The sequence below is a fragment of the Desulfosoma sp. genome (assembly GCF_052743555.1).
This window is the reverse complement of sequence record NZ_JBRAHS010000014.1, coordinates 46132-98305: the sequence shown is the minus strand read 5'-3', so window position 1 is coordinate 98305 and position 52174 is coordinate 46132. Positions and strand designations below refer to the sequence as shown.

The 52174-nt window shown below is 57.1% G+C and carries 41 protein-coding genes, 4 pseudogenes and 1 riboswitch; of the genes and pseudogenes, 29 read left to right on the top strand and 16 right to left on the bottom strand.

Annotated features, from left to right (window positions below; all coding sequences use genetic code 11):
• Positions 1 to 482, top strand: a pseudogene (locus ACUVSA_RS10600) (hypothetical protein); the annotation flags it as partial.
• 490 nt (positions 483 to 972) lie between these two features.
• Here ACUVSA_RS10600 and ACUVSA_RS10595 read toward each other — a convergent pair.
• The 10 genes and pseudogenes from ACUVSA_RS10595 to sfsA form a co-directional block, all read right to left on the bottom strand.
• Positions 973 to 1746 (bottom strand): hypothetical protein, encoded by a 774-nt coding sequence (locus tag ACUVSA_RS10595; protein ID WP_445894781.1) that lies wholly within the window; start codon positions 1744 to 1746, stop codon positions 973 to 975.
• A gap of 11 nt (positions 1747 to 1757) precedes the next feature.
• Positions 1758 to 2768 carry an APC family permease gene (locus ACUVSA_RS10590; RefSeq protein WP_445894780.1) on the bottom strand — a complete coding sequence of 337 codons (1011 nt, stop codon included), beginning with the start codon at positions 2766 to 2768 and terminating at the stop codon, positions 1758 to 1760.
• Positions 2769 to 3028: 260 nt separating this feature from the next.
• Positions 3029 to 3727: an acetyltransferase gene (locus ACUVSA_RS10585; protein ID WP_445894779.1), complete on the bottom strand. Its 699-nt coding sequence runs from the start codon at positions 3725 to 3727 to the stop codon at positions 3029 to 3031.
• A 3-nt stretch (positions 3728 to 3730) separates the two neighbouring features.
• Entirely contained in the window at positions 3731 to 3922 is a 192-nt protein-coding gene (locus ACUVSA_RS10580) for a hypothetical protein (protein ID WP_445894778.1), read from the bottom strand.
• A 137-nt stretch (positions 3923 to 4059) separates the two neighbouring features.
• The gene (locus tag ACUVSA_RS10575; RefSeq protein WP_445892653.1) at positions 4060 to 4338 is read right to left on the bottom strand and encodes a hypothetical protein; all 279 of its coding nucleotides are present in this window, start codon (positions 4336 to 4338) and stop codon (positions 4060 to 4062) included.
• Positions 4331 to 5062 carry a succinate dehydrogenase/fumarate reductase iron-sulfur subunit gene (locus tag ACUVSA_RS10570; RefSeq protein WP_445892652.1) on the bottom strand — a complete coding sequence of 244 codons (732 nt, stop codon included), beginning with the start codon at positions 5060 to 5062 and terminating at the stop codon, positions 4331 to 4333. The genes ACUVSA_RS10575 and ACUVSA_RS10570 overlap by 8 nt, the downstream gene beginning before the upstream one ends.
• Positions 5062 to 6791: pseudogene (gene sdhA, locus ACUVSA_RS10565) on the bottom strand (succinate dehydrogenase flavoprotein subunit). The gene ACUVSA_RS10570 and the pseudogene sdhA overlap by 1 nt, the downstream one beginning before the upstream one ends.
• Entirely contained in the window at positions 6734 to 7453 is a 720-nt protein-coding gene (coaE, locus tag ACUVSA_RS10560) for a dephospho-CoA kinase (protein WP_445894777.1), read from the bottom strand. The pseudogene sdhA and the gene coaE overlap by 58 nt, the downstream one beginning before the upstream one ends.
• Positions 7425 to 8705, bottom strand: a complete 1281-nt coding sequence (gene eno / locus ACUVSA_RS10555) for a phosphopyruvate hydratase (RefSeq protein ID WP_445894776.1) — start codon at positions 8703 to 8705, stop codon at positions 7425 to 7427. Before eno ends, coaE begins: the two co-directional genes overlap by 29 nt.
• 79 nt (positions 8706 to 8784) lie before the next feature.
• Positions 8785 to 9555 carry a DNA/RNA nuclease SfsA gene (gene sfsA, locus ACUVSA_RS10550; protein WP_445894775.1) on the bottom strand — a complete coding sequence of 257 codons (771 nt, stop codon included), beginning with the start codon at positions 9553 to 9555 and terminating at the stop codon, positions 8785 to 8787.
• 824 nt (positions 9556 to 10379) lie between these two features.
• Here sfsA and ACUVSA_RS10545 point away from each other — a divergent pair.
• Genes ACUVSA_RS10545 through purB form a run of 3 tightly spaced genes read left to right on the top strand, consistent with a single transcriptional unit; the run spans position 10380 to position 13769 of the window.
• A complete protein-coding gene (locus tag ACUVSA_RS10545) occupies positions 10380 to 11744 on the top strand; it encodes a TrkH family potassium uptake protein (protein WP_445894774.1) in 1365 nt (454 codons plus the stop codon).
• An 11-nt stretch (positions 11745 to 11755) separates the two neighbouring features.
• Positions 11756 to 12421, top strand: coding sequence for a potassium channel family protein (locus ACUVSA_RS10540; RefSeq protein WP_445894773.1), 666 nt, complete (start codon positions 11756 to 11758; stop codon positions 12419 to 12421).
• 43 nt (positions 12422 to 12464) lie between these two features.
• The gene (gene purB / locus ACUVSA_RS10535) at positions 12465 to 13769 is read left to right on the top strand and encodes an adenylosuccinate lyase (protein WP_445894772.1); all 1305 of its coding nucleotides are present in this window, start codon (positions 12465 to 12467) and stop codon (positions 13767 to 13769) included.
• A 330-nt stretch (positions 13770 to 14099) separates the two neighbouring features.
• Here the strand turns inward: purB and ACUVSA_RS10530 are convergent, their stop codons facing one another.
• The 4 genes from ACUVSA_RS10530 to ACUVSA_RS10515 all read right to left on the bottom strand — a co-directional run bounded on the left by ACUVSA_RS10530 (position 14100) and on the right by ACUVSA_RS10515 (position 18789).
• Positions 14100 to 15812 (bottom strand): glucose-6-phosphate isomerase, encoded by a 1713-nt coding sequence (locus tag ACUVSA_RS10530; RefSeq protein ID WP_445894771.1) that lies wholly within the window; start codon positions 15810 to 15812, stop codon positions 14100 to 14102.
• Between the two features lie 81 nt (positions 15813 to 15893).
• Complete coding sequence (locus ACUVSA_RS10525; RefSeq protein ID WP_445894770.1) at positions 15894 to 17042, bottom strand: hypothetical protein; 1149 nt, start codon at positions 17040 to 17042, stop codon at positions 15894 to 15896.
• Positions 17043 to 17063: 21 nt separating this feature from the next.
• Positions 17064 to 17906 carry a 1,4-dihydroxy-6-naphthoate synthase gene (locus ACUVSA_RS10520; RefSeq protein ID WP_445894769.1) on the bottom strand — a complete coding sequence of 281 codons (843 nt, stop codon included), beginning with the start codon at positions 17904 to 17906 and terminating at the stop codon, positions 17064 to 17066.
• Entirely contained in the window at positions 17863 to 18789 is a 927-nt protein-coding gene (locus ACUVSA_RS10515) for a phosphorylase family protein (protein ID WP_445894768.1), read from the bottom strand. The genes ACUVSA_RS10520 and ACUVSA_RS10515 overlap by 44 nt, the downstream gene beginning before the upstream one ends.
• Before the next feature lie 799 nt (positions 18790 to 19588).
• Between ACUVSA_RS10515 and dusB the strand changes: the two genes are divergently transcribed.
• From dusB to ACUVSA_RS10500, 3 genes are read left to right on the top strand one after another with little or no spacing between them, the layout of a single operon-like run.
• Positions 19589 to 20653, top strand: coding sequence for a tRNA dihydrouridine synthase DusB (gene dusB / locus ACUVSA_RS10510; protein ID WP_445894767.1), 1065 nt, complete (start codon positions 19589 to 19591; stop codon positions 20651 to 20653).
• On the top strand, positions 20650 to 22395 hold the full coding sequence (gene ispH, locus ACUVSA_RS10505; RefSeq protein WP_445894766.1) for a 4-hydroxy-3-methylbut-2-enyl diphosphate reductase: 1746 nt from the start codon (positions 20650 to 20652) through the stop codon (positions 22393 to 22395). The genes dusB and ispH overlap by 4 nt, the downstream gene beginning before the upstream one ends.
• A gap of 16 nt (positions 22396 to 22411) precedes the next feature.
• Entirely contained in the window at positions 22412 to 23281 is an 870-nt protein-coding gene (locus tag ACUVSA_RS10500; RefSeq protein WP_445890978.1) for a glycosyltransferase family 2 protein, read from the top strand.
• 112 nt (positions 23282 to 23393) lie between these two features.
• Here the strand turns inward: ACUVSA_RS10500 and ACUVSA_RS10495 are convergent, their stop codons facing one another.
• Entirely contained in the window at positions 23394 to 23804 is a 411-nt protein-coding gene (locus tag ACUVSA_RS10495; RefSeq protein ID WP_445890979.1) for an HIT family protein, read from the bottom strand.
• Positions 23805 to 24171: 367 nt separating this feature from the next.
• On the opposite strand from ACUVSA_RS10495, the gene ACUVSA_RS10490 reads away from it, so the two are divergent.
• From ACUVSA_RS10490 to ACUVSA_RS10450, 9 genes and pseudogenes are all read left to right on the top strand, one after another.
• On the top strand, positions 24172 to 24516 hold the full coding sequence (locus tag ACUVSA_RS10490; protein ID WP_445890980.1) for a YkgJ family cysteine cluster protein: 345 nt from the start codon (positions 24172 to 24174) through the stop codon (positions 24514 to 24516).
• Positions 24517 to 24576: 60 nt separating this feature from the next.
• Positions 24577 to 25206: a hypothetical protein gene (locus ACUVSA_RS10485; RefSeq protein WP_445894765.1), complete on the top strand. Its 630-nt coding sequence runs from the start codon at positions 24577 to 24579 to the stop codon at positions 25204 to 25206.
• Complete coding sequence (locus tag ACUVSA_RS10480) at positions 25148 to 25936, top strand: efflux RND transporter periplasmic adaptor subunit (protein ID WP_445894764.1); 789 nt, start codon at positions 25148 to 25150, stop codon at positions 25934 to 25936. The genes ACUVSA_RS10485 and ACUVSA_RS10480 overlap by 59 nt, the downstream gene beginning before the upstream one ends.
• Positions 25933 to 29162, top strand: a pseudogene (locus ACUVSA_RS10475) (efflux RND transporter permease subunit). The gene ACUVSA_RS10480 and the pseudogene ACUVSA_RS10475 overlap by 4 nt, the downstream one beginning before the upstream one ends.
• A 47-nt stretch (positions 29163 to 29209) precedes the next feature.
• Positions 29210 to 30631 carry a TolC family protein gene (locus ACUVSA_RS10470; RefSeq protein WP_445894763.1) on the top strand — a complete coding sequence of 474 codons (1422 nt, stop codon included), beginning with the start codon at positions 29210 to 29212 and terminating at the stop codon, positions 30629 to 30631.
• A gap of 694 nt (positions 30632 to 31325) precedes the next feature.
• Positions 31326 to 31436, top strand: coding sequence for a 4Fe-4S dicluster domain-containing protein (locus ACUVSA_RS10465; RefSeq protein ID WP_445894782.1), 111 nt, complete (start codon positions 31326 to 31328; stop codon positions 31434 to 31436).
• Positions 31433 to 31570: a 4Fe-4S binding protein gene (locus ACUVSA_RS10460; RefSeq protein WP_445894762.1), complete on the top strand. Its 138-nt coding sequence runs from the start codon at positions 31433 to 31435 to the stop codon at positions 31568 to 31570. The genes ACUVSA_RS10465 and ACUVSA_RS10460 overlap by 4 nt, the downstream gene beginning before the upstream one ends.
• A gap of 19 nt (positions 31571 to 31589) precedes the next feature.
• Positions 31590 to 31907: pseudogene (locus tag ACUVSA_RS10455) on the top strand (2-oxoacid:acceptor oxidoreductase subunit alpha); the annotation flags it as partial.
• A gap of 271 nt (positions 31908 to 32178) precedes the next feature.
• Positions 32179 to 32970, top strand: coding sequence for a VWA domain-containing protein (locus ACUVSA_RS10450; protein WP_445894761.1), 792 nt, complete (start codon positions 32179 to 32181; stop codon positions 32968 to 32970).
• 20 nt (positions 32971 to 32990) lie between these two features.
• Here the strand turns inward: ACUVSA_RS10450 and ACUVSA_RS10445 are convergent, their stop codons facing one another.
• Positions 32991 to 34139 (bottom strand): glycosyltransferase, encoded by a 1149-nt coding sequence (locus tag ACUVSA_RS10445; protein ID WP_445890987.1) that lies wholly within the window; start codon positions 34137 to 34139, stop codon positions 32991 to 32993.
• A gap of 477 nt (positions 34140 to 34616) precedes the next feature.
• On the opposite strand from ACUVSA_RS10445, the gene ACUVSA_RS10440 reads away from it, so the two are divergent.
• From ACUVSA_RS10440 to ACUVSA_RS10380, 13 genes are all read left to right on the top strand, one after another.
• The gene (locus ACUVSA_RS10440; protein WP_445890988.1) at positions 34617 to 35339 is read left to right on the top strand and encodes a glycosyltransferase family 2 protein; all 723 of its coding nucleotides are present in this window, start codon (positions 34617 to 34619) and stop codon (positions 35337 to 35339) included.
• Positions 35336 to 35749 carry a DUF2304 domain-containing protein gene (locus ACUVSA_RS10435; RefSeq protein WP_445894760.1) on the top strand — a complete coding sequence of 138 codons (414 nt, stop codon included), beginning with the start codon at positions 35336 to 35338 and terminating at the stop codon, positions 35747 to 35749. Before ACUVSA_RS10440 ends, ACUVSA_RS10435 begins: the two co-directional genes overlap by 4 nt.
• Positions 35750 to 36587: 838 nt before the next feature.
• Positions 36588 to 36769: riboswitch (cobalamin riboswitch) on the top strand.
• An 886-nt stretch (positions 36770 to 37655) separates the two neighbouring features.
• Entirely contained in the window at positions 37656 to 38423 is a 768-nt protein-coding gene (gene ccsA, locus ACUVSA_RS10430) for a cytochrome c biogenesis protein CcsA (RefSeq protein ID WP_445894759.1), read from the top strand.
• 2 nt (positions 38424 to 38425) lie between these two features.
• Positions 38426 to 39244: a hypothetical protein gene (locus tag ACUVSA_RS10425; RefSeq protein ID WP_445890991.1), complete on the top strand. Its 819-nt coding sequence runs from the start codon at positions 38426 to 38428 to the stop codon at positions 39242 to 39244.
• Between the two features lie 45 nt (positions 39245 to 39289).
• Positions 39290 to 40417, top strand: a complete 1128-nt coding sequence (locus tag ACUVSA_RS10420) for an ABC transporter substrate-binding protein (RefSeq protein ID WP_445894758.1) — start codon at positions 39290 to 39292, stop codon at positions 40415 to 40417.
• Positions 40414 to 41463 (top strand): FecCD family ABC transporter permease, encoded by a 1050-nt coding sequence (locus ACUVSA_RS10415; RefSeq protein WP_445894757.1) that lies wholly within the window; start codon positions 40414 to 40416, stop codon positions 41461 to 41463. The genes ACUVSA_RS10420 and ACUVSA_RS10415 overlap by 4 nt, the downstream gene beginning before the upstream one ends.
• A gap of 26 nt (positions 41464 to 41489) precedes the next feature.
• Complete coding sequence (locus tag ACUVSA_RS10410) at positions 41490 to 42785, top strand: ABC transporter ATP-binding protein (protein WP_445894756.1); 1296 nt, start codon at positions 41490 to 41492, stop codon at positions 42783 to 42785.
• A gap of 346 nt (positions 42786 to 43131) precedes the next feature.
• A complete protein-coding gene (locus ACUVSA_RS10405; RefSeq protein ID WP_445894755.1) occupies positions 43132 to 44865 on the top strand; it encodes a TonB-dependent receptor in 1734 nt (577 codons plus the stop codon).
• Positions 44866 to 45076: 211 nt separating this feature from the next.
• Complete coding sequence (locus ACUVSA_RS10400; RefSeq protein WP_445894754.1) at positions 45077 to 46243, top strand: adenosylcobinamide amidohydrolase; 1167 nt, start codon at positions 45077 to 45079, stop codon at positions 46241 to 46243.
• 179 nt (positions 46244 to 46422) lie between these two features.
• Positions 46423 to 48432 carry a TonB-dependent receptor plug domain-containing protein gene (locus ACUVSA_RS10395; RefSeq protein ID WP_445894753.1) on the top strand — a complete coding sequence of 670 codons (2010 nt, stop codon included), beginning with the start codon at positions 46423 to 46425 and terminating at the stop codon, positions 48430 to 48432.
• Between the two features lie 215 nt (positions 48433 to 48647).
• A complete protein-coding gene (locus tag ACUVSA_RS10390) occupies positions 48648 to 49661 on the top strand; it encodes a TIM barrel protein (RefSeq protein ID WP_445890998.1) in 1014 nt (337 codons plus the stop codon).
• A 331-nt stretch (positions 49662 to 49992) separates the two neighbouring features.
• Positions 49993 to 51516 (top strand): carbon-nitrogen hydrolase family protein, encoded by a 1524-nt coding sequence (locus tag ACUVSA_RS10385; RefSeq protein ID WP_445890999.1) that lies wholly within the window; start codon positions 49993 to 49995, stop codon positions 51514 to 51516.
• 150 nt (positions 51517 to 51666) lie between these two features.
• The coding region (locus ACUVSA_RS10380) for an MFS transporter (protein ID WP_445894752.1) at positions 51667 to 52174 on the top strand (508 nt) is incomplete at its 3' end.

Here is a 52174-nt window from a genome sequence, read left to right as displayed (position 1 = left end):
TCTGTGCAGAAGAATCCTTTGAGCGACGCCTATGCGACGACGGCCGTTCGTCTCATCGTCAAAAACCTGCCCCACGTTTTGGAAGACGGCGCCGATACCGCCCCGCCAGGCTGGCTCTGGCCAACGCAGCGTGCAGTGCCGACATCGCCTTTTCCAATGCCATGGTGGGCATGGTGCATGCCCTGGGGCATGCCACCGGAGCCCTCTGCCGCATCCATCACGGGACGGCCATGAACATCTTTCATCCCCATGGTGTGGCATACAATCTGGAAAGGCGGCGACAAGCCATCGGGAAATTGCTGTTGCCCTTGGGCGGTCGGAGTGTCTACGCTCAAACGCCGAGCGCCGTGCGCGCGGAGAAAACCATCGAGGTGCTCCGCCGGTTCCAGGCTCGCATTCACGTGCTTTCAGGGCTCTCCACGCGGCTTCGCGATGCCGATGTTCCCCTGGACATGCTGGAAACCATTGCAAAAGCGGCCTGAAATGACGGAGCCATACTCTTCAACCCCGAAGACATGTCGCTGGAAGAGGCCTTGTATGTCCTGCAAAGAGCCTACTAGCTGCACGTCCGCCAATATTTGCATACGTCACGGCAAGAGAACACTGCCAAACCTTTGTCGCACTGGATCCTACGTGCGCGTCTGAAAAAATGCTGACCACGACGAGGCGGCCCCTCAAAGGTGACGGAAAGCGCGTGCCCTCCCTTTCCCAGGGACGGCCTCCCGGCCGTCCGCAAACGTCTGGATCGCCAGGAGCCGGTCCCTCCAAGGGAAACCGCGGCGGCGAACCTCTGCTCTCGGACGGCCGCGCTCCCGCACATTCGGGACGATGCGGACCGGCAGGGGCCGGTCTCTTCACTGGCCCGTGTTTGCTAAAGCTTTTAAGGCCCCTTAGCCGGAACGGCATCCACTTCCCAGGGGCGCGGGGCCAGGGAACAGACTCGGCGACGATCCGCTAACAGAATGATGTCTTTCAGGGCCTGAGCACTTCGTGCGTGGCGCCATCGTGCATCGAACTTGGGGTCCTGGACCACTTGAGCCAAGGCGGCAACTGCTTTGAGATGAAACTGTTGCTCTTCGGCTCCCACCAGGAAAAAAACAAAGCGTGCACCGGGAATTCGGCCCATGGAAAACGAATCCCTTCGCGGCTGCGCACTAAAACCACATCAAACAAATGGGCGTCGCCGACAGGTGTATGAGCGATGCCGACTCCAGGAAACATTTCCACAAAACGAACGGCGCCACTTTCACCGTTGAGATCTTTGAGCGACAATATCCCTTCCAGCCCCCGTGCTGTAAGAACGGATTGAAGCTGCTCCATCAAGGCCTCCGGCTCGCACGGTTTCGAAAGGTCAATCACTTCCGCCGTCTCGATGATGTGATCAAAGCGGTCCAAACACAATTCGTCGCGCTCGCGGATGATTTCCTTGAGCTCAGATTCCAGGGCATGGCGCACCACTCGACGCGCCGAAAGACGCTCCAGCACATGAAGCAGGGCGTATTCCCTTTCCTGCTTTACACGCCCGTAAAACCAGAAAAAGATCAAAGCCGCCGCGACAAAAATCATCCCGATCAAAAGCGTCTGCATGCCGATTTCCGCCAGCAGTAACACGACCCCTCCGAGACTGGCCAACTGCAACCAGGGATACAATGGCGCTCGAAAGGTGGGCTGATAATTGTGAATCCGACTTTCCCTCAAAATAACGACGCACGCACTGGCCAGGGCCTGAGTGAGCAGGACCACCATGGAAGCCGTTTTCACCAGGGACTCCAATGAAAGGAAAAAAAGCCGATGAGAAAAGCTCCCGTGATCAGAACCGCTGGCATCGGCGTTTGTTTTTTGGCATGGACGCGGCCGAAAAAAGTCGGCAAAAGTTCGTCTCGACTCAGACTCACTAGATACCGGGACGCCGACAACAAACCCCCATTGGCTGTGGTCAAAAAGGCCACCATGGCGGCCACAGTCAAAGCGATCTCCCCAGGTCGCCCCATAAAGACCCGTGCAGCATCGCTGATGGGTGTCAGGGAATGGATCAAAGTTCCCGGGTCCAAGACGCCGCAGGTCACTAAAATCATCAGGCAATAGATAAGAATGGTTGCAGAAACGGCGGACAAAAGTCCCAAAGGGATGGTTCGCGATGGATTTTTGACCTCTTCGGCCAGAGCCGTAATCTGCAAGAGTCCTCCATAGGAAACAAAGACGAAGCCGGCCGTGCTCACAACCGCATTCCAACCCTGAGGGGCAAAGGGCACAAAGTAATGCACGTGCACGTCGGAAAATCCCTTAAGCACATAAGAGGACATGAGGCCCAGCAGAACAAGCACAAAAACTGTCTGCAGCAGGCTGGATCCCTTTGTTCCCCAGAGATTCACCACCGTAAAAAAAACCGCTACAGCCACCACCAGCAGCCTGGTGTCAAAAGGGAAAAATTTTTCTGTAAAAGCCCACACACCCACCAAGGCGAAAGCGCTCTTGAGCGTCAGGGCGAACCAACTCAGCAGGCCCACGACCGTGCCCACCGCCGGTCCCATGGCCCGCGCAATGAAGAAATAATCGGCGCCCGCCTTGGGCATGGCCGAAACCAGCTCAATGGTGCTCAAGGCCGCCGACGTCATCAAGCATCCCGCTAGAAAGTACGAAACAACGACGGCAGGACCGGCTTTGGCGTAGGCCAGTCCAGGAAGAATAAAAATCCCTGAGCTCATCATGGTCCCGACGGCGATACAAAAGATGTCCAGGACCCCCAAACGTTTTGCCAACCCCCCCACCGGGATGCTCCCTTTGCGTCTGTTTTGCGTCGAGGTCAAGGAGATTCCAAAATCCCGCTCACCACGTTCCTGACCGTCCAAGCGACAACCCTTTTGGGGGAACGCGGCTCAAAGGCCGATGCAACCTCGCCCTTTGCGGGGCTCCTAGGAGCCTGTCTGCGCACACGCTCAGTGGAAGCGGCGCAAGCCGCGACCTCTGATCGCCCCTTGCGGCGCTCCTCCAGCCGCAAGGACGCGGCCCGAGCATGTGGGTCGAGGTTTCAGGCGCTGGATTTCTGCCAGTGCTCGCCGGTAGGCTCATCGGCCAGGTGTTCTCGGCCACAGGAAAGTTCCCGCCATTCCCGTTTCATGGCCTCGATCCTTCGGTCCTTGGCTTTCCATAGTTCGTTCAACCAGTCCTGAAAGCGCTTTCGGAACTCTCCGTCATGGAAATAGTCCCCCACAAGATCGGAACGGATCGAAAGGGTTTCCACGTGGACCCAAATTTCCCGCACTTTGCCGCATAAAAAACGCCAAAAGAACACAGGCCCTTCGGGATACACCACGGTCACATCCACAATGGTGTCCAGACGGTCCCTCATGGCCGCCAACACCATCGCGGCCCCGGCGGCTTTGGGCCGCAGAAGATGCGTAAAAGGCGAACCCTTTTCAAAAATCTTGGCCACGGTGGCCCGGGTCCCTTCAGCGAAATTCATGACCGCGATGGGCACCTGCTTGAACTTTTCGCACGCCTTGAGGGTTTCGGCCATGTCTCGAGCCTGCACGTTGGGTCTTTTGGCCGCCGCGGCCGCCGAAGACCTCTTCATAAAGGGAAAATCCAGAGCCCACCAAGCCAGGCCCAAAAAGGGGACATAAATGAGCTCCCTTTTCAGAAAAAATTTGAGAAAGGGCAACCGACGATGGAACACCTTTTGAAACACGACGATGTCCATCCAGCTCTGGTGGTTGGCCAAAACCAAGTACTACCCTTTTTCTTTCAGGTGATCCACGCCGGTGACCTTCCATCGGATTTTCTTGGTCCACGCCAATCCCAGATTGTTGACGGCCACCCACGTCTGGCGATGCCGTTCAGCACTCGACCGCACCCCCTGCGCCATGCGGACAGGGGGACGATCCACTGGAAAGCCGCCGCGGTAAGCAGTGGAATGAACCAAAAAAGCGTGTTGGCCGACAGCCACGCTATGGAAAACAAGCCGTTTAAGGGCCCCGGAAGCCAAGACAACATAAACGCTTTCCCCTGACGAGAGAGTAGACAAGGTTATAGGCCAAAAGCAGACGGCGCAGCGTGCGGTTAGCCGGCTTCAGCGATGCTGTAACTTTCGTCGATGAACCTTTTGATGAACTGACCGAGTTCCGCCGTGATCAAAGCGCATCGGTTTCCAGCCATGCACTGCTTGACATCGTCGATGCCCAGCTTAAAGGTGGCGGTTCGCGTATCCTTTTCCAACTGCACGGCATAGTTGGTGGCACCCACCAGCTTGTCTTTTTTCACCGTGACGAAAATGCCGAATTTGTCGATGTCCGGATACAGTTCCCTGATTTTCGCTTCTATGTCCCTTTGTTCAAACATGATTCTTCTCCTTTCCCGTTGAACGCCGCTCTTTTTCAATTTCCCGCTTGATCATGTTGATGCTCTTGGTCACCGGAATTTCCTTGGGACACACTCGAGTGCATTCAAAATGGTTTCGACAACCCCAAGCTCCGTTTTCAGTATTCACCGCCCGCAAACGCCGCTCTTTTTCCTGGTCACGGCTGTCAAAGAGATAGCGAAAGGCCCAGACGAGCGGCGCCGGTCCAAGGAAACGTTCGTTTTCCGCCGTGACCGGGCACGCCCCCATGCAGCAGGCGCAGAGAATGCAGCGAATCACATGGTCCAGTTTCTTTCTTTCCTCCGGAGGCTGCAACCTTTCCTTTTCGGGAAAATGGTCGCCGCCGAGAAGGTATGGCTGCACCCAGCGGACCTTTTCAAAGAAGGGCTCCAGATCCACCACCAAGTCCTTGAGTACTTTGAAGGAAGGTAACGGCTCGATAAGCACTTCGTCGGCTTCGGCCACGTCCTTGACCAGTTTCTGGCATGCCAGAGCACATCGACCATTGATGCGCAGCGCGTCCGAGCCGCAGACGCCATGTCCGCAGGACATGCGAAAGCTCAAACTGCCGTCCTGTTCCCATTTGATGCGGTTAAGGCAATCCAGAATCCGTTCCGTGGGATCCGCCGTCACGCGATACCTCTGATAACGAGGCTCCCGGTCCACGTCGGGATCAAATCGGAAAATTCTGAAGTTCAGTTCTATCAGTAAACCCTCGGTTTGGGTTGGAACCGCGTGATGGAAACGGGTCTGAAGGCCAGACGCAGCGTCTCTTCATCACGAAAGACCAGTGTGTGATGGAGAAATTGCTCATCGTCGCGCTGGGGATAATCTTGCCGACTGTGTGCGCCGCGGCTCTCGCGCCGGGACGCCGCCGACACCAGAATGACTTCCGCCAGGCCCAGCAGCGACTCCAGCTCCAGGGCTTCCATCAGGTCCGTATTGTACCGGTCCCCCCGGTAATCCAAAAAGACCTTGGTGCGGTACTCTTCCTGAAGCCCTCGAACCGTCGCCAGGGCCTTTTCCAAGCCCTGCTCCGTTCGATAGACGCCGCAGCGCTCCATCATTTCCTGCTGCAACCGCTTTCGAAGCACCGCCGGCCGCACGCCATGGGTTCGTTCCTTGAGCCGTGCCAGCCGTTCCCGCGTGGCCTCCTCGGCATCCGCAGGCAAGGGCGGTCGGTCCATGGTCGGCACCTGCGCACATAGATCTTGCCCGGCTCGGCGCCCGAACACCACCAGATCCAGCAGGGAATTGCACCCCAAGCGATTGGCGCCGTGAACGGAAACGCACGCGCACTCACCGGCGGCATAAAGGCCTGGAATGGGGCGACCCTGCACGTCCAGGGCTCTGCCGTTCACATCCGTCGGAATGCCTCCCATCATGTAATGGCATGTGGGTTGAACTGGTATGGGTTCGCGGGCCGGGTCGATGCCCAGGTAAATGCGCACGAAGGAGCAAATATCTGAAAGTCTCTCCGCCAACCGGTCTTTGCCCAAATGGGTCAGGTCCAGGTGGACGAAGTCCCGACCATCGATGCCCCGACCCGCTTGAATCTCGCTCATGATGGCCCGAGACACCACATCCCGAGCGGCCAGGTCCTTGATGGTGGGCGCGTAACGCTCCATGAAGCGCTCACCCAAGTCGTTTTTTAAAACACCGCCTTCCCCTCGAGCCGCTTCACTGATGAGCACCCCCAGCCGTAGATACCTGTGGGATGAAATTGCACAAACTCCATATCCTCCAAAGGAAAGCCATGGCGCAGGGCCAGATAGACGCCGTCTCCCGTGTTGGCAAAGCAGTTGGACGTGGTCTTAAAGACCTTGCCAAAGCCTCCCGTAGCCAACAGCACGGCCTTGGCATGAAAGACATGCCGTCGACCTGTGGCCCAATCCAGCGCAATGACGCCGCACACGGCACCGTTGCGCACCACCAGATCCACCACGGACAGTTCCGCATAGACGTGGAGGCCTTTGCGAACGCACTGGCCGTACAGGGTGTCCAAAATGACGCGGCCCGTACGATCGGCAGCATAACAGGCCCGTTTGACAGGGGCTTCTCCGAAATGGCGCGTGTGGCCTCCAAAGGCGCGCTGCGCAATGGTGTCGTTGGGGTTTCGGTTAAAGGGCACGCCCATGTGTTCCAATTCGTAGACGGCGCGCGCCGCATCACGGGCCAGAACCTCTGCGGCGTTCTGGTCTGTGAGGTAATCGCCGCCCTTGACGGTGTCAAACATGTGCCATTCCCACGAATCTGGTTCCTCGTTGCCCAGCGCGGCCGCGATACCCCCTTGGGCGGCTCCGGAATGGGACCGCGTGGGAAAGACCTTGCTGATGAGGGCCACGTCCAGGCGACCGGCGGCCTCCACCGCCGCTCTCAGCCCGGCAAGCCCCGATCCCACGATGACGACGTCGTGGACGTGTTTTTCCGACATGATAGGATCCTTTGTAATTTGTCGTTCCACAGTGCGTCCACTTGGCGCCGCGTGCTTTCCAGATCGCCGTCGTTATCGATCACCACGTGGGCGCGCTCCTTTTTCCAGGCGATGGGCCACTGCATGCCCAGGGTCTTTTGCGCCTCTTCTGAAGCAATGCCATCGCGGCGACACAAACGCTGAACCTGCGTTTCCGGATCCGCATAGACCAGGATAACGCAGTCAAAGGAGCCCTCCATCTGCGCTTCATAAAGCAGAGGAATGTCAAAGATGACCACCCGATGGGGATCTCGAACGCACCATTCCCGCCACGCCGCCTCCATGGCTTCCATCACCGATGGGTGCACGGCGGCGTTGACTTGAGCGCGCAGCTCAGGGTCGCGCACAATGTCTTTCCGAAGTTTTCTTCTTTGGATTTCTCCCGTGGCCGGATCGAAATAGGCCGCATCAAGGATGGCTCTCAGCCTTTTCCAGGCCGGCTGTCCCGGTGCCACCGCACGACGCGCCGCGGCATCGGCATCGAGCACGACGGCTCCCTTGTGCTGAAGCATCTGAGCCACCGTGCTCTTGCCTGAAGCGATACCCCCCGTCAAAGCGATGCGGACGGGACGCCGGCACGCGCCCGAAGCCCGATCAGCGCCGAAAGATTTCGATGCCGGCATAACGTGCCGCATCTCCCAAATCTTCCTGAATGCGCAGCAACTGATTGTACTTGGCGATGCGATCCGTGCGAGACATGGATCCCGTCTTGATCTGACCGGTGGATGCCGCCACAGCCAGGTCGGCGATAAAGGTGTCTTCCGTCTCTCCGGATCTGTGGGAAATCACCGCGCGGTACCCGGCACGATACGCCATAACGATGGCATCCAAGGTTTCGGTGACGGTGCCGATCTGGTTGAGCTTGATCAGGATGGCGTTGGCCACCCCCTCATCGATTCCCCTCGCCAAGATTTTCGTGTTGGTGACAAAAATATCGTCGCCCACGATCTGAATTCGGTCGCCGAGCCGGCGCGTCATGGCCTTCCAGCCGTCCCAATCGCTTTCAGCTAGGCCGTCTTCAATGGACAAAATAGGATACCGCTCCACCCATGCCTCGTAAAGGTCGATGACTTCTTCCGCCGACTTTTCCGGCTTCGCTTCGGCTTTCAGGGTGTAGCGGCCGTTTTCATACAATTCGCTGGCCGCCGGATCCAGAGCCAAGAAGACGTCGTCTCCCGGAGCATAGCCGGCGGCCTGAATGGCTTCCATGATAAGCTCCAAAGCTTCTTCGTTGGACCGAAGATTCGGCGCAAAGCCCCCTTCGTCCCCCACCGCTGTATTGTACCCGCGGGATTTCAAGACTTTTTTCAGGTGATGAAAGACTTCGGCACCCATGCGCAAGGCCCCTCGAAAAGTGGGCGCTCCCGCCGGCACGATCATGAATTCTTGAATATCCAGGTTGTTGTCGGCATGGGCTCCTCCGTTGAGCACATTCATCATGGGCACCGGGAGCATCCTTGCCGATACGCCGCCCAGATAGCGATACAGAGGCAGCTCACATTCTTCCGCCATGGCTTTGGCCACGGCCATGCTCACGGACAGAATGGCGTTGGCGCCCAAACGGCTCTTGTTTTCCGTCCCGTCCAAAGCGATCATGAATCGGTCCAGTTCCACTTGGTCCTGAGCATCCATGCCCAGAATCTTAGGGCCGATCTCCTCGTTGACGTGCCGCACCGCCGTAAGAACACCCTTGCCCAAGTAGCGTTTCGGGTCACCGTCACGGAGCTCCAAAGCTTCCCGGGATCCGGTGGACGCCCCGGAGGGCACCGCCGCCCGTCCCTTCACACCCGACTCCAGGACGACCTCCGTTTCCACCGTGGGATTTCCTCGAGAATCCAGAATCTCTCTGGCCCGAACCGAAATGATCCCGCTCATGCATGCCCCCCCTTTCTCTGAGCGGACTACACCGCCGTCCGCCCTCGCCCGCATTTCGATGCACAATCTCCGCCCATCCTTATGCCAACGGTAAAAGCCTCTCCAAAACGACGGCTTCAGGACTCACACGCGCCTGCACGACGCAAACGGCGACCCTGTGGGCTTGAGCCCACCGGAGACGTTCGGCGTACACCGGGTCAATGTGGTGGGCTGGAGCAAACCGCTCGGCATCCATTCTTTGAACGACATACAGCATGGCCGCCTGTTCGCCTTGGCGCACCTTTTCCACGAGAACTTCCAGATGTTTGGTGCCTCGAACCGTCACGGCGTCTGGGAAAAACGCCGTGCCGTTTTCCACCAGGGTGACGTTTTTGACCTCCACCCACAGCGGCCCTTTGGGCGTGGTGACGCGAAGGTCCAGACGCGCATGGTTTTCGGCGGACACCTCCCTTTGAATGTTGTAGGCATCTCGAAAAATGGGCAGAGCCCGTTTTTCGGCAGCCTGAGCCGCCAAGCGATTGGGGATGGTGGTGTTGATGCCCACCCAGCCGCCGTCGATCTCGATCATCTCCCATGTATAGGCCGTCTTTCGCCCTCGGTGGGGCGTCGCCCGGGACAAACGCACCGATGCCCCGACCTTCAAACATCCCTTCATGGATCCCGAGTTGGGGCAGTGCACCGACTCGAGCCGCCCGTCCGCCAGGCGCACTTCAGCGACAAACCTGTTTGGCCGGGCAAGAAAAACGGCCGGTATCAAACCCTTGTCGGCCACACCGTTAAAGCGCACGGCCACCGATTGGAGAAGCGTATCCAACATGGCGTGTCCAGAATTCCATGAGTGCTCGTTCACAAAGATGCATTAAAGTTCTTTGATTATAGTCACGACGCCCTCGGAGTCAAACCGTCCTGGGAGCCAGTCTGAGAATGGCCTTCTCCTTGGGGTCCGTTCGCGCCCGCATGTCACGACGGATGGACCGTGTGCATCGCGGTCCGAAAGATCCTTCGGAAGGACCGGCTCCTGCCGGTCCGCTCATTTCCGGACACGGCACAGCGCGTTCCTGCGATACCCTAAATGCATCTCACCGGTTCGCCGCAAAAGGGGCCGGCTCGCCTCGCAGCCTGTCCGACACCAGTTTGGCAGCGTCCCTTCGAATTGAGACTGTAGGAGCGCCGCAAGGCGCGATCGCCACACGGACCCGAATGGCCATGAGAGCCCGCAACGCACTGACATCGCGGCTTGCGCCGCTTCTATAGAAGGTTTTTGTTGTGAAGGCGGATGGGGCTGCGGCGCTGTCTGATCGCATCGCGGCTTACGCCGCTCCTCCTGAAGGTGTTTGCAGACGGGCACCCTGATTTGCTTCCCTTGGAATCGGCTTTCGCCGGTGCGAGCATCGCCGGAGGGCCGGAGCCGCTCTTTTAAAACCAGACACCTTCACCCTTCACGTTCCCAGCCGCAGGGCCCATCAAGCTTGCCTTCTCACACGCTTCTGAGCACGCACCTGGGTCAAAGAAGCGCTGCGTCGCCCCAAATGCTTTTTAGACATGCAAAGGCATAGTGTGCTACTTCTTTGTGCCTGAGTACCGTGAGAATTTTAGAACATAAATGCTTTTTGGACATGCAAAGGCATTGTGTGCTACAGTTCACCCGGCATGGGCTCGTGAAAAAAGTGGTCTATGGTGTCGCATCGAAAGAAAAATTTTCTTCCGCCGCCGCTCTTCCCTGTCGCCGGCTTCGCTGCCGTCATTTTTGTCGGAAGCCTGGTGCTGCATGCTCTGCCCATGCCATCAGGCGCCCACATGCCTTTGATCGATGCCGTCTTCATGGCCACTTCGGCCACCTGCGTCACGGGTTTGAGCCTTTACGACATCGGAAGCCAGTTGAACCCGTGGGCCCAGGGAGCCCTGCTCCTGATGATCCAGGTCGGCGGCCTCGGCATCATGTTGTTGTCCACGGTGTTTCTCATGGCCTTGGGGCAGCGGGTTTCCTTTCAATCCCGATTCCTCATTCAGGACACCTACACCGACGGTCGCCATACGCACCTGAGAACCTTTGTCGCCCAGGTAATGCTCTTTACGATGGTCATTGAAGCCGTCGGCGCCGCGCTCCTTTTCGGCGCCTTTGCGCACCGCTTTCCTTTGGGCCAGGCCCTTTTCCAGGCCGTTTTTCACAGTGTGAGCGCCTTTTGCAACGCAGGGTTTTCTCTCTTGCCGGATTCTCTGATGAGTTACCAGAATTCCCCCTTGGTGATTTTGACCATGGGCGGTTTGATCGTCCTGGGCGGCATAGGGTTTCTTGTCCTCCACGAAAGTTATCAGGCCTTCCGTGGGCAGAGATCCTGGCGGCGTCTGTCCCTGCATTCCAAGCTCGCCGTCACCAGCACCGGTTTTTTGATCGTTTCCGGCACACTCTTTTTCTTAGCCTGCGAGTGGCAGACAACGCTGGCCGCCCTTCCTCTGGCCACGAAGATCTTGGCCTCCCTTTTTCAGTCCATCACCACCCGAACAGCCGGGTTCAATTCCTTGGATTTTTCTCAAATGACAAACTTGACCCTTTTGGGCACATTGCTTCTCATGTTCATCGGCGCCTGCCCGGGATCCACGGGCGGCGGCGTCAAAACCACCACCGTCGCGGTGCTGGTGGCTCTCAGCCGAGCTCGGCTTCGAGGATGCCCTTGCGTTCATGCGTTTCGCCGAACCATATCCGATGAAACGCAACGGCGCGCCTTCTCCGTCTTTGTTTTGTCGGCTATCGTGGTGGTTCTGGGCACGGCGTTCCTGGTCGGATTGGAATCAAACAACGCGCTTCCGATGACGACTCGAGGCATGTTTCTGAAACTGCTTTTTGAAGCCACGTCCGCCTTCGGCACGGTCGGCTTAAGCCTCGGGGCTACCACCCATTTGAATTTTGGGGGCAAGGTGACAGTCATCGCCCTCATGTTCATCGGTCGATTGGGCCCGTTGGTGTTGGCCATGGCCATCCAGCCCGCCAAGGGCGTCAGCCGGTACGAATATGCCGTAGAACCCGTGATGATCGGCTGAAAGGATAAGCTATGAAGCGTGTGGCCATCATCGGCTTGGGTAACTTTGGGTATTACCTGGGTCGTGAACTGACCCGACAGGGTGTTGATGTGCTGGGCATTGACTTACGAAAGGACGCGGTTCAGCATGCCAAAAATGAGATTGCCGTTGCCGTGGCGGCCGACGCCACGCACAAGGAAAACCTTCTGGAGCTGGGGGTGGCTGAAGCGGACGTCGCCGTGGTAACCATCGGCACCAACATGCTGGCAAGCATTCTCACAACGTTCCTGCTCAAGGAAATCGGCCTGGGGCAGATCTACGCCAAGGCGCTGAGCGAAGAACATGAGAGGATTCTCAAGAGGGTGGGAGCCGATCATGTCCTGTTTCTGGAAAAAGACATGGCCATCAGCTTGGCCGGGCGATTGGTTCACCCCAACATGCTGGAATATCTGCCTTTTATCGGGGATCACGGGATCTTTGAGCTGGAAGCTTTACCGGGTTTTGCGGGCAAGACCCTAAGGGAACTGGATCTCATCAATCGGTTCGGCATTCAGGTGCTGGCGGTGCGCCAGGCCGAGGGAGATAAGCTCACGTTTATTCCCAAGGCGGATTTCGCCGTCCGCCCGGGCGACGTGCTCATCCTTTTAGCGCCAAACCAAGCCATGGAACAGCTGCACAAGTCCGTCAAAGGTCTGTGATGCGTTGACCGCACAGATCGCCAAGGATAAGGATTCGTAAACGATGATCGAGAGGTACACGCGCCCGGAAATGGGCCGCATCTGGACTCTGGAAAACAAGTACCGTAAATGGCTGGACGTGGAGTTGGCCGTATGCGAGGCGCGCGCCGAACGCGGGGAAATTCCTTCCTGGGCCATTGAGGAGATTCGGGAAAAGGCCGCCTTTCGCGTGGAGCGCATCGAGGAAATCGAAAAAGAAACCCAGCACGATGTCATCGCTTTTCTCACCTGCGTCGCCGAACACGTGGGGCCGGCTTCACGATTCATTCACGAAGGGCTCACGTCTTCCGACGTGGTGGACACCGCCAACGCCCTGCTCTTCTTGGAAGCCTCCGACCTGCTTCTGGAAGACATGGACCGGCTCCTGGCCGTCCTCAAGCGACGGGCCTTTGAATTCAAACACACGGTCATGATGGGCCGCTCCCACGGCGTTCACGCGGAACCCATCACCTTTGGCCTCAAATGGGCCCTTTGGTTCGCGGAAATGCAGAGAAACCGTGAAAGACTGACCCGGGCTCGAGAAACCATGCGCGTGGGAAAAATCTCCGGCGCCGTCGGTACCTACGCCAATATTGATCCCGACATCGAAATTCGCGTCTGCCACAGGCTCGGCCTCATGCCCGTTCCCATTGGCACGCAGGTCGTGCAGCGGGATCGTTACGCCGAATATTTCACGACGCTGGCCCTCATCGGCTGCACGGTGGAAAAAATCGCCGTGGAAATCCGGCACCTGCAGCGGACCGAGGTCCGGGAAGCCGAAGAATATTTCGCTCCGGGTCAGAAAGGCTCTTCGGCCATGCCGCACAAGCGCAACCCCATTGCTTCGGAAAACCTTTCGGGCCTGGCTCGCGTTCTTCGCGGAAACGCTCTGGCGGCTATGGAAAATGTCACCCTCTGGCATGAAAGGGATATCAGCCATTCGTCCGTGGAACGGATCATCGGCCCCGATTCCACGATCCTTTTAGACTACATGCTGGATCGGCTGACACGAGTCCTGGAGAGACTTGTGGCCTATCCCGAAAAAATGCGTCAAAACATGCAGATCACCGGCGGGTTGCTCTTTTCGCAGCGCGTGCTGCTGGCTCTGGTGGCCAAGGGACTCACGCGCGAAGAAGCCTATGCTCTGGTGCAGCGAAACGCCATGAAGGTGTGGCAGGAAGGCGGCGGGCTCAAAGATCGACTCCAGGCCGACCCAGACGTGGCCGCGCTCCTCAGTGCCAGCGAACTGGAGGGCCTCTTCGACCTGGGCTATCACCTGAAACATGTAGACACCATTTTTCAGCGGGTCTTCGGCACCACGTCCCTCTAACGGCCACGCCGGCACCGCCGCCGATGCCGGTCAAGGGTGCCGATGGCCTTCGAAGGGCTTGTTCGGCAATGGCTTGATTATGTCCTGTTAACGTGAGGCTGCATGAGCGGCGCAAACCGCGACGCCGGGTCGCACCTGCGACGCTCCCGCAGAAGGGAAAGAAAACGCCATCGAAAAGCCATTCTCGGACACGCACCCGGGAGGCCGTCCCTCGGAAAAAAGGCCGCGCCCCTCCATTCACCTCGAAGGGACCGGCTCCCGCTGGTCCGCACGCTCGCGGACAGCCGAAAAGCCGTCCCTGCGCAAGCGTCGACAAGGTTCTTCGGGCGGTCACAGGTGCTGAGCGATAGCGCGCAGGGTCTCGGCCGCATCGCCGAGGATATGGAGCCGCAACACAGGTCTGCCGGCGGTCAGCAGCGCTTCCCGGTCACCCAGAGCCTGAGCCGCCACCAAGGTGCCGAAGGTGACCCCGGAGTGTTCCCGGCCCGGTTCGTCGGGAATGGGGAGATCCGTTTTCGGTTCGTCCGTCACTTGAAGGAAAACGCCTTTGCCAGCATCGCCCTTATGGAGCTGTCCCGTGGAATGGAGAAACCTCGGTCCGTAGCCCACCGTTACGGCCTTTTTCGTCCTGTTGCGAAGGGCTTCTTGCAGAACCTGCAACGCCTCGTCCATTGTCGAGGACGGGGCCACATAAGCGTGCACACCGATGTAACCTCCAGGCGGCACGGCATCGACAAAAGCTGTCAGGGCTTCTTCCACCGTGGATGCCGCCACATCGCCTATCAGCGCCACAGAGCCTTGCCGCACAGCCCAAGGCGGTTGGGGCAGCGACCCCGTGGTAAGGTAGGCGGCCAGCATCTTTTTCGCCTGCACCTTGGCCGATTCCACGTCAGGCTGGTCAAAGGGGTGAATGCCCAGCAGATGGCCGGCCACCACCGTGGCGAATTCCCAAAGAAAAAACATGGCCCCCACATCCCACGCGTCACGCGCCCGAATGTGCACTTCGGCCCGTGCCGACTCCTCCAGCCCGTCCTCGAAAACCGGCAACACAGCCGAAGCCCCATCCCCGTGGAGTAAAGTCCTCACAAAGAGGCGATCCGGACCATAAACCTCGGGACCTCCCGGCGGTTCATGAACCACGGGCACAATGCCCTTGCCCTCCTTGCCCGTGCTTTCCGCGATGAGTTGTTCCACCCAGTCGGCCAGATTGGCGAAAGTGGGGTCCATCACCAGAGTGAGCTTGTCTTGGCCTTGAGAGGCCGCCGTACCCAGAACAGCGCCGAGCCACAAGCCCGGATTGCGGCCGGTGAGGATGCCGTCTTGTCGGCGGCAGGCTTCGGCCATGGCTTCCCCTTTTTGCAGAAGAATTTTCACATCGATGCCCACGAGGGCTGCTGGGACGAGGCCGAAAAGTGTCAGGGCCGAATACCTTCCGCCCACATCGGCGTCGTTTAAAAAAATCTTTCGAAACCGCAGGGTCCGACCCAAGGCTTCCAATCCACTGCCCGGATCCGTAATGGCGCAAAAGAAAGCTCCGGGGTTCAGTGTGCCTTTGAGGGCCGAGACTTGGTTGTAGAAGTATTTGAAAAGGGAGAGGGTTTCCACCGTCCCACCGGATTTGGTGGCAACGAGAAAAAGGGTCTTGGAAAGATTACAAGAGGCCCGCACTCGAGAAACGGCCTCGGGATGCGTGGTGTCCAAAACGGTCAAGGTCGGAAAACCAGGCTGAGGCGAAAACATGCAGGACAGCACCTCGGGAGCCAGACTGGACCCGCCCATGCCCAGAAGCACCACCTTTGCAAAACCGCTGTCGCGCACTTCTTGAACAAAGGCCAAAATCTCCGGAACGCGCTCCTTCATGCGTCCGGGCGCTTCAAGCCACCCCAGACGATTGGTAATTTCCGTGGGTTCCGGCTTCCACACGGTGTGATCGCGGCTCCATATGCGCTCTACAATGTTGTCCTTTTGCAACCGTGCCAAGACAGCCTGAACCACTTCGGCCAGCGTCCCCAAACGGCCTGTCACGTGAATACCATCCGGCATGCTGCAACCCCCTGTTTAGGCTGAGCTCCTTTGCACCCTCACACGCAATGGTCTGCTGCGAAACAAAGCATAACAGGGCCGTCAGGATGCGCGGCCGGCACTGTTCGAATACCTTTCTTCCAGGTGTACCAGCACTGCCGCATCTTGGCTCACAGATCCCGTTCCCAAAGCTTCCAGCCCCGTCCGGTCCACGGAACGCCACATTTCCTGGTAGGTCACATCCTTGGCAACGGTCAGAACCACGGCGTAGCCGCCGCCTTGCACCGAGGAATCCGACCGAAACCGAGCCCACAGCGACTGCAGCAACTGCTCCAACACGTGGGCTCGATCAGCTAGATGCCGGGCCTGTTCCGCCGAGGTCGGTTCCCGAAGGAACGCTTCGAAACTTCTGTGAAAGGCATCCCGTTCTTCCAAACCTGCAACAGCCTCAAACCATTGGGCCAGTGCCTGGGAAGGCAACAGATCCATAGGCGGAAGCCTCAAAAGCACCGTCTCCGTGCGCTCCCAAACCTTTCCCTGGCGTTCCCTGGCCGTCTGCAACGCATCCAGCGCCTCGTCCACCACATCCCGTCCCAAGGCAGCCAAGGCCATAGGCTGTCTCATTTCGGATAACCGACTCAATAGTCGAAACCAAAATCCGATGCGCTGGCGCAACAAATAAGCGAAATGCCCCCAGTCGGGACTCAACGGCGGGTTGGTGGTCTCCAAGGCTTTCTGCAGCTCCGCGCTGTCCTCTTCATCGGACCCCAGCGCCTTCAGCAGTTTTTCCTCCAATTGACCCACCTGGCTCAAGTCGGCGGAAAGCTCCAGTTCCCGAAGATCCAAATCCTTGGCCATTTCCAAAAAGACGACCGACTCCATCAGAAGCCCTTCGGCCGCGTCGAAAGGCTTCGGGCCAAAACCTCGAAGCATCGACTGAATATGACTTCGAGTTTCCGGAGCCGCCTCCCCCGCCCAATCCCGGCTCAGGACGGCCATCAGGCCGTCTTTGCCCATGTGAGTTCCCAGGTCTTGATACCCTCTGTAGAGATTTCGCGCCCGTTCCCAAAAATCGTCGGACTGCGGGGGCACAAGCTGTCGGCACAAAGGCTCAACCCATTGTGGAAGGCCGGCCGGCCCGATGGCCCTCAGGCACTGCATCGTCGGCCAGACGGTCAAAAAACATCGAGCCGCCGATTCATGCAAGACACTGTGCGGAAAAAGAAAAAGTCGGTAAATGACATCCTGCATGCCATGCACCTCATGGATCGTTCACGGGTCCGTCCAAAAGAGTGGAACATCGGGCAAGGCAAACCCCGCCATGCGGGCGGCTTCCTCAAGAAGCCGGCGAACGGCATTGCGGCCTTCTGTCCCCACGTCACGGCTGAATTCATTGACAAAGGTTTCGATGTGACGCCGGATGATCGTCGGGGCCATTTCTTGAGCGTGGGCGGAAATGTAGGGCCAAACCTCTTGAGGATGACCATAGGCCCAGTCAAGGCTCTCCACAATGGCCCTATCCACGGCCGCGGCCGTCCGTCGGCCCAGGCTGCGGCGAATGACGATGCAGCCCAAAGGCAGGGGACAGCCTGTGTGGTTTTCCCACCACGCGCCAAGGTCGAGCACCTGGTGAAGACCCAGGTCCGCGTAGGTGAAGCGCCCTTCGTGAATGACCACCCCGGCGTCGACTTCCTGCGCCATCACCGCGGGCATGACCTTTTCAAAGGACATTTCCACCCGCCGACCACGGTGCAGTCCGCTCATTTCCAGAAGAAGGTTCGCCGTGGTGAAACGGCCGGGGATCGCCACGGCGGCCTCTAAGAGATCTTCCGGCCTCAAGGGCCTGCGGGCCACCACAATGGGGCCGCAGCCTCGGCCGAGAGCGCCTCCGGATCGCAGGAGCCAGTAATCTTTCAGGCAATGCATGGCTGCATGAAACGAAATCTTGGTGATGTCCAGGCGGGCTTCCCTGGCATGGCGATTCAACACTTCCACGTCGGCCAGAAAAGGCTTCACGTGCAGCCCTTCAGGCCGAACGGCACCCTTGGCCAAACCGCCGAAAATGAAGGTATCATTGGGGCACGTGGAAAAACCCATGGACAGGCTTTGGATCACAAGCCTCCTCCTTCCTGGAAACGGACATCTGCAGTAGCCATGACCCCACCACGGCATGACTGTGAGCCAAGGCGTCCGGGATGCGCCACCATCGTTTGTTTCGTACGCCCGCTCGATTGCTGATGCCTCGACACTGCACCACGGGCACCCCGTAACGGCGGCACACCTGCACCACCGCACTCCCCTCCATGTCTTCCGCCCACGCATGATAGCGGGCGAAACGCTGCCGGGCGACCCACTCGTCGCCGCTGCACATTCCTACCGTAACCGACGGTCCGAAAGCCACCTGAAAAACGTCGGCCGTCGAAGTTCTCAGACCCGCCGTTCCATCTTCGGCCGTCAACGTCCCCTTCGCTGTTGACTTGTCCCCTGCCACCGGGCGCGCCCAACGCCGTTCCGAGGCGAAAAGCTCCACGGCATACAACCCGGCCGGCGTCAGCGCCGCCACGCGCTGCACGGCCGCATCCTCTGTGAGCTTAAAACGTTCATAAACCGGGCGGCCCATTTCTTCGGCCACGGGAAAGCCTAGTGCTTTCATGGAACCCCAACCGTTCCGTTCCCAAACCCCTTCATCGCCTAAAAGAACAGTGTCGGAAACCAAAACATCGCCTACCATTAACGGCCCTTCGGCGTAGGCTCCGGCGCTGCCGACCAACCAGATCTGGGCTGGCCGAAAGCGTTCCACCAAAACCGCCGATCCAGCGGCGGCATTGACCTTTCCAACGCCCAAGCACGCCAGACCCAATCGAAGGCCCCCGAATGTCCCCATTCGGACGATTGTCCACGGCGTTTCCCGCCGGTACCGTTCCTCAAGCCAGCCTTCCAGGGGATCCAGCTCATGGGGAACGGCCCCGACAATCAAAACATCCACATGTTCAACCATTTTTTTTCGGCACATTCCCAAGGTTCATGGTGCTTTGACAAGTCGACGAACCCCTCCAAGAATAGCTCTTTGGCGCCCTCTTCGTTCCATTCTGTAGGAGCGCAGCACAGCGCCGTAAAAGCGCCGCACAGCGCGATCTGGCGTCGCGGCGTGCGCCGCTTCCACAACATCGCGCCCAAAGGAGGTAGCCAAACCGTTACCGGAGACGATCCTAAGCTATCAGGGAGCCAAAAGCCATGTCAACGCGCGCACCGTCACCGACGCTGGTTGACTTTGCGCGGCTGCCTCTTTATGAAGCTCTCGCGGGGAAACGGGGCCGGCGGGGGGTGACGAACCTAAATAATGGTTCGAAAAGGTCTCGTAGGCGTCGTTCGGGCACGCATGTCACCAGGAGCCTGTTCGAGAACACCTGCAGCGGGAGCGGCGCAAGCCGCGATGCCTGATCGCGCCTTGCGGCGCTCCTACAAGCTCAAACCGTCCTCCAAGGTCAAACCGAAAGGATGCGGCCAAACCATGGTGAGACAAGCCCTAGGGAAGGAGCGCATCCTCGCGGTGCATTATGCGATGAAACCGGCTTGTGCTGTTCCGAACATCGGCGGACGGGCCAAAGTTCGCCTGGAAAGAGCATGACTGACATATCTTTTGTGTTGTTTGATTCCCACACAGTTGCGCACATCGTTGCGCACATCGACAATACATGGTTGTCCCGTACTTGTGTCATACTTGCCATACTTGATGCTTGGTGATTGAGTGGCGGAGGGACAAAGTCCGCTCCTGACAAAAACATGGTTGTCCCATAATGAAGATTATGGAGCACCAGAAAACCTTCCGCAACGATGCGCTGAAAATCGGGCCTGTCACTGTGCATCCCCCAGTGATCATGGCCCCCATGGCCGGAGTGACGGACGGAGCGTTCCTCACCGTGGTTTCCCGCTTCGGGGTAGGGCTGGTGACCTCAGAGATGATGAGCGCCGAAGGATTTCGGCGCCAGGATCCGTCCGCTGAAAGAATTTTGGCCGTTCCCACGAGGGTTTCCGTCCCTGTGGCGATCCAGATTTTTGGAGCCGATCCGAAAGTCATGGCGGAAGCGGCTCGGGCGGCACAGGACCACGGGGCCGCCATCATCGACATCAATGCCGGATGCCCTGTGCGCAAGATCGTGCGCCAAGGTGCCGGCGCCGCCCTGCTTCGGGACCCGGATCGGCTTCTGCGCATTGTGGAAACCGTCAAGGGGGCCGTCTCCGTTCCTGTGACGGTCAAGACACGCCTGGGATGGAACCATAACGAGGTGCGGGTGCTGCCCTTGTGTCGGGGGCTTCAGAACGCGGGAGCCGACGCGGTGACCCTCCATGCCCGCACGGCGCAGCAGAGCCTTTCCGGTGCAGCGGACTGGACATGGATCGGCACAGTCAAAGCCCAATTGTCCATTCCCGTCATCGGCAACGGGGATGTGACCACTCCGTCCGACTTCCATGGCATGAGGCAAAAAACGGGCTGTGACGGCGTCATGATCGGCCGGGGGGCTCTGGGAAATCCCTGGCTCTTTTCGGCCATTGCGCAACAGTTCGATCCCGACGGAGTGAGGGCTGCTCAACCCACGTGGGACGAATTCCTGTGGACCGTGCAGGACCACGTTCGGCTTTTCACTCGAGAAAAACCCAAAGCCATCGGGGCCCTGCGAAAGCATCTGGTGTGGTACACTAAAGGATGTCCCAATGGTTCGGCATGGCGATACCGCTTTATGGGAGCGTCCGACGTGCCTGGGTTATTGCAGCTACTGGACGGCTTCGTTTCGGAACTTACGGCTTCAGGCGCCGACCTGATGCGTTGTAAGGTGCGGGAAAACGGGACGGAACACCCATGAAAGTCATTGTGGCGGAAACGGCGGGTTTTTGCCAAGGGGTTCGCACGGCGCTGGAAATGACCCTGGAGACGGCCCGATCTCCAGAAAAGAAACCTCTGTGCACCTTCGGGCCGCTCATTCATAACCGGCAAGTCCTGGCCATGCTCAAGGAACGTGGAGTGGATGAAGCGGCCACCGAACAAGAATGCCGAAACCGATGGGTGGTCATTCGCGCCCATGGCATCCCTCCGGAACAGCGACGGCGCCTGAAGGCCATGGCCCTGGGACTCATCGACGCGACCTGCAAGCGCGTGGCTCGCGTTCAGGCCATCATTCGCAAGTATGCGCGCAAGGGCTACCACACCATCATCGTGGGCGATGCGGATCATGCGGAAGTCATCGGCCTGATGGGATACACGGAAGGCCGAGGTGTGGTCGTGCACTCGCCCCAAGATCTGGATCGCTTGCCGGACGATTGGCCTCTCGTCCTCTTGGTGTCCCAAACCACCCAAAATGAAGACCTGTTCCAGGCCGTTGAGGCACGGTTTCGAAAAAAGTTTCCTCAAGGCGTGGTGGAAAACACCATCTGCGGCGCCACCCATGAACGTCAAAACGAAATCCGGCGTTTGTGTAGACACGTGCAGGCCATGGTCATCGTGGGCGGCACCCACAGCGGCAATACCATACGGCTGGCCCAGACGGCCCGAGAATGCGGTGTCCCCACATATCATGTGGAAACCGAAAAGGATTTGGACCCTCGGGAACTTTCCCGCTATCACACGGTGGGAGTGTCCGCGGGAGCGTCCACGCCCAATTGGATGATTCGTCATGTGGTGCGGTATCTGGAAAGCCTTGAACCGGCCCCGCGCACTGTGCACATCGCGATATGGCGACGTCGCATGGAAAAGCTCGCTTACACCAATGCCGCCTCGGCCGTCGCTGCAGGGCTTTTGACGGCGGCGGTCTCGGCCCTGACCCGTTTACCCATCGGTTATCTGCCTATCATTATGGCCGCCTTCTATGCTTTTGCCATGCACACGCTGAACCGCTACATCGATCGGGAAGCTCTACAACTAAACGATCCGCTGCGGGCCGCCTATTACATGAAAAACCGCACGGCCTTTACCGCTGCAGGCATCGCTGCCGCCTTCGCCGCGCTGGTCAGCGCCGGCCTGCATGGCCCGGCGACGGGTCTTTTCATGGTGTTGATCCTTGCCTTTGGATCCCTGTATGCGGTGCCCATTTTTCAGTCTCGGTGGATCGAACAGGCAACCATTCTGAAGATTAAGGATATTCCGGGATCCAAGACCTTTACCGTGCCCTTGGCCTGGGCGAGCGTCACCGTGTGGCTGCCGCATCTTGGGGATGTGCCACTGGGCTTTGGCCGATTGCTTTATGCCTTCGTGCTGGTTTTTCTGCTCGTTCTCGCCCGCACCGCCTTCCTGGACTGTCTGGACATTCAAGGGGACCGATTGGTGGGGCGAGAAACCATCGTGGTTTTGTGGGGCGAACAAAAGGCGGGCCTCTTTATCGCGCTTGTCTTGATACTACTGGCCGCGGCCTCACTCCTGGGGACGTATTGGAAGCTGGGCTCGCCTTTTGGCATTTTTTTCGCCGTCGCTGCTGCTGTCTATGGTGTTTTTTTTCGGTTTTCGAGAGGTCGCCGCATCAAGGATGCGGCTTACTTGGAGACCCTGATCGAATCCGTGCTCATGGGGCTGGGACTTCTCGGATGCCTTTGGATCTGGTTGGAAAGCCTCTAAGATGGGCTCAGCACAGATGGTGCCGAACCTGATCAGCGTCATTATTCCCACGCGTAACCGCGCCGCCATGGTCCGTCAAGCGGTCGAATCCGCGCTGGCTCAGAAAAGTGTTTCCCTGGAACTGATTGTCGTGGACGACGGCTCTCAGGATGACACGCCCTCCCTTCTCGCCTCATACGGTGAGGCAGTGCTCCGCCTGCGGCTGGATCCTTCCCAAGGCGTCAGCGCAGCGAGAAACGCAGGAATTTTGGTTTCCCGAGGGGAATGGATCGCTTTTTTGGATTCCGACGACTTGTGGCTTCCCGGAAAGCTTCGCGCCCAGTTGGACTATTTCCGGCAACATTCGCACATGCGCATCTGTCAAACGGAGGAAATCTGGATCCATAAGGGGCGGCGGCGCAACCCCAAAAAGTATCACGCCAAGCCGTCCGGATGGTGCTTTGAACGTCTTCTGGAACGCTGCCTGGTCAGCCCGTCGGCGGTGATGCTCCATCGATCGCTCTTGGACGAGGTAGGACTTTTTGACGAGTCGCTGCCCGCCTGTGAAGATTACGACCTCTGGCTGCGCATCGGGTGCCGTCACCCCATTGGGCTGGTGCCAAGGCCTTTGGTGATCAAACGAGGCGGCCACGAAGACCAATTGTCCGCGACCACTCCAGCTCTGGACCGTTTTCGACTGCTGGCTTTGTCCAGGCTTTTGAAAACGGCGCCGCTTTGCCCCACCCAGCGCGCTCAGGCCTTTCATGTGCTGCAAAAGAAAGCTTCCATCTACGCCGCCGGCTGCCTCAAACGGGGAAAAACCGACGAAGCCTCCTGGGCCTTGAACCTCGCCCAAGTCGGTAGCTCCATTTCTCAAAAAACCCCGGCCTCCCGGTTCTCTGCCTAAAAGCTCGTCCGACGATGGTTTGGCCGCGTCTTTTTGGCTCGAAACAGTTAAAGCGCCGAGGAGCGCGATCAGGGATCGCGGCTTGCGCCGCTCCTCTAGCTCCCGAGACGTCTCAAAAAGCCTGAAGAATCTTTTCCAGAACGGCTTCCATCTCTCCGGGACCGTATTTTTTGGCCGGCCACGGGACTTTGAACCCGTCCCCGCTTTTTCGAGGCATCAGGTGAAAGTGGACGTGAAAGATTTCCTGACCCGAAATTTCGTAATTGTTCTGAAGAATATTCATCCCTTCGGCGTCTGTTCCTTTAAAGACCGCGGCGGCCACCTTTTGCAGAGCCGCTCCGCACGCCGCAGCCTCCTGCGGTGTCATCTCAAAGAGGGTCTCCACATGTTTTTTGGGAATCAGCAGGGTATGGCCGGGCATGAGAGGATTGATGTCCAGAAATGCAAGCACATGGTCATCTTCGTAGACCTTGGCGCAGGGAATTTGCCCGGAAACAATCCGACAAAAAATGCAATCCGTCATGGCTTCACCTCCATGCATCCACGCCTGCTTTATGGCACCTCTGTTGCCTAAAGCCTCTTTCGGTTCTATAGTCCGTGACGGGATGCGGCCTTTCGCAGCATGTTCGAGAACACCGTTCGTAGGAGCGGCGCAAGCCTCGCCCTCAGGCTTGGGCGGGTCCTTGGCCATTCGGGTCAGTGTGGCGATGGCGCCCTGCGGCGCTTCTGCAGAATAAAACGCAAAGGCCGTCAAAACGTCATTCTCGGGCATACCCCTGGCCGTCCCGGCATCACCATACGATGGGAAGGTTCGGTTGTGCAAGTTCCGGCTGCATTCTTCAAAGACCTTATGGGCGGAGTGAAAAATGCGGCCATCATGGAGAGAGACGATGACGCTGGACGATCTGTACGCGATGATTCCTTCTATGGCCTGCATTCCCGGATGCACCGACTGTTGTCGTCTTTTCGGAATTCCTTCAAGAACCCAAGAAGAAGACAGACGGATTCGAGCGTATTTGAAGGCCCAAGGACGACATCTTTTGAAGGCGCAGGGAACCACATGCCCTTATCTTTCACCGGACGGCTGCACCATTTACCCGGTGCGGCCTTTCACCTGTCGGTTGTTCGGCGCATCGCTCAACGCACTCTGTCCCCACGGGGCACGCCCAGTGGAAATGCTGCATGAGGATGTGGAAGCAGAGCTGCACCATCGTTATCGTCTTTTGTGGCCTTGACTTTTCGGCTCGTGGAGCGCCTCACGGGCCCATGAACCAGGAAAACTGTGAGCTTTCGGCATGGACTTTCAAAAATTTCGAACAGGGAATCGCAAGATTCTTTTCCGCTTGACGGTCTGCAGCGCCCTTTTGGGTGTCGGCATCGCCGGCATGGCGGCCTTGGCCTCCTTGAAAAAGCCCCCTGCGCAAGCCGCATTCCAGGAGCAAACCTACAAAGTGGAAGTCCTTCAGGCACATCTGGAAGATGTGCCCGTGGTTTTGACCGGTTACGGAGAAGCACACTCCGTGCGCTTGGTGAGTCTGTCTTCGGAAGTGTCGGGAAGGGTCCTGGCCGTGCATCCTCGATGGTTTGTGGGGGAAATCATTCCGAAAGACGAGGTGTTATTTCAGATCGATCCCCGCGACTACGAGGCAGCCTTGGCCGAATCGCACGCTGTGGTGTCCCAGTTGGAAAATACGGTGATGCGCCTTGAAAAGGAATGGGCCCTGGAAAAACGGCGCCTGAGCGTGCTGCAGCGCACCCGGGATCTGGCCTTAGCGGAATATGAAAGGCTGAAAAGGCTTTACGAAGAGAGCCGTGTTGGGGACCAGGTCTGCCGTGGAAGCAGCGGAAAAAGCCTACAACCAGGCCGTGGATCAGGTGCATATTCTGGAACAGAGCCTGGCACTGTATCCCATACGATTGCGTGAAGCCCAAAGCAGTCTGGAAGCCGCTCGAGCGCAACGTCAACGGGCGGCAACGCAGCTGGAACGATGCACCGTGCGGACGCCCTTTACCGGGCGGATTGCCGCAAAATCTGTTGAGCTGGGGCAATTCCTCAGCCCCGGCACCCCCGCTGTCACCCTTGCCGATGATTCGCTGCTGGAAATCTTCGTGCCTCTCGACAGCGACGATGTGCGCCGATGGTTGATCTTTGACAAAAACCCTTCGGCGTCGGACGTCACGTGGTTTCAGGGTGTGCGGCAGGTTCCGTGTGTGGTCCGTTGGGTCGAAGACCCTCAAGGCCATACCTGGAAAGGTTTCCTGCATCGAGCGGTGTCCTTTGATCGCACCAGCCGAACGCTCACCGTGGCCGTGCGCGTCTCCGGAAGCGGGGCCACGCCGAAGGGCGCCTCGGGAATGCCCCTGGCCGATGGCATGTTTTGCGCCGTGGAGATTCCCGGTCGTATGCTCCACCAGGTGGTGCGATTGCCTCAATGGGCCGTCACCTACGACAATCAGGTTTATCTGGCTGTCAACGATCGGTTGAAGACGGTTTCCGTTCAGGTGGCCCGCCTGCAAGGCGAGGAAGCTTTCATTGCCCAAGGGATTCACCAAGGCGACTGGGTGATCGTCACCCGCCTGGTGAATCCTCTGGAAAACATGTTCCTTGACACCACACCCTTTTTCCCACAGCCGCCGAAGGAAACAACACCATGAAAACCATCCTGGCGGCTTTTGCTCAAAACAGGGTCTTCGCCAATATCGTGCTGGTCCTGATCTTTACGGCGGGCATCATGGCCAGCTTTTTAATGCTCAAGGAAAATTTCCCCGAATTTTCCCTGGACATGATCACCATCAGCGTGCCGTACCCCGGAGCCGCCCCGGAGGAAGTGGAAGAGGGGATTTGCCGAAAGATGGAAGAAGCCCTGAAAGGGGTGGAAGGCATCAAGCAGATCATCACGCAGGCTCGAGAAAACGCGGGCACAGCCACCATTGAGGTCATGGAAAACGTCGACCTTCGTGTGGTGTTGGATCGCGTTCGAGCTAAAATCGACGCCATTTCCACTTTTCCTGTGGACGCAGAACGGCCAGTGATCACGGATGTCACACTGCGCAGTCCCGTCGCCCTGGTATACCTTTCCGGCGACATGAGCGAAGAGCGCCTCAAGGAATGGGCCGAGCGGGTCAAAGACGATCTTCAAGCTCTGCCCGAAATTTCCCAGGTGGAAACCTTCGGCACCCGCGACTACGAGATTCAAATCGAAGTGTCGGAACCGACGCTGCGCCGCTACGGTCTCACCTTCGCGCAGGTGGCCGATGCTGTGCGCCGGAGCAATCTCAATATGGCCGGCGGCACCATACGCACCGAAGGAGAAGAAATCCGCGTGCGCACTATGGGGCGCCGATACCGGGGTGAAGAATTAGCTTCCCTCGTGCTGCTCGCTACGCCCGACGGGGCCATGATTCCTCTGGGACGCGTGGCTCGTGTGGTGGACGGCTTTACGGAAGACCCCATTCGAGCTTCGGTGAACGGCCAAAGCGCGTCATGCTCATTGTGTTCAAAACATCCCAGGAAGACGCTCTGGCCATCTCCAGTGCCGTTGCCCGCTACGTGGAGCGAAAGTCCAAAGAAACACCCGATACCTTGCATATCCACATTCTTTACGACACGACGGACATGCTGCGAGCCCGCATTCGGCTTTTGCTCAGAAACGGCCTGAACGGCCTCGCCCTGGTGCTCGTTTTGCTGTGGCTTTTTCTGGACGCACGGCTGGCCTTTTGGGCCGGTATGGGCATTCCCGTTTCCATCGCGGGAGCTTTGGGCATCATCTGGGGCTTTGGGGGCACCATCAACATGATTTCCCTCTTTGCTCTGATTATGGTTCTAGGCATCATCGTGGATGATGCCATCGTGGTGGGTGAATCCATCTTCGTCCACCGTCAAAGAGGAGATCCGCCTCTGTAGGCCTCGGTGGAAGGCACGGCGGAAGTGGGTTTTCCCGTCATCGCCGCGGTGACCACCACCATCGTGGCTTTTGTGCCCTTGGCCTTTGTGGGCGGTATCATGGGAAAATTCATTGCCATTCTCCCTCAGGTCGTGGTGGCCTGTTTGAGCATTTCCCTTCTGGAATGCCTGATGCTCCTTCCGGCCCACCTCAATGAACCGCCCGACACAAATCCCCAAGGATCCCCTGGGGGTCCCCTGCGGCGGTTTCTCAACGGTTTGCAGGAAAAGGTGCAACGGGCCATGGCATGGTTCGTTGAACGCATGTATCTCCCGTCTTTACGATTCCTGCTTCATTGGCGTTACATCGGCATGTGTGCGGCCATTGCCGTCCTTCTCATCAGTGTCGGTGTCATTCAAGGGGGTATCGTCAAGTTTGTTGTTTTTACGGAAATCGACGGCTTCGTGCTCAATGCCACCATCGAGTTTCCCGAGGGCACGCCCGCGGACGTGACCCAAGATGCCGTCACCCGAGTGGAAAAAGCGCTCCTTCGCCTCAATGATCGTTTCAAGACGCGCTCAGGACGCCCCATGCTGGTGGACCGCCTGGCGCTGGTGGGTCAGACCCTAGGGCAAACCCCGGCCCATGGTCCTCATTACGGAGCCATTCAAGCGATCTTATTGGATTCCGAAGAGCGCGGGATTCATTCCAAAGACATTATGGTGGCGTGGGAAAAGGAAACTGGACCCATTGCCGTGGCCAAGTCCTTAACCTTTGAGGGAATGGAGACGGGGCCTCCTGGAGCGCCCATTGAAGTGTGGATTCAAGGGGAAAACATGGACCATATTGTGGCCGTGTCCAAAGAGCTGATGGAACGGCTGCACCGATTCGACGGGGTATACCAGATTCGATCCGACTATGCGGCGGGCAAAAGAGAGCTTCGGCTTCGACTGAAACCCGAAGCGCACACCCTGGGGCTGACCGTGGATGATTTAGCCCGTCAGATCTATGCCGGTTACTACGGCGAAGAAGCTCTGAGGATTCAACGGGGCCGGGATGATCTTCGCATTAAGGTGCGCTATACGGACCAGGAGCGAAAAGACCTCTCCAGGCTGGACCAGGTGCGCATTCGAACCCCCAAGGGTGCTCAGGTGCCTTTGCGATCAGTGGCTTTCGTGGAATACGCTCCTGGATATGCGGTCATTACAAGAACAGACGGCATGCGCCGCGTGGCCGTTAGTGCTGCGGTGGATAGTGATCGAGCCAACGCCAACGAGATCTTACAGGACCTTTCCGCCAACTTTTTCCCCGATCTGGAAAAGCGTTACCCGGGATTGCGCATCGCACTGCAGGGGGAAAAGAAAAAGATGCGCGAATCTCTTTCCAGCCTCAAAGTGGGTTTTCCATTGGCTCTGCTCGGCATCTTCATCATCCTCGCCACCATCTTTCGATCCTACATGCAGCCCATCATCATCATGGTGACCATTCCCTTTGGGCTCATCGGCGCCGTGGTGGGACACCTCCTGATAGGTTTTGACATCTCCATTATGAGCCTCTTCGGCATGGTGGCCTTGACCGGCGTCGTGGTTAACGACGCCATCGTGCTCATCGAACGCGTCAACGAAAATCTGGCCGAAGGCATGCGCTTCTTTGACGCTCTCATGGAAGCCGGGCGGCGACGATTTCGCGCGATCATTCTGACCACGATAACCACCGTGGGAGGCCTTATGCCCATGATTTTGGAAACGAACTTTCAGGCGCGGTTTCTCATTCCCATGGCCGTGACCCTGGCTGCCGGGGTCGCCTTTGCCACGGTGCTCACGCTGGTGCTGATCCCGGCCCTTTTGGCCATTCTCAACGACGTGCGTGTGCTGCTCTACCGCGTTCGCAACGGGCGCTGGCCTTATCGTCGAGAAGACGTGGAACCGGCGCGTCGTCGCCGAGGCAACGGCCTGGAAGCTTCGGCATCCGACGCAGCCAAGGCCCTTGCCGCCTGAGGGCCGGCCCGAGAGGGTTGTCCAAGGTTTCTGAGGAAAAGCAAGGCATGCGACACCACCACATTTTTCCATTGGCGGCCCTCCTTTTGGTCTGGCCTTTGATCGACCTGCATGCCGGCGGCGTGCCCCTCCACGATTTGGTTTCGGGCGTCGACGCTTTCACGCCGGCCCCATCGCCTGCCGTGCCGGCTGTATTGGACCTCCAAACAGCCCAAAGGCTCGCTCTCCAAAACAACCCTTCTTTGCAGGCGGCTCTGGCTCGAGCGGCTCAAGCCCATGAGCGGGTTCGCCAGGCCTGGTCGCGGTACCTGCCGCGCTTGGAAGGAACAGCCGGTGCCACTCATGTGCGCCCACCGAAAAATCAAAGACCCGCCTTGCCATCCTCGGGTTTTTCTTTCGTCACTTCCAACGTCTTTTCCACAGGTCCTCAAGACGTCTACCAAGCGGCTCTGAATGCCACCCTCACGCTTTTTGACGGCTTTCAAAGGGAATTCGCTCTAGCCGCCGCCCGCTTCAGCGAACAGGGTTCCCAGGCGGCTTACCGTGAGGCGCAGCGGGTTCTGCTCAGCGCCGTCGCCGAGAGCTACTTTCTGGCGCAGCTCGCGCGCCAGCGTCGCACCATTGCGGAAGCCGATGAAGCTTTTAACCTTAGGCAGCTCAAAGACGCTCAGGCCAGAGAAGCTGCGGGTGCCGGGTCTTTAAGCGATGTTTTGACCTTTCAGGTGCAGGTCAACCTGGCACGCGCTCAGAAAATCCAAGCCGATCAAGAAGAGCGCGTGGCGCTTACCGGCCTGGCCGCCCTTATGGGACTTCCCGAAGGCACATTCGATCGATCCATAACCCTGGCCCCCCTTGGCGAACCCGACCCGGAACGGCTTTGGATGCCTTCCATCCAGGATGCCTTGGCCTATGCCACAAAGCACCGGCCCGACTTGGACCAATCGCGTTTCGCCCTGCAAGCTGCTGAGGCCGGCGTGGGGTCGGTCAAATCCCGGTTCTTTCCGTCGGTGAACCTTTTCGGGACCCTGGAAGGATCCCGGATTCATGATGCGGGCCTTGCGCGAGACGATTTCGGTTCGTCGGTGGGCATCGCCCTGGTCGTGCCCCTCTTTTCAGGCGGAGAAGACGTCTTTCGGGTTCGTGAAGCGCTCCGGTCCCGTAGAGAAGCCCAGGAGACCCTGCGCCAAGGCACCATCAATGCGGCTTCTGAGGTGCAGGCGGCGGTCGAGCAGATTCTGGGCGCTCAGGAGCAGTTTCGGTTGCAGCAGGAAAACGCCGTGTTGGTCAGAAAAAATCGAGACCTGGTGGAAAAAGAATACGCCGCTGGACAAGCTTCTCTTGTGCGGCTCACCCAAGCCCAGCGGGACTTGGTGCAGGCGCAAGGCCAACTTGCTCAAGCGCGGATTGCTCTGGAAAGCGCCTGGGTGAAACTCCACTCAGCAACCGGCCGCATTCTCGAAGGTTTCTAGAATTTTGGCCGAGAATGGCTTTTCAGCGGCGTTTTCCTTTCATTCTGTATGCCAAGCCACAAAAAGTCCATGGCGATGGAAACCTGAGGAGCACCTGGCCTTGCGCCGCTCCGTAAAAGCGCCTGCCCCGTCGGCTCCGACTTCTTGCACCTTCCTGTGGTGTCACCTCTTGCCAAGACCGATGGCGCAAAGCACGAGAATACCCCTGCCAGATCAGCGGTCTTTGCCATGCGCAGGGGAAAAGGCTCAAGGGCAAAGTACGCACGCCGACTCCATGGCTCATCACAGCAAAAGTGTCGATTCCCCAGAAGCAAAAGCCGGGGGTTCATAACGAGTCCTTTGGACAAAAAGCCCGACCAGCGTCGACCTAAGCTCTTTCCAGGCGCTGTGTGCCAGGCAGACCTCGTGGCGTGGACGTCATCGAAGGCCCGACTCCCGCACACCCATACAAAAAATCTTAGAGTGTGGCCTGAGAGCTGGAGGCTGCCAAAAAATTTTCTTGACACGATGCTGGAAGCTGGATTCCAGCGCCCAGCTTAGGTGCCGTAAGGTGCCGTTTTTCTTATCCCCCGGGAAGTCTTGCCGGGCATTTTGGCACGTGGGCGTACCGACGAACGGCTGAGGGTTTCTTATGAAATTCTGGCGAACCCCTTTGGACATCCATGAGATTTACGTCTCCAAGGGCATGGCGTAGATCATCGAAGACCGCTGCAAAGGCTGCGGATACTGCATTGCCTTTTGTCCCCGGGATGTTTTGCAGGAATCCAAACGGTTCAACGCCAAGGGGTATCATCCGCCGAAGTGAAGCATCCGGAAGCCTGCGTCAACTGCCATTACTGTGAAATCATTTGTCCGGATTTGGCCATCTTTTCCATGGAACTGCCGGCGGAGCCTTCCAGAGGGGAGGGCGCCGCAGGGGATTGCTCGGCCGCATCCTGAAAAGCGGGGAGGTTTGTCCATGAAGCCAGCGGTGTGGACCAGCGAACATTTTATCGCCGGTGATGTGGCCTGCGCTGAAGGGGCCCTATCGGCGGGATGCCGTTTTTTTTCCGGCTATCCCATCACACCGGCCACGGAAATTGCGGAGCACATGTCCAATCGGCTCCCCGATGTGAGGGGCACGTATATTCAGATGGAAGACGAAATCGCCGCCATGGGCGCCGTGCTGGGCGCATCCTGTGCCGGGGTCAAGAGCATGACGGCCACGTCGGGGCCGGGATTCAGCCTCATGATGGAAAACATCGGTCTAGGAGCCTGTCCGAGAACACCTTCAGTAGGAGCGGCACCAGCCGCGATGCCTTATCGCGCCGTGCGGCGCTCCCAGAGCCTCAAGCTGAAAGAAGGCGCCAAATCGTTTCAATGAGTTACATGGCTGTCATGGAACTTGAGAAAAATCTTGCAGCGGCTGGCCCTCTGAATCATAGTGCCCCATAGATCACTAAGGTTCTTTTCCTCACGCGGTCTTTGTATGGTCTCTCAGGGTCAAAACACGTGGATGGCTGAACATGAAAGAGCGCATTATTTGACAAGACGTTCAAAGGTTTTTTGTGACCTTCGGCTGCCTATTGGTGCTGACAATCCTGCCGATGCGGCCTTGTGCGGTTTTCTGCGCTCAGGACACGTCTTCCTCCGAAGTCATCATCAACCAGATTGATTCCTCGGGCTTTCCTCAGATCACCCTCTTTGTGTCCGTACAGGATGGCTCCGGCAAAATGATTCGAAATCTTCAAAGTCAGGATTTTGCCGTGACGGAAGATGAAGTGGAACAGTCGCCCCTTGCATTGGAAACCCATCTGCCCTCCATGGCCATGGCTTTGGTCTTGGACACGAGCGGCAGCATGAAAGGAGCCATCGAAACGGCCGGCCGCGCAGCGTCTTCTTCTGCGGATCTTGTGCGACCCGAAGATGAAAAGATGTTCTTGACCTTCAGCGATCGCGTTCAGGTGGCCGAAACCTTCTCGAAAGACAAGGAGGCCGTCAAGAAGGCCATTGGGGCCATCAAGGCACGAGGCAACACCGCTTTGTATGATGCCGCCTGGCAGGCCGTGCGAAGCTTTGAGGACAAGGCCGGAAGAAAAGCCGTGATTCTTTTGACCGACGGCTATGATGGTTTTCAAAAAGTGGCCTCAGTGGCGGTCGATAATACGCGCATGGAAAGCCAAGATCCCAGCATATCGCTGACGGTACAAACCTTTCCTTTGCCGGAAACAAAAGCTCGTTGGATCAAAATCGTGCTTTTAAACAATTACGGTGGGTCTTACGTACAGCTCGGTGAAATCAAGTTGATGGGCTTTTTCACAGCGGATCTTACATCCAACTGGGTGAATTTAAGGCGTTGACGCCCAAACAGTAAGGTGCCTTAGACGCACTGGGCATAGATCGCTGCAAGCCGCTCGGCGACACGGCCTATGTGAAATTTTTGGGGAAACCCCCTGGCCATGTGGCGTCGAAAAGCGTGCAAGGGTGAGGGATCTTCCGAAAAATGCGACAAAATACGGGCTAGGGCAGCCGAGTCGCCCGGCGGCACAAGAGCGCCGCAGGAAGCGGTGCGCACCACCCAGCCCACGCCGGATTCGGGGATGTCGGAAGCGACCACGGGAACGCCGTAACGCCGAGCTTCTAAAAGCACCACGCCAAAGGCTTCCGTTTTTTCCAAGGATGGAAGGCAAAAGAGATCGGCGGTGGCCATGAGCGCCCAGAGGTCCATGTCGGGAAGAAAGCCCGCCAGAGTCACCCGGTCGGTCAGGGCCAGATTGGTCCTGAGCTTTTCCAGAGCGGATCGGCGCTCGCCGTCCCCCACAAGGATCACTCGACAGCCTGGAACCCGGGCCGCAGCCCGCAGGAGTACCTCGTGGCCCTTATAATAGCTCAGGCGACCCGCAGCCAGGACCCTTAGACTCCGGTCAGAACCCCAGAGGCTCCCGGCCCTGGCGACGGGAAGCCCATCAGGGGACGGCAGTCTTTCAGGATCGATCCCCAGAGGCACCACATGGCACTTCAGCCTGTGCGCCTGCAGGGGGCGGCTGCCCGCCAGGTAATCCAGGGATGTGGCAATGACGGCGGCCGCCCGTCGCAACACCGCCTTTTCCAATGGCTGGTAGAGCCGGTACAGCACAGCCAAACGCCTGTCAATCTTCGAAGGAACCACGTCCGCGTGCCAGTGCACCACCCACGGAAGGCGGCGCGCACAGCGCAGCATCAATGCCCAAAAGGCACTAGTGTTGGGTAGATGAAGATGCAGGAGTCGAGGCCTTTCGCTGCGGATCATCTGATATAGTGCCCAAGGAAACCCGGGGCTCAGCGGCGCATGGCTCACTTCACCCAGGGACGGCACAAGACAAACTCCGAAAGGCGAATCTTTTCGAGGGCGTCCATGGGCCAAAACCAAAGGCTTCCATCGCCCCAAGAGCCTCTGGGCTTTCACCAAGTCGCCCACAAAGGTTTCCATACCCCCTTTAAAAGGAGGGTAATACTTGCCCACATGCAGCACCTTGGGTATCTCAACCATTTCTCTTTCCGGCGCTTTTCACACCCGCACTCCACGTCGCGACCCTTCACCCCCCTGGAGCACCCACCCGCCCAGTCGTGACGGACTCTACTTTATCGGGTGCATTTTGCCCACACAAGCCTGCCTTTGACCTTACGGCGTCCATGACGCCATTTTGTCAAAGATCTAAGGGAGCGCCCAAGGGGCCATCTTTTCGCACCGGGAACACCGCACCCGGCATCACCTCCAATCCTCGCCGTTCTTCTTGGCTTCGCGACAGACCAAATCACCCCTCTTTGGGATTCACTCTTCAAACAACCTAACGCCCCACATCAAAAGCTTGCCTTCGAATTCCGGACATCCTATAAGCTCAAAGAGATTCATGGGGGTAGGGCACCGGCGCAAGGGAAATCCCACGAACGCTGAACGAGGCCACAAGGTGCGGAAAGGATAAGCTGAAATGCCGCCTTGTCAAAAAGGCTCACAACCTGGGTTCCCATGATCGAGCACCGTTGCGAAAAAGTTCTTGTGGTCATGCCGGCCCACAATGAAGAGGCGGCGGTCGGCGCTGTTGTCCGCGGTGTTCTCGCCCAGAAAATCGCCGATGTGCTCGTGGTGGACGACAAGAGCCACGATGCAACCGCCGAGGCGGCCCGAAGGGCCGGGGCCCGCGTCTTTCGACTTCCCATTCATCTGGGAGCGTGGGGCGCCATGCAAACCGGGTTGCGGTACGCGCTGCGTCACGGCTATCGATATGTGGTGACCATGGATGCGGACGGCCAACACCTGCCGTCGACCCTTCCCCATCTTCTAAGCCCGGTGATGGCGGGTCGAGCGGATGTGGCGGTGGGCTCATGCGTGGAGAGGGTCTCTCAGGCTCGCCGTTTGGCCTGGAGAGTGCTCCGGCGTCTTTCCGGCTTGGGAATCGAGGATCTCACGTCGGGCTTTCGAGCTTACAACCAAAAGGCTTTGGAAATCCTTGCCAGTCCGGCGGCCACTCTGCTGGATTATCAGGACATGGGGGTTTTTCTTCTTCTTTCCAAAATGGGCTGTTCGGTTCTTGAAGTGGATGTTCCCATGCAGACGCGCCTTAACGGGCATTCTCGAATTTTCAACACATGGGGATGCGTTTTGTGGTATCTGCTCTACTCTGGAACCCTATGCATGTCCAAAACCCGGCATTTTTCCCTTTTCACATCTAACGGACGCTATACCCCATGAACTATCGAGTGGCTTCCGCCTTGATCGGATTGGGTCTTTCGGCGGTGATTCTGCTCTTGATTCGGCGGGATCGCCTCCACGTGCGCTATGCGCTCTGGTGGATTGGCGTCGCCGCCGCCACGGCCGTTCTCGGTCTCGTGCCCCAGATTATCGACGTCCTCGGAAAGCGCCTGGGCATTCACTACCCACCTGTGCTTTTGCTGGTGGTGGCCTTGGGCCTTCTGCTCGTCAAAACCCTCACCATGGACATTGAGCGAACACGTCTAGAACAAAAGATTCGACGTCTTGCCCAGGAAATGGCCATGCATCAAAAGGACATGGGTCCCCAGCTTTCCGACCCGTGCACGGCCTCCGCCTGCGGTCCGAAGACAAACAAAGAAACTGAGATAAACAAACAAACCGATCCATGAAGACAGCGGCCCACCCAAACTTTTTCAAACAGCCAGTGTGGTCCGCCGTAGTCTTTGATGGAGATGCGAATGGATTTGAGAGGCGCGCAGGATGCCTGGCCTGCCCCAAGAATCGGATCTTCCATCGATCCCATCTGAAGAATGAATACGCACCCAAGAGCCCTCTAAGGATAGGACCTCATCCCTAGTGCATGCGCCACGTAACAACCCTTAGCAGCGTGTGTAAGAACGCCTTCGGTACGAGCGGCGCAAGCCGCGATTCTTCATCGCGCCTCTCGGCGCTCCTACAGCCTCAAGCGAAGAACGCGGCCACACCATTGCCAGACAAGCTCCTAACGAAGCCGTCCGGGAACTCGTTTTCGCTCCATGGCGATCTAGCAATTTCACCTAGTTCGGGGGCAGAAACTGGCCAGAATCGGCATTGTCAGACAGGCTCCTAACGAGATCGTCCGAGAATGCCGATTTTGGCCCATTTGGGCTTCGTAACCATATGAAATTGCTGCAGCCCCATGGAGCAAAAGCACGTTTTCGGACGGCCTCCTAACAAGTCCGTCCGAGAATGCCTTCCGATGGCGGATGCACAGGCTGGCTTGGTCGAGCGGACAGCGTGTGTCCTCGCGGTCCGAGAATTCGCGGACGGCCAGAAGGCTGTCCCGTCCAAAGTACGGTCGCGGGAATACCGGCTCGTCACACAAGAGGTCTCGGATCGCCTTCGCAGACGAGCTTTTGGCCAAATGTAAAAGCGCGTATTCATTCACACTATTTTAAAAGAGTTTTGAGGATGGACAATCTTTTCATGAAAAACGCTCTTTTTTCTTGACTCGGTCTTATTCTTCAGTAAATTGAAAATCGTTCAGGTGCTTGTTCCAAGCTTAAAAGGGAACCCCGTGAAAATCGGGGACGGGCCCGCCGCTGTAATCGGGGACGAAGGCTGCGATAGGTCACTGTCCGTAGGATGGGAAGACGCAGCCGGTAGGATGATCCGAAAGTCAGAAGACCTGCCTGAACACAAAGGCCGACGGCTTCGCGGATAAGGTCGTGCCCTATTAGTTCATCTGCGGATAAAAAAGGGACATCCCGGATCGAATTTCATCGATCCGGGATTTTTTTATGGGCTTCCCTTTTAAGGGCAAGCGCTGAAACAAAGGGAAAATGGAATGCTGATTGTTGCCGGAGCCCAGCTTCCCAGGGCCGTATACGAAAAAAACATGGATACGAGCACTGCAGGAAGGCACAATTGCGCTCCCCGCATGTCTCATTCCTTCAAATACGGAGGTGTCACCTCCCTAATGGTCACCCGACCCCGGCACCGTTGGAGCGAACACCCTCAAAAAAGCTTTTGCATTCAGAGCCAAACGTTATTAGGGCGCAACAGACCGGCGCACAGCCACCTTGGCTTCATCGGTGTTCTCGCGGCCTGGCCAACCCACTGTGTCCTCTATTCCCTTGTCCCTAAGAGAAAAAAACTTTTTAGCCCGTTTAAGCTTTCAAGGGAGGATTCCGCCAGGGGCCGCTTGAGTTTTGGTTCTTTACCTCAAGGAGAGAACAGACAAAGAGGTTTTGCACGGTCTCATCATGGTTTACCGGCCATGTGCCTCAGGAATTGGACGCTGCAACGCCTGAGGGATTTCAACGATTCTCCTAAGGACGGCAACCATCTGTGGTCACAGGGGATCTTTTGTCCATCCTAAAAATTTTGAACCACCTGAGGCCGCATACTGGGGCGAGGGCAACAGCGATGGACCATTCGCGGGATGTGCCAGACTGATGGGCGAGCATAGCGCTCAGCATACGAACGACACCTCGGGGAGATAAATAGGCCTTGTGTGCCCTTGGGTATGAGAATGAAAAAAAACGGCTCTGTTGCTTTTGCGGCATGTTGCGCCCTAGGCTCAGTGGATAAACGATGCTGCTTTTAAGCCACAGTTTATTAAAAGTCGCCGCCGTTCTCTATTTTTTTAGTTGCTGGGCATCGATAGTATTTCCACGGCGATGCTGGTATGCACTGCTCTTGGTGCCCGCCCTTGCGACCAACGCCGCCGCCGTGGTTCTGCGCTATTATCTCGCTTGGCCCATGTTGCCAATGTACCTTACCCCTGTCGCTTTGCCGTTTTTACTCGGCACTATGGGGGTTTTCGCCGGAAAACAAGATCCAAGCGGCGAGATTCGGCGTGGCCTTTTGGCTTTGTCGTTGGGTACGGCCCTGGTAGCGGTACTTTTCCCAAAGGATTTTTATCTGCCTTTCGTTAAGTCGCAGGGCCTTTGGCCCCACCTATTCCTCATTTTTGGGGCATTAGGCCGGACGTGTTTCCTCATCTCTGCAGCCTGGGCTTTGCTGAGCTTGTTTTCCACGGCTCAGGCCAAATCCCAACGACCAACGCTCAATGATCACCATTACTTTCGATGGGCCGTGTGGGGTTTTGCTTTCTGGACCCTTTCCATGTTTGCTGGCGAGCTGTGGGCTTATCGGGGTTGGGGCACGCCGGTGGTATGGGATGATCCGGCCATCACTGTGGGGATAGCCACCTGGTTTTTTTATGTCTGTCTGCTGCACCTGAAATTAACCGGCACCTGGACTCTTCGCAGCCGAACGAAGTTCGCCGCGCTGGGCGCTCTCGTGGTTTTGGGCCTGAACTATCTCCCGGAATTGGGACCGTTTCGATGGCTTTGGTAATTATGGATAGAATTTTCCGAACCCTCTGGCACCAGGCCCGCAGTGTCCGCTTGACCGTTGTTCTGTGCCTGCTTTTGTCGGCCGACTTGGCTTGGGGCTATTTCTGCTTGAGAGGCCGTAGCCCCCTTTTCGCGCCATTGAACGATGTGGGCCTCGCGGTCTGGATCGACACTTACGGTCGCCATAATTTGATGCACACGGCGTGGTTTTTCATCCTGTTGGGACTCATGGCCCTTCTCAGCGTGAACACATTTGTCTGCACCACCGACCGCTTGGTGGCTCTGTTGGCCCGGGGATCGCAGATGGGCACAAGCCAGCTGTTTTACAGGCTGGCCCCTCACCTGATGCACTATGCCCTGATCCTCATCCTGGTCGGGTACTTGTCGAGCTACCTGTTCGCCCGCGTATTGGAGACACGCACCCTGGTGCCCGGTGGGTCCATGACATTGCCAAGCACAACGGTTCGGGTTGTTTTCACGGATTTTCATCCCTTGTATTACCAAGGTGAAAGACTGCCGACATTCACTAACCGCGTGCTCAAACCGAGAGCGCATCTGAAGATCATCAAAGACGGGCAAGCGTATGAAAGGGTTTTGTGTTTGAACCAGCCGGTCTGGATCAGTGGGTATGGCATTTTTCTCAAGGACTTTGCTCCTGAGACACAAAGCGCTGGCTTTGGAATGCGACATCGCATCGACGTCAGCCTTCGCAAGGACCCCGGCGTTCGCTTGTATCTGGCCGGGATTGTGCTCTTCACCTTCGGGCTTGGGGTTTACCTGGCAGAATGGGTGTTTATAAGGACAAAAGCTCACGTCGTCTAGCGCCCGGCGATACTCGAATATGAAATGGAATCTCAGAGGAAGACCATGCTTAATAAAATCATTTGGAGAAAGACAGCGTTGATGATCGTGCCAGCCCTGCTCCTTTTCTGCGGATGTCGGAATTCCGCCGACAATGAGCATCGATCGTTTCTCCAGATCGGTGAATTCACCATCAACCGCATATCTGAAGTGCGCACCGAGGTGCGCGACGGAGCCGGCCGCACTCTGGTGTTGGTGCCCCGTGATGCGCCAACGCCCAAGGACGTGGCACCCCAGCGGTTGGTACGCACGCCGGTTCAACGCGTCGTGGCCTACGGCTTTTTCGACGTGTCCACCCTGCGGGCGCTCGGGGTTTTGGAAGATGTGCTTGTGGGAGTGACCCATCCGGCCGAAGGCTGGTTCATTCCTGAAGTTCGTCAAGGCATGGCCCAAGGCAAAATCGCCTATCTGGGCGACAGCACCAGTATCGATTTCGAGCGCCTCAAGCAGCAACAACCCGAATTGGTGCTCACCTGGGACCCAGCCATCATTCCCATGCTTGACACCCTGAACATCCCCTGCGTTATCACCTCCACCCCCACCGCCATGTGCCTCAATGCGCGCATGCGCTTCGTGCAATTTTTGGCACCCTTTTTCGGGAAAGAAAAGGAAGCCGACGCTTATTTCCAAAGGATCAACAACGCCTTGATGGCCATCCGCGAGCGCACTGTCGGGGCAGGACTGATGCCAAAGGTGATGTGGGGGGACATTTACGAAAAACGCGTGCTGGTTGAGCCGGGCAACGCCTGGGTAGGTGAGCTGGTGGGGCTTTTGACGAGCGATTACTTGTTCGACGATGTTTACGGCACTTCCTGTATCGAAATTGCGGTGGAGCGTTTTCTCTACAGCGGTGAACAGGCGGACATACTTTTCACTTACCGCGACAGGAACAGTGGCGCCACCTCCAAAGCGGCCTTGGCGCGTATTAATCCTTTGCTGAAAAATATCCGGCCTTTTACCCATGGCAAGGTCTATGCCCCTCTGCCCCATTATTATCAATCGGGCGATCGGCTGGATGAAATTCTCACCGAAATCGCCGCCATTCTTCACCCCGAAGTTTATCCCGGTTATCAGTACCGTTATTTTGTGGAGTTGCCCGACACGGATACTGTACCTTCTGGAGCCGGATCATGATCGACGCGTTGCCAACAACCGCCATAACGACTCCCATAGCCCTGCGCCGCCCGGCCATCGTTTTCGTTACCCTTGCCGGGTTGACCTTGGCCTTCATTCTGCTCAACATCGCCATCGGCTCGGTTTCCTTTTCACCATCTGAGATCTGGCAGGCCGTGGTCCATCCGAAGACCACCGCCACCACAGGTGAAATTATCTGGAAAATCCGCATACCCAGGGCCATCGCCGCCGTATTGGGTGGCGCTTACTTGGCGGTTTCGGGACTGCTGCTTCAGGTCTACTTCCGCAACCCCATCGTCGGCCCCTTCGTTCTGGGCATCTCCTCGGGCGCCACGTTGATGGTCTCCTTTGTCATGCTCACCTCCCTGACCTTGGGCATGACTGTGCTCTCTCCCTTCATGACCACTATCGCCGCGTTTGTCGGCGCCTACGGTGTGATGATGATCGTGGTGGCTGTCGCCTCCCGCGTAAGGAGCGGCATCACGCTGCTGATTGTGGGCCTGATGATGGGGTACCTGTGCGGCGCGGCCACTGCCGTGCTCACAGCCCTAGCCGAAAAAGAAAGGATCAAAGGCTTCGTGCTCTGGCAGTTGGGCAGCTTCTCAGGGTTCAAATGGAGCGAGATCAGCGTCCTCATGATCTTCGGCGGTGTGGTTCTCGTGGCGATCTACCTGCTCAGCAAGCCCCTGAATGCTCTGCTGCTCGGCGAAAGCTACGCAGCCTCCATGGGGGTCAACATACGCCGCTTCCGAATCCTGATTCTGTTCTGCGCCTGCGCACTGGCCGGCATGATCACATCCGTGGCAGGGCCCGTGGCCTTCATCGGGCTGGCCGTGCCTCACATGGCGCGCCTAATCTTTCAAACCTCGGATAATCGCCTTCTCATTCCCGGGGTCTGCCTGCTCGGCGCGGTGGTCACCAGCCTGTGCGACTTAATCGCTCGCATGCTGCTCTCGCCCGTGGAGCTACCCTTGTCGGCCATCACCGCATTTTTCGGAGCGCCCATTGTCATCGGCCTGCTCCTCAAGCGCCGGGTGGAAATGTAAGACGGGAAAATCAAGGGAAATTTGGCATGAGCAACCACCTTGAGCAACAAAAGGAGCCGGAGAAGCGATCAGAGGTCCTCTGCTGCCAGAACCTGACTGTGGGTTACAAAGACAAACCGGTGCTCAGCGGGGTCAATCTGAGCCTTCAAGCTGGGCATTTCGTCACTTTACTGGGCCCCAACGGCGCGGGCAAGACTACCCTGCTGCGCACCCTGTCGCGCCACCTCGCCCCTTTAGCAGGCAGCATCCACATTCACGGACGACCTTTACGCGCCATGACGTCCACCGAGTTGGCCCAGGTGATGGCCGTGGTGCTGACTGACAAAGTGGCTCCGCCGCTTCTCTCTGTCTACGCATTCGTGGCTTTGGGACGTTACCCTTACACCGATTTTCTTGGACGCCTCGGGCCAAATGATCACGCGGCCGTGCAATCCGCCCTTGCTGCGGTCCGTGCCGAAGGGTTGGCCGGGCGAATCTTCACCGATCTGAGTGATGGCGAGCGTCAGAAGGTTTTGGTTGCCCGTGCTTTGGCCCAAGAGCCGCAGCTTTTGTTGTTAGACGAGCCCACCTTGCACCTGGATTTGAAACATCGTTTGGAGGTCATGGCCATCCTGCGCGACCTTTGCCGCAGACGCAGAATTACCGTGTTGGCCTCATTGCATGACGTGGACGTGGCCGCCAAGGTCTCCGATCGAGTGGCCTTGATCAAGGATGGAGGCCTATGGGCCTGGGGGCCGCCCGAACAGATTCTTACTGACACTTGTGTGGCCGCTCTTTACGATTTCGAGGGCGCCGTTTTCAGCCGCCATCTGGGCAGCATTGAAATCCGCGGTGACGGCAGTCGCGGTCGAGCTTTTGTGGTGGCTGGGATGGGCAGCGGTGCCCAGGTGTTCCGCCTGCTGGCCAAGCGCGGTTTTGCTATCGCCACGGGCGTGCTCCACACCAACGACCTGGACTACTTCGTCGCCCGCTCACTGGGGGCAGAATGCGCAGCCCAGGCCCCTACACCATCAATCGATCATCGAAGCCTTGAGGCCGCCAAGCAGCTATTGGAACGCTCCGATGTCGTGATCGACTGTGGATTCGAGGTAGGGCCCATCAATCAGGCCAACCTGGCCCTGGTACAACTAGCCGTGCGCTCGGGGAAAACCGTGTTCAGCTTGCGCAGCAACGGGCTGGGCGTGCCGGAGGAAGAGCGAGGGGGGTCCAGGTGTGTTCGCTGCCAGAGCCCCGGTCAGTTAGTGGATCTATTGGATTCCTACCTTACGGTGAAAGGCAATGGGCCGCAAACTGTCCAATCAAAGACATGGACATTGCCGTGAAAAACGAAGACAGCTGTGATGGCACAGATGCCGTCTACCAATTTTTATCATCATGACCGTGGGATGATGGCAACGGGCAAGACCTTGCGGGGGACATCACCTTTTGCCGTCAAGGTTGAGATTGCCGCCCCCAACAAGTCGATCTCTTCTCACGGCAGAACATTCTGGACAAGCTCCGGAAAGCCATCCATCGCTGGATGTGGAAGGCCGGCAACAAAAATTAGAAGGCGCTGCGCACCGCCTGTTTGGCAATGCAAGGGGAGATCCTGGTCGATAATGAGCCGTGGACGAATATTCGTGGCTGCATCGATCATGACCAAGAGTTTGCCGGAAGAAAGTTGATTTCGTGAAAACGCGTCCCTTATTGACCTGCCTGCTCGTGTTGTTTTTGCCGCCACTGGCGATTGGTGCCCAGGAGAGCACGCTTCCACATAACGATAAGGGCGATACAATTGTGCTCACCGCTGAAGAGATCCGCGCCATGAAGGCTCTAAAGATGCCCGATGTGCTCAACCACGTCCCCGGGGTCAAGGCTGGGGATTCCTCGGTGAGCATCCACGGTTCCCTCAAAGTCAAGGTGTTTGTGGACGGTCGGCCCATCAATGATCCCACCTCCACACACGGTGGTGTGAATTGGGATCTGGTCTTCCCTGACGAGGTGGAAAGGATCGAAATCTTGAGGGGCAAGGGCGGCCTCGCCTACGGTCAAGACGCCAGCGGCGGGATCATCCTGATCACCACTCGGCGAAAGCGCCAAGTTTCCGGAAAGGTGAAGACCTATGCGGGCAATTTCGGCACGCACAGTGTCAACGCTTCAACAGGCATCTCCTTCGGCAAGGTGAGCGGCGGCGTCAACGGCGGTTATGAAGGCACGGACGGCTATCATGTCAACAATGATAAGAAGCGCTGGCAGACCGGAATCAAGGTCGACTACGCACCCCATGAGAGCACCAATGGCTTTGGTTTTTCAGCCGATATGCTGCATGACGAGCGGGGATTGCCGGGACAGCCCAAATATTCCACCCCCTTTTCCCGCAAGGAGAGCCGTAATGCGGCCTTGGCCCTGCGGGCCGAGCTGTGGCGATGGACGACTCAGACGGCCTACAATGAGGGTTACACCCACAACACCGACAAGAGTATGGGCTTGGATAGAACTCTGCGAGTCTCCAAAATCGGGCAGGACCTATCCACGACCTTCAAGACCAGCAAACGGGGTCATCTCATCTGCGGGGCCGCCTTTTCATGGGACCGGGCCGAAGGGGATTCATTTGACGATCAGCAGGAATATGGGGCCTCGTTGTTTGCGGCCCAAACGCTCGCTTGGCCAGAAGTGTCCACCACCCTGACCGCTGGATTGCGAGGCAATTATCATTCAGTATTTGACAACACTCTGAATCCAGAGATCAAGGCGGTTTACAAGAAACCAACCTGGCGGCTGACCGGGTCCTATAGCCGCACGCAAAACATTCCCTCCTTTTATCAACGCTATAACGAAACCAGTTCAACCCGGCCCAATCCAAACCTTACCATGGAAAAAGCCGACAATTTTAGCCTAGCCTTTTCCGCCACGCCTCACAAGGCCTTTTCCTTTAGTTTAACTGGATTCTTCAACCTATTGAGCGACCGCATCACCTATGTGACGGGCGGTAAAGGTATCGGTTGGTACCAGAACTTCGGAAAAGTCATTTATGTGGGGTGGGATGGGGCCTTCAGCCTCAAGATGACGGAAACACTCGAGTTCAAAGGCGCCTATACCTATCTGGAAGCCAAGGACAAGGACACCGGACTCTGGATTCCTGGCAAAGCCCGGCACACCTCCAATCTCACCCTTTTGTGGCATCCCTTCTCGCCCCTTTCCCTGGTGGCGGTGGGAACGTACTCATCCACAGTCTATCGCAATAAGGCCAACACCAAGACCGTCCCAGACTATGTGATCGCCGACCTGCGGGCCGAGTACGCGTTCAAGCGGTGGAGCCTCTTTGCAGAGGTCAAAAACATCTTCGATAAAACCTATTACTATGCCGACGGCCTTCTGGCCCCGCCCCTGACATGGCTGGTCGGGCTCGAATGGAAGATCTAGGATGCACGGAACGCTCTTTCTCCTTTCGGCCGTCGTCGGCCAGAAAACCTTCAAGCACAGCTTGCTGCTCAATGTCATTGTCTTTCCCATGGGTGGCGTCTTGGAGTGCGGGCAAAAACGAGCTTTTCGCGATGTGTGTGCACCATGCGCCTGGAAAAGTAAAGGGCGTGATTCTTATAGCGGAGAAATGAGCAAAAGCGAGGGATAGAGGGTGCTGGTGGAAAAACCTTACGACGGATTGGAAATTCATCGCGAAGATAAAATGATCTACGCCAAATTCACGGCAGCGCACTGGGTTCTCTCCACCTGCCGAGCCGCGGGCGGCCTACGCCATGATCTGAAATACGTTTACAATCATCAGAGCTGTGAACCGAGCGGCCACTACCACAAGCACGCCGCCAGGCTCTGGCATGACCCAGGGGCCTATCGACAACACATCTGCAATGCTTACGGGCTTCCAGCCGAGGCCTGCGCCACCATGGGCACGGCCGCCAACATGCACCACGCTGCCTTTGCTCAGGAAGGATTCCGCGGCCTGCTGGTCGCGGTGGTGTGCACCGGCGGCGTGGAAGCCAATGCCGGTCGGGCCGGTGATCCCGCCTCCGTATTTGAGACTCCCGACGGGTTTGAAAAATTGCCGCCGGCTGAAGATGTGCCCCGGCCCGGCACCATCAACACCATGATCTTCATCAACCATCCCCTGATTCCCGGGGCCATGGTACAGGCCATCATGACCGCCACAGAAGCCAAGACCGCGGCCCTCCAGGAGCTGGCTGTCAATTCGCGCTACTCCGATGGTCCAGCCACTGGCACGGGCACGGATCAAATTGTCCTGGCAGCCAAGCAGACGGACGCCAAGCCGCTGACCGGCGCTGGGAAGCACGTGAAGCTGGGGGAACTCATTGGCCGCACCGTACTGGCTGCGGTCAAAGAGGCCCTCGCCAATCAGAACCGCCTGACGCCGGCTGGTCAATGTTCAGCCAAGATTCACTTGGAGCGCTTCGGGATCAACCGCTCAGGTATGATTGCGGCGATTTGCCGCCATCTGAGCCCGGATCAAGCCACGTTGCTGCGCCACAACTTCACCGTTATCGAGCGCGATCCGCTTACCGTGGCCGCGGTAGCGGCCATAGCGCACCTGAAGGATAAGTTCGCCTGGGGGATTTTACCCGCCGCCTGCTGGAACGAGGTCATGGCCAATTACGCTGCCCAGATCGCCTGCGCCGTGTGCGGCGATTTCAACAAATTGGGCGATTTCCGACAAACTTTGGCTCCAGCTAAGACAGACATAAACAACAAAGCCTTTGTGGACTTGGTCTGCCGCGCAATAGCCTTGGGTTTCAGCCACAAATGGGTGCATTTTTGCGATTCCATATAAAAAACCAACCATGAAAACTTTTCAAGCTAGAAAGTACAGTTCGTAAAACAGTGAGCATATATATGAGGACATTGGGTTGTCGACAACATAGGTGTATCACAAGGGGCTGTTTAATTCCATAACCACTGTGATGGAGGAAAGAGATGAAGACAATGGTATGGAACCGTTTGTTAGTTTTTATGATGATATCAACTGTGATGGGCGTTTCAGTGAAGACGTCCGAGGCCGAGGATGTCTATAAGATCCAGACCATGGAGGATGTGGTGGTCACGGCCACCCGCACGACTGAAAGGATCATGGACGTGCCGGTGACCATGGAAGTGATCACTCGGGAAAAGATTGAAATGTCCGGTGCCACCCACGTGGGAGATTTGATCGGAAAATACATTACCGGCCATTACCATAAGTACAACGGCCTTCTGAGCCCTGTGGGGCTGCGTGGTTTTCGAACCGATGCCCACGGCGATGATGTCAAGGGCCATGTCCTGATTCTGGTGGATGGCCACCGTATTGGCACGGGTAATGCCGCCAAGCTGAATGTGGATCGCATTGAACGCATTGAGGTGATCAAAGGTCCGGCCTCGGCACTCTATGGTTCGGCGGCCATGGGTGGTGTCATCAACCTGATTACGCGCAAAGGTCAAGGAAAGCCTTCGTTGACCTTAAGCGGGGACTACGGGAGCTTTAATTACTACAAAGGCCGAGTGTCCGGGGAAGGTGAGGTCAATGAGCGGTTTCGTTTTCATGCCGTGACCTCCTACGAAGATGTCGACGACTATGACGATCCCAAATTCGGAACTGTATACAACACATGGGAAACCAAAAAAAACTTTGGCATGAATCTGAGTTATGCCTTAACGTCGAATCATGAACTGCGTCTCGGCGGCAACTACGCCGATCTGACGGGTGGGTATCCGAGCTGGGCCAACTTCATGACGTACGGAGGCTACGTTAAGAGTGCCCGCCAAAATTACGACAAAAGCCACGGCTATGCAGACCTCGAGTATAATGGGGACTTCTTTGACAAGGCGGTTCACTGGCGTGCCTTAGGGTATCATTTGTGGGACCGCAACCATTGGAATTACGGCTCGCCTGATCCAGAATCCGACCAAACGAAATATACCGATACGACCTGGGGAACCGACCACCAGTTCACCTGGAACACGGCCCCGTGGAATACGCTGGTCTTCGGGCTCAATTTGGAAAAACTGGAAAAGGAATCTAGTGGTGTTTCCGGCGGCCAGCCTGCCGCTCCTTTTACGCCAGGCATGGAATACAACTCTCAGGCCTATTTTCTCCAAGATGCCCTGGATGTGTGGAACAACCGCGTGAACATTGTCGGCGCCGTCCGCTATGACCGCTTTGAACTGACCACTCGCAAACCCAAAACGGGGACCTTTGCTTCTTTTGTTGAAAAGGACGAAGCCTACAACCACACATCTCCCAAATTGGGCATCGGAATCAAGTTCCTTGATGAACTGCTGCGAGTCAGAGGCAACGTGGGGCAAGGCTTCAAATCGCCCTCGGCCGACCAACTTTCAGCACAATATAAAACCAACACCAACGTCACCTATGTGGGCAACCCAGACCTCGACCCGGAAACTAGCCTGACTTACGAGATCGGCTTTGATATTTTCCACGATCTCTTGACTTTCAGAACGGCTTACTTCCATACGGATTACAAAGACAAGATCGTGCAAACAACCACCACGCTTAACGGTCAACGCGCTGTCACTTGGCGAAACAGTGGAGACGCAAAGATCGCCGGATTCGACTTGAATCTGGCGTGGGCGATGGGTCGAACCTTTCACTGGCCGCTGGGACTCTCACTATGGTCCAATGTCACGTTCAACACCACCAAAAAAGACGAGGAAACAAATAAGGATCTCAAATACATATCTGACTATGAGGTCAAATCCGGGTTGGATTTGCAATACAACGGTTTCAGCGCCCAACTTAGCTATGTGCTGGTGGGACCCCAGATGATCGATAATTGGGACACATGGCCTGCGACGACGGAAAAAAAGGAGAGCTTCAATTTCTGGGATATGACCCTACGGTACCGTTTTGCGAATCATTGGGAAGTGCGTGGCAGTGTCCTGAACCTTTTCAACGACCGCGTGGAATGGGTGCGCGGCTACCTTATGCCTAAGCGCAACTATCTTGTCGGCGTTTCATACACTTTTTAATCGTGAGACGGATGCCCGGCTGACAGGGATTGGCGATGCTGCGACAGCACGTCCCAAGCGCGGCGTATGGGGTAAAACGGCGTGTGGGGATGCCCTGGTGAGCGCGGACCCTCGCACGCCGCTGGCACTAACGGCGGCGTGCGCTCCTCTGAACGCCAGGCATGGAGCCGCTCCCCCATTAAGAGCGGCCATAAGCTTCAGAAAGGGGTCGAATTTTGACCATCCAGCGCCTGCTCAACATTAGCACCCACCCCGGAGAACCAGAGCACCTGTTTCACAACGATTGGGAACAGGCGGGGTCCTTTCTGGTTCAATGGGGGTTTGATGGTTTCGAGCTTTATCCGGTGGGGGATTATCCTTGCGAGCTTATTCCGACAAGGATCGTTACGGGCCTGCACCTGCGCTTTTTCATTATCTTGGCCCCCTTGTGGCGCGGAGATCAACAGCGATTGCTGAAAATTTTTGGAGATTGGCAAACCGTAGAACAATATTACGGCGGCCGAGACGCCGACTGGATCACGACATTCTACCGTCAACAGCTCGAGCTTGCCCGCCACCTGGAGTGCGCCTATGTCGTGTTTCACCCTGTGCACTGCGAGCTGGAATATATTTATGACTGGCGTTTCCCATGGTCGGTCCACGACACTTTGGACATGTGTGCCGAAGTGGTAAATGCAGCCACGACCGGCACGGAGTACAAGGGTTTGATCCTATTTGAAAATCTGTGGTGGCCGGGAAGCTTTCGGCTGGATTCGCCCGAGGAGTACGATTACCTCTTGCAGCGCGTTAACTATCCACGTTGCGGCATCGTTTTGGACACCGGGCATCTGCTCAACAAAAATCCGGCCTTGATGGATGAACGCCAGGCCGTCGATTTTTTACTGCGCTCTATCAAGGACCTTGGTGACACAGCCCGTCATATTCACGCACTGCATCTGAGCAAGAGCCTGTCCGGAAAGTATATCCATAACAGCCTGGGCCTCGTGAATCCGTTTAAAGGGGCAGAAACCTTTTGGCAACGGCTCCACCGTGCCCGAGAGCATGTGGCTCGCATCGACCGACATGAGGCCTTTGAAACACCGCGAATCGCTGCTGTTTTAGAAAAGCTCGACCCAGCTTATGTCGTCTTCGAGTTCACCTTTGACGGGAAGCCACAATGGGAGCAAAAAATAAGAGTCCAGAAAAAAGCCTTAATGCGATATTTATGGCCGAGCACCAACAATTGGTGACAAAGTGCCGGGACCACGGTAAGACACTGACCAAACTCAAATCTCGGTAGCATACCCAAAGCTCACTCAAGCGATTCGCGCGATATGTGTACAATGCACCGGAATCGTTCCATTGAGGGTATGATTTGAGCGCTTTACAAATAGGCGCACCGCCATTGAAATGCCAGTCTGCAGGCTGACAACAATCACCGGGCTAGGACGCCAGCATTATGCGCCATAAAGTTCAAAATAGAATGTGGAAACCTTGGACCCAATCAGGATTGCACCCCACCCAGCTGATCAGTTCCACCATGGGGCCGTGATACTGTATTCTCAGAGAAGTTGGAGTCAGATGAACAAACTCAAAATTTCACTCATTCATCTCGATGTCCACCATGGCCGGCCGGATGTCAACCGGAAGACATTGCTGTCCTTGATCCAACAAAGCGCCGCTGAGGGTGCTCAAGTGATCGTAGCGCCCGAATTGTGTACATCCGGCTACGCCTTCAACAGCCGAGCGGCCATTGCCCCCTTTGTGGAAACCCTGGATGGTCCTACCGTCTCGGCGATTCGCGATCTGGCTCGATCTTTGAGAGTGTATGTCTGTCTCGGGTTAGCTTTAAAAAACGTTCCCAGCGGGGTGTTTACCAACAGCGCCGTGGCCATCGACACCCATGGAGAGATTGTTTGCCGCTACGATAAGATTAACGCCGAAAGCCGCTGGGCGTGTCCTGGTAACCCTCGGCGAGACAACACCTTTCATACGCCTTGGGGCAGAGTCGGAATTCTTATTTGTTCGGATACTTATTATGGGTTGATGCCTCGAGTAACGGCCCTGCGCCATGCCGATTTGCTTCTGGTGCCCGCCAACTGGCCGCCCTCGGGTCTCGATCCGCGCCAGTTGTGGCGGGCGCGGGCCATGGAAAACGGGCTTTATCTGGCGGCGTGCAACCGCACAGGAATGGATCGAAGTATGGATTTGCGGGAGGCGACTTCATGTGTTTACGATCCCATGGGCAGTTGCTTGCTTGAGGGCCGACAGGCAACCTCCCGAATCTTTTATGTGGAAGTCCCTTTGAACAGCCAGGGCCGCTTGGACCCATCCATACGTCAGCGAAAGCTCTTTGAACGACGGCCCGAACAATACCATGATTGTTACTTGAATTTACGACCCATTCGAAACCTGACAGAATTTCTTTCTCTGCCTCAGCCAGGAATGCTGCAGCTTTGCTGCGTCGTGCCTTCTCCCGCAGAAGATCCCGCCGAGGCGCTTTTGCGTCGCCTCGAAAAGGCATCTGTCAAGGATCCGCATTTGTACCTATTGGCGTCGTCGCCTCTTTCGGATAGAGCCTGGGACTTGATGCATCGCGGGGTTGAATCGAAAAAAACCGCCGTGTTGGTCTGCAGCGCAAAGGGTACGAGTCAATTGGTATTCCGCTTCAAATCGGGCAGGGGCCCAACCGTCACGCGTCAAATCGACACAAGGAGTCATTTGGACCCAGAAATTTCCCGCATGGATTTCAACACGGCCCGTTTGCACATGGTTCCGTTTGCGGCTTTGCTTCACCCGGAAACCGCCGTGGCCTCGGCCAAACAAGGTTGCGACCTCATGGTGGCTTATCACGAGACATTCACGCCGGAAGATCGATTGATGGCCGCTGTCCGGACTCTCGAAGGTGTCGCCGTGACTTTGTGCACGCCAAAGGGGGCTGGGATATGGACTCCACCCGAAGGCCACCAGCGTTGGGGCGAGGCCTTGGCCGAATCAGGAGAAATGTGCCACCTTCGGCTGGACACACAGCGGATCCGTGCCAGAAATTTCCAGGACTCCATCGATTTCGAGGTCCTGCTGAGGGGGCACGGCGGTGACTGCTAATTGTGGAAGCGATCTGTCTCTCACGGCACGGGAGTGTCACGAAGTAGGCCATCGTAGCGGACTTTCTTCTGACACCCATCAGCAATCTTGCAGCGGTGGGGCTCGTCCCGGTGCTGATCGGCCAAGCATGACAGCGCCTTCTCAAGATCCTTGTTGATTCTCGAAATCACGTCGGCGGAAAAACTGCTGTTCGACACACCACCCACCATTCTTTTCCGTTGCAACCAGACCCTACGGACTTTACAGGGTACTGGGAAGGTGGAAAGCATTCATAGTGGAGGTTCGACTGTGGTCAATGAAGATCAGCAAAAGTTGTTGCGATACCGATGGCTCATCTTTGCCACGCTCGCTCTCGGTTATCTTTTTGTGTATTTCCATCGCCTCAGCCTTTCCGTGGTGGCGGAAGAGCTGGCCGTGGAATTCGGCACATCCGCCGGATCCTTGGGGTTCTTGGGGTCTGTTTACTTTTATTGTTATGCTTTGATGCAGTTTCCCGCAGGGCTTCTCTCCGATTCCATCGGCCCCCGAAAGGCCGTTTCCGCCTTTACCGTAGTGGCGTCGGTCGGCAGCCTTCTTTTCGGCTTGGCGCCGAATCTGCCCACCGCTTTTGCCGGCCGTTTTCTTGTGGGGCTTGGAGCCGCGATGGTGTTCATACCCA

What these genes read in the sequence shown, in the direction of transcription:
- ACUVSA_RS10435 (WP_445894760.1), top strand. Translation starts at nt 35,336, where the DNA reads ATGAACTATCGAGTGGCTTCCGCCTTGATCGGATTGGGTCTTTCGGCG.
- ACUVSA_RS10500 (WP_445890978.1), top strand. Translation starts at nt 22,412, where the DNA reads ATGGTGCCGAACCTGATCAGCGTCATTATTCCCACGCGTAACCGCGCC.
- ACUVSA_RS10470 (WP_445894763.1), top strand. Translation starts at nt 29,210, where the DNA reads ATGCGACACCACCACATTTTTCCATTGGCGGCCCTCCTTTTGGTCTGG.
- ispH (WP_445894766.1), top strand. Translation starts at nt 20,650, where the DNA reads ATGAAAGTCATTGTGGCGGAAACGGCGGGTTTTTGCCAAGGGGTTCGC.
- ACUVSA_RS10385 (WP_445890999.1), top strand. Translation starts at nt 49,993, where the DNA reads ATGAACAAACTCAAAATTTCACTCATTCATCTCGATGTCCACCATGGC.
- ACUVSA_RS10595 (WP_445894781.1), bottom strand. Translation starts at nt 1,746, where the DNA reads ATGGTGGTCCTGCTCACTCAGGCCCTGGCCAGTGCGTGCGTCGTTATT.
- ACUVSA_RS10485 (WP_445894765.1), top strand. Translation starts at nt 24,577, where the DNA reads ATGGACTTTCAAAAATTTCGAACAGGGAATCGCAAGATTCTTTTCCGC.
- ACUVSA_RS10445 (WP_445890987.1), bottom strand. Translation starts at nt 34,139, where the DNA reads ATGGTTGAGATACCCAAGGTGCTGCATGTGGGCAAGTATTACCCTCCT.
- ACUVSA_RS10540 (WP_445894773.1), top strand. Translation starts at nt 11,756, where the DNA reads ATGAAGCGTGTGGCCATCATCGGCTTGGGTAACTTTGGGTATTACCTG.
- dusB (WP_445894767.1), top strand. Translation starts at nt 19,589, where the DNA reads ATGAAGATTATGGAGCACCAGAAAACCTTCCGCAACGATGCGCTGAAA.
- ACUVSA_RS10410 (WP_445894756.1), top strand. Translation starts at nt 41,490, where the DNA reads ATGAGCAACCACCTTGAGCAACAAAAGGAGCCGGAGAAGCGATCAGAG.
- ACUVSA_RS10440 (WP_445890988.1), top strand. Translation starts at nt 34,617, where the DNA reads ATGATCGAGCACCGTTGCGAAAAAGTTCTTGTGGTCATGCCGGCCCAC.
- ACUVSA_RS10530 (WP_445894771.1), bottom strand. Translation starts at nt 15,812, where the DNA reads ATGCCGGATGGTATTCACGTGACAGGCCGTTTGGGGACGCTGGCCGAA.
- ACUVSA_RS10490 (WP_445890980.1), top strand. Translation starts at nt 24,172, where the DNA reads ATGACGCTGGACGATCTGTACGCGATGATTCCTTCTATGGCCTGCATT.
- ACUVSA_RS10525 (WP_445894770.1), bottom strand. Translation starts at nt 17,042, where the DNA reads ATGCAGGATGTCATTTACCGACTTTTTCTTTTTCCGCACAGTGTCTTG.
- ccsA (WP_445894759.1), top strand. Translation starts at nt 37,656, where the DNA reads ATGCTGCTTTTAAGCCACAGTTTATTAAAAGTCGCCGCCGTTCTCTAT.
- purB (WP_445894772.1), top strand. Translation starts at nt 12,465, where the DNA reads ATGATCGAGAGGTACACGCGCCCGGAAATGGGCCGCATCTGGACTCTG.
- eno (WP_445894776.1), bottom strand. Translation starts at nt 8,705, where the DNA reads ATGAGCGGGATCATTTCGGTTCGGGCCAGAGAGATTCTGGATTCTCGA.
- ACUVSA_RS10515 (WP_445894768.1), bottom strand. Translation starts at nt 18,789, where the DNA reads ATGGTTGAACATGTGGATGTTTTGATTGTCGGGGCCGTTCCCCATGAG.
- ACUVSA_RS10545 (WP_445894774.1), top strand. Translation starts at nt 10,380, where the DNA reads ATGGTGTCGCATCGAAAGAAAAATTTTCTTCCGCCGCCGCTCTTCCCT.
- coaE (WP_445894777.1), bottom strand. Translation starts at nt 7,453, where the DNA reads ATGCCGGCATCGAAATCTTTCGGCGCTGATCGGGCTTCGGGCGCGTGC.
- ACUVSA_RS10575 (WP_445892653.1), bottom strand. Translation starts at nt 4,338, where the DNA reads ATGTTTGAACAAAGGGACATAGAAGCGAAAATCAGGGAACTGTATCCG.
- ACUVSA_RS10425 (WP_445890991.1), top strand. Translation starts at nt 38,426, where the DNA reads ATGGATAGAATTTTCCGAACCCTCTGGCACCAGGCCCGCAGTGTCCGC.
- ACUVSA_RS10420 (WP_445894758.1), top strand. Translation starts at nt 39,290, where the DNA reads ATGCTTAATAAAATCATTTGGAGAAAGACAGCGTTGATGATCGTGCCA.
- ACUVSA_RS10415 (WP_445894757.1), top strand. Translation starts at nt 40,414, where the DNA reads ATGATCGACGCGTTGCCAACAACCGCCATAACGACTCCCATAGCCCTG.
- ACUVSA_RS10395 (WP_445894753.1), top strand. Translation starts at nt 46,423, where the DNA reads ATGATGATATCAACTGTGATGGGCGTTTCAGTGAAGACGTCCGAGGCC.
- ACUVSA_RS10495 (WP_445890979.1), bottom strand. Translation starts at nt 23,804, where the DNA reads ATGACGGATTGCATTTTTTGTCGGATTGTTTCCGGGCAAATTCCCTGC.